We start from the raw sequence: 57,671 nt of genomic DNA, 5'->3' as shown, positions 1-57,671 counted from the left end.
CGGAGCCGGGCCCTGGGTCCGTCAATTGACGACACTAATTACAGCTTCTTAACATCAGATGTATGAGTCGATCGCAGGCCGACGTGGTCGGGCCCGGGCGCGCGCCGACGCCGGCTCAACTGGTCGTGCAGGTGAGGTTGGTCGGTGGGTTGTTGCTGCCGGTGACGGTGGCGATGAAGCCGAAGGTGGTGGAGCCGCCGGCCGGAAGCGCGCCGTTGTAGGCGGCGTTCGTCACCCGCACGGCCGACCCGCTCTGGGTGTGGGAGCCGCTCCACATCTGGTTGATCACCTGTCCGTTCGGGAACGTCCAGGAGACGGTCCAGCCCCGGATCGGTGCCGAACCGGCCGTCACCGTCACCTCGCCCTGGAAGCCGCCCTGCCAGGAACCCGTCACCGCATACGTGGCTCGGGCCCCGGCCGCCGGTGGCGAGCTGGTCGGGCTGGCCGTCGGGGAGATCGGAGCGGTCGGGGAGATCGAGGCGGTCGGCGTCACGGTCAGGGTCGGCGAAGGCTCCACCCCGGGCCGCGCCGCCCGGTAGGTCCGGCCCGCCTGGACGGTCAACTGGACGACATCGCTCTCCGGCCGGTTGGTGGCCGGCGTACTGCCGTCGGCGACGTCGACGAGCGTGAAGCTCCCGGTGAACAGCCGGGCGCGCAACCGGAGCGTGCCGGCCCGGTCGGCCCGGACCAGGATCTCGTCGGCCTGGCCGCCGGTCCACCGCACACCCACGGTATAGCCGCCCCGGCCGCGCAGGCCGGCCACCCGCCCGGTCGGCCAGGCGGTCGGCAGCGCCGGCAGCAGGTGGAGTTCGCCGTTGTGGCTGTGCAGCAGCATCTCGGCGATCCCGGCGGTGGCGCCGAAGTTGCCGTCGATCTGGAACGGCGGGTGCAGGTCGAACATGTTCGGCGCCAGCCGGTCGGTGCGGACCAGGTCGCGGACGAGTTTGTGCGCACGTGCACCGTCCTCCAGCCGGGCCCAGAAGTTGATTTTCCAGGCGAGCGACCAGCCCGTCCCGTCGTCACCGCGCAGCTCCAGGGTGCGGCGGGCGGCCTCGTACAGCTGCGGGGTGCCGCGCCGGGTGATCTGGTTGCTCGGGTGCAGGCCGTACAGGTGCGAGACGTGCCGGTGGGTCCGCTCGGTCTCCACCCAGTCGGCGAGCCACTCCTGGATGTTGCCGCGCGAGCCGACCCGCATCGGTGGGAGCCGGTCCCGGGCCGTCCGGACCTGGCTCCGGAAGGTGGCGTCCAGGCCGAGTACCTCGCTGGCCCGGGCGACGCCGTCGAAGAGGTCGCGCAGGATCTGGTTGTCCATCGTCGGGCCGGCGCAGACGCTGACCCCGGAGTGGTGGGCCAGCTCCGGCGAGTTCGACGGGTTGGTGACGAGATAGCCGAGCGACGGATGGCTGACCAGGGTCTCCAGGAAGAATTGGGCCGCGCCCCTCATCGCCGGATAGTTGGCGCGGAGGAACTCGACGTCGCCGGTGAACAGGTAGTGGTCCCAGATCAGGGTGGCCAGCCAGGCGCCGCCGGTCTGCCACATGCCCCACAGCGCGCCGTCGACGACCGAGGCGCCCCGCCAGCCGTCGGTGTTGTGGTGCGTGACCCAGCCACCGGCGCCGTACTGGGCCTGGGCGATCCGGGCACCGGTGACGGCCAGATCCTTGACCATGTCGAAGACCGGCAGGAAGCACTCGGCGAGGTTCGTCGTGTCGGCCGGCCAGTAGTTCATCGGCAGGTTCGCGTTGATCGTGTACTTCGAGTCCCAGGGTGGCGCCATCTGGTCGTTCCAGATGCCCTGCAGGTTGGCCGGCTGGCTGCCCGGACGCGACGAGGAGATCAGCAGGTACCGACCATATTGGAAGAGCAGTGCGGAGAACTGCGGATCGCTGACACTGCCGTGCTGGGCGATCCGCACGTCGGTCGGCTGGTCGGCCGCTGACGTGCGCCCCAGGTCGATCGACACCCGGTTGAACAGCGCCTGGTAGTCGGTCACGTGCCGGCTGCGCAGTTGGTCGAAGCCGACGTTGCGGACGGCGTTCAGCCGGGTCCGCGCGATGCCCTGGTAGTCGCCGTTGACCGTCCGATAGTCGACGTAGCTGGAGCCGATCGAGACCAGCAGGGTGACACTCATCGCGCCGGAGACCCGCAGCGTGCCGCCGGAACTGCCGACCGTGCCGCCGGTGGCGACCGCGCTGGCCAGGGCGAGGAACCTGACCGACCCGTTGAGGCCCTCCATGTTGCCGGAGATGCCGTCCAGGGCGATCGTGCTGGCGTCCGGGCTGGAGACCGTCGTCCGCTGTGGACTGTCGAAGGCGGCGGTGAACGTGATCGAGTTCGCCCGGTCGGCGGTCAGCCGGACCACGATCACCTGGTCCGGCGCGCTGGCGAAGACCTCGCGCTGGTACCGCACGCCGCCCTGAAGGTACGAGACGGAGACGGTGGCGGTGGTGAGGTCGAGCGTCCGCTGGTACTCCGACGCGGTGCCGGAGCCGAAGGCGAGCCGGAGGTTGCCGACCGGCTGGTACGCCAACTGCCCGGCCGGCCTGCCGAGCATCGTCTGGTCGACGAGGGTCTGCGCCTGGCTCCACTGGTCGGCGAAGACGAGCCGCCGGATCTCGGCCAGTGAACCGGCGCCACGGGTGTTGGCGGAGTCGTACGGGCCGCCGGCCCAGATGGTGTCCTCGTTGAGTTGCAGCCGCTCCGTGTCGACGTTGCCGAACACCATGGCACCGAGCCGGCCGTTGCCGATCGGCAGTGCCCGCAACCAGTCGGTGCCAGCAGACTCGTCGTACCAGAGGGCCAGGTCGCCGGCTGCCGTCACCTCCGGCGGTGCCGCCGAACGTTTCCGGGCGACCGCGGTCCAGCCCGTCGGCAGCAGCGCGGCTCCGGCACCGGCCGCCCCGGCGGTGAGCAGTTTCCTTCGGGTCACTTCAGGCATCGTGGGCGCTCCAGGGGGACGGGTGGGTTCACGGGCTGGTGCAGGTGAGCGACGGTGTCGAGGGAGCGCCGCCGGCCAGGAAACCGAACGTCGTCGAGCCGCCCGCGCCGAGCGAGCCGTTGTACGAGACGTTCCGTACCGTCGTCGTGGATCCGCTGGTGGTCGCCGTACCGTTCCAGACCTGGCTGATGGTCTGCCCGGCCGCGAGGGTCCAGCCGACCGTCCAGCCACTGATCGGTGCGGATCCGGCGGTGACCGTCACCTCGCCCTGGAAGCCGCCCGACCACGAGTTGGTGGTGCGGTACGCCGCGGTGCACGCGCCACTCACCGGCGGGGTGGTCGGCACCGGTGGGGTGGTCGGCACCGGCGGCGTCGCGGTCGGGGTGCTCGGCGGCGGCGTGCTGCCCCCGGCGCCGAACTGCCACCAGTTGAGGTTGAACAGGTTGCCGCTGCCACCGGTGAAGCGGAGGAAGAGGTCGTGCGTGCCGGTCGCGTTGCCGACCGGGCAGTTGGTGGTGGTCCAGCTCTGCCAGCCGCCGGTGCCGGACACCGTGCAGGTGCCGACGACCGGGCCGGTCGTGCTGTCCAACCGCAGTTCGATCCGGCCGCCGCTGGTCGCCGAGGCCACCCGTGCGCTGAAGGTGGTGGCTCCGGCGCCGAAGGCGACCCCCTTGACCTTGATGTAGTCGCCGTTGCTGACGTGCGCGACGTTGATGCCGCCCTCGCTGGCGGGCTCGGTCTCCACCCCGCTGCTCCAGGCGATCGTCTCGGCCTCCTGCCGCTGGTACGGGTCGAGGGTGCCGATCTGCGGCGCTCCGGCGCTCGTCATGTTGAACGTCGGGATGGTCCCGTCGGCGCGGTAGCTGAACTTCTCCACCGCCACCGAGCGGGTGAAGCCGCCGCCGCCGGGCAGCGCACCGTTGTGGTAGAAGAAGTACGATCCGCCGTTGAAGTCGATGATCCCGGGGTGGTTGGTGAAGCTGGCTCCCTGCCGGGGCATGATGGTCCCCCGGTAGGTCCACGGCCCGGTCGCCGTCGGCCCGGTGGAGTAGGCGATGAACTCGCTACAGCACTCCGCCGCGAAGATCAGGTAGTACTGGCCGTTGCGCTTGTACACCCACGGCGCCTCCTCGTAGAGGGTGGGCCGGCTCGTGTTGCCGGACCGGGCGCCGAAGCCCGCCGTGGTCAACGGGATCTGCGTCGGGCCGCCGGAGAACGAGATCATGTCGGCGTTCAGCCGCACGTACCACAGGTTCGGGTTGCCCCAGTACAGGTAGGCCTGCCCGTTGTCGTCGATGAAGGCGGCCGGGTCGATCTCACCGTTCTCCACGAGCGGCCGGCCGAGGGCGTCCCGGAACGGGCCGGTGGGGCTCTCCGACACCCCGACCCCGATGGCCATCCGGCCGGTCGCCCGGTTCTTCACCGGTACGTACCAGTAGAACCTGCCGTTTCGTTCGATGACGTGCCCGGCCCAGGCGTCCGCGCTGGCCCAACTGAACGTCGCCAGGCTCATCGGCGAGCCGTGGTCGGTCCAGTTCACCATGTCGGCGGACGAGAAGACCCGCCAGTCGCGCATGGTGAAGTACGTCGAGCCGTCCTCGTCGTGGCCGGTGTACAGGTAGATCCGCCCCTGGTGGACCAGGGGTGCCGGATCGGCGGTGTAGATCGTCTGCACGATCGGGTTGTCCGCACGGGCCGGTTGCGCGACAACGCAGAGCGCCGTGACGCAGACCAGACTGGCGAGCCAGGCGACGGCCCGGCTGAACCTGGTGACCGTGCGGGATGCGGGTACCTGTTCCACAACGACCCCCTCGGGTGGGTGGCCGGGGACGCGGCGGCGTGCCTGGCCGGACGGATGGTTCGCCGCTACGCCCGCGCGCAGGTCGGGGCCGGCGCGGTGTTGGTGCCGTTCCAGGTGCCGAGGAAGCCGAACGTGGTCGAGGCACCCGCGCCCAGGTTGCCGTTGTAGGTCTCGTTGGTGACGTTCTGGGTGCTGCCGCTGGGCGCGCTGCGGCCGCCCCAGATCTGGGTGATGGCCTGCCCGTTGGCGAACGTCCAGCCGACCCGCCACCCGGTCAGGCCGGCGGAGCCGGCGGTCACCGTGACGTCGGCCTGGAAGCCGCCCTGCCACTGGTTGACGATCCGGTAGGCGGCGGTGCAGCCTCCCGGTTGGCTGGTCGGCGGGTCCGTCGGCGGGTTCGTTGGCGGGTCCGTCGGCGTGCTCCCCTCGAACTGGGTGAAGAACCGCCACACCTCCGCCGGCACCCAGGTCCGGGAACCACTGTCACCGCCGGCACCGTCCTGCGGAGCGGCGATGTGCCCGCCGTCGAACGCCGCCCAGACCACCGGATACCCGGCTCGACACCCCGGGTAGCTGAAGACGGTGTGCGTCAGGCTGCCGGCCCTCGGCTCGGGCGGACTCGCGGCCGTACAGCCGTTGTTCCTGACGAACCGGTCGCGCAACGACCGACCGCTGGTGATGCTGTCGCCGATGCCGTGCACGCCGAGGTACGCGACCGGCTGGGTGCCGCCGCTGCATCCGCTCAGCGTTCCGGGGGACGACTGGACCGCGACCGCGCGGAACACGTCCGGCCGGGCGCAGGCGAGCGCGTAGCTCATCGCGCCGCCGTAGCTGAAGCCGACCGAGAACCGCTGCGCGGTGTCGACGCAGAGGTCGGACTCGATCCGCCGGAGCATGTCGTCCACAAAGGTGACGTCCTCGCCACCGGAGTTGGCCCAGCCGTTGCTGATGCCCTGCGGCGCCACGAAGATGGTGCTGTTGTCGGCCAGGCGCAGCAGCCCGTAGTAGGACCAGACATCCCGTTGCACGGTCTGGCCGGTGGCGACGTCGACGGCGGTGCCGCCCCACCAGTGAAAGCCGAACACCAACCGGTAGGGGCGGTTGTTGGTGTAGCCGTCGGGAATCCGCAGGATGAAGCTGCGGCTCTTGCCGCTGCTCTGGATGGCGTGCGTTCCGCTGGTCAGCGTCGGGTTGCGGCCGCAGCCGGCGCTGGCGGCGAGCGTACCGACGTCGGTGGCTGCCGAGACAGTGCCCTGGCTGCCGGCCAGGCTCGCGCCCGCGGTGGTGAGTACGAGAGCCGCTGCGGCCACCACTGATCCGAGGGCCAGTCCCCGTCTTGACATGACACCACTCCTCTACCGCTCGACACGGCGCCCGGTGGTACGACGTCGACGCGGTCACCTTGACCATCCATCGATATACATCGCTATAAAGGTAGGATTATCATCTGATGAATGCCAATGGATAGGCGGGATGAATCTCCACATAGCTCGTAATTGCCCTCGGATCAAGCGACGGTTCTGGGTGATTTATCCGATGAGTAGGCTCGACCGAGCACCCTTGGACGACGCGACCGGCTGGCCGGCCTGCCCGCCGGCACCACGCACAGGACGACGAGGTCGCTGATGTGAGCGCTAACATGAACGCCCGGTCTGCGCCCTGGGCTTCCGACTGTCGAGCCGGCCGGCCGGGCATCCCGGTTGCCCGCCGCCTCGCTCACATGGACTCTGGCCGATGCCACCGACGTCCGTCAAGATGTGTCGACAATGTTTCGCGAAACCGACCACCCGTCTCCGAACTCTCGTCCACCTTCGACCTCCGGCACCGAACCCGCACCGGACTCCTCGTAGCTCCCCTGACCTGCCTCTTGCTGGTCCGCCAGCAGCGCACCCCGGTGGCCCGACCCGGGCAGGGAGAGACACACGGGGTGATGGGTACGAAATGTGGCCGCTAACATTCGTACCGTCGTCGCCTGTCCCCGTCGGCCACCCGGCCCCTCGGCGCCGCCGGGACTGCTCGCGGTCGCCGTAGACTCCGGGCGTGCTGGAGGAAGGCCGACCGCGACGTCGTCCGGCTCGACGTCGTGGAGATCTGCCCATAGCGACGATCGCCGAACTTGCCGGCGTGTCGCCGCCCACCGTCTCCAAGGTGCTCAACGGCCGGGCCGGGGTGGGCGAGCAGACCCGGCAACGCGTGGAGGCACTGCTGCGTGACCACGGATACCGCCAGCCGTCCCCGGCCAGGACAGCACACGGCCTGGAGGTGGTGTTCCAGCAGATGCTCGGCTCCATCGCGATCGAGATCATGCGTGGCGTGGCCGGAGTGGCGGCGCTGCGCGACTGCACCGTCGGGTTCACCGACGTGCGCCCACGCGTCTCCGCCGGTGAGCTGTGGGTCGAACCGCTCCTGCTACGGCAGCCCGCCGGGGTGATCACCGTCTTCTCCGGGGTCACCGCCAGACACCGCGAGATGCTCGCGGCCAGTGGCGTTCCGCTGGTGGCGATCGACCCGATCGGCGACCTCTTCCCGGCACCGGCCGTCGGGACGAACAACTGGAGCGGCGCGGTCGCCGCCGCCCGACACCTGCTCGACCTCGGACACCACCGGATCGGCGTACTCGCCGGGCCAACCAGGGACCTGTCCGCACGGGCCAGGTTGGACGGGATCCGGGCCGCCCTGGACCACGTCGGCATCCCGTTCGACGACAGCCTGCTCCGGCACGGTGCGTTCACCTTCGAGGAGGGCCGGGACCTCGGCCGGGACCTGCTGACCCTGCCGGCGGCCCCGACCGCCGTGCTCTGCGGCGACGACCTCCAGGCGATGGGCGTCTACGAGGCGGCGCGGCAGCTCGGCCTGCGCATCCCCGACGACCTCAGTGTGGTCGGCTTCGACGATGTCGAGCAGGCCGGCTGGCTCGCCCCGGGCCTGACCACCGTGCGCCAGCCGTTCGCGGAGATGGGCGCCACCGCCGCCCGGCTCGTACTGGCGCTCGCCGACGGCCGGACGCCGACGCAGCACCGGTACGAGCTGGACACGACGCTTGTGGTGCGGGGCAGTACCGCGCCACCGCCAGCCGCACCACCGCCGGCCGCGCCACCGCCGCTCGCGCCCCGACGTCCGCGATAGCGCGGAAGCCGGCGGTCACGGTTACCGGCAGCGCCGGCGGTCGCGGTTACCCGAAGCACCGGTGGTCACTATTACCAGCAGCGCCGACGGTCGGCGGTTACCGGAGAGCGAGCGGTCACGGTTTACCAGCAGCGCCGGCGGTCGCGGTCGCCGGGAGCGCGGGTGGCCGGGCATTGCGGTGGTCACGGCCGGGGACCGGCCCCGGCGTGCGGACGGGGGGCCGACGAGCGCCGCGCTGGTACCCGCCGCTGCCGGGGCAGCAGCAGGCTGACCGCCGCGATGGCCAGGCCGATCCCGGCGGCCAGCAGGAAGACCAGGTCGTAACCGGCGGCGAGGGCGGCGGGCGAGCCGGCGTCGACGGCCTCCACCCCTTCCGCGGCGCCGGCAACCGCGCCGGCTCTGGCCGCGGCAGCCGTGGCGAGGACGGCCAGGGCCACCGCACCGCCCACCTGGCTGGCGGTGTTGGCCACCCCGCCGATCACGCCCGCGTCGGCTTCGGGCACGTCGGCGGTTACCGTGGCCATCAGGGTGGGGAAGGTCAGCCCGATGCCGACAGCGACGAGCAGGGTGGGCCCAAGCACGTCACCCGGGTACCCGCTGCCGGTGCCGGCCTGGGCGAGCCAGCCGAACCCGGCCAGGAAGCAGGCGCAGCCGGCCAGTACCAGCGGGCGGACACCGGCCCTGGGCAGCAGGCCGGCGGCGATCCGGGCGACCACCACGAACGTCACCGCCGCGGGTGTCTGGCCGAGACCGGCCTCCAGTGCGCTGTAGCCGAGGGCGTTCTGCATGAACAGCGACGTGAAGTACCACATCGCGATGGTGATGCCGCCGAAGAGCAGCAGCATGCCGTTGCCGACGGCCACGGTCCGGATCCTGAACAACCGTAGCGGCATCATCGGCTGCTCGGCGTACCGCGCCTGCACCACAATGAAGACGACGAGCAGCAGCAGACCCGCCAGCACCGGCCCGAGGACCCGCATCGACAGCCAGCCGTGTTCGGCGCTCCGCATGACCCCGTAGACCAGTACGGCCAGCCCGCCGGTTCCGGTGACCGCGCCGGCGAGGTCGAGCCGGCCCCGCCGGACGGCCCGCGCACCGGCCAGCGACACCATGGCCAGTACGACAAGCGCGGCGCCGATCGGCACGTTGACCAGGAAGACCCACCGCCAGGACAGCCCGGCGGTGAGGGCGCCGCCGGCCAGCGCGCCGGCCATCCCGCCGACACCGCCGGCGGCGGACCAGGCACCGAACGCCCGGGCCCGGGACGCTGGCTCGGTGAAGTGGGTGTTGACCACCGCCAGCGTCGCCGGGGCCAGCATCGCCGCGCCGACGCCCTGCACGGCGCGGGCGCCCACCAGGATCTCCGGAGTGGTTGCCAGCCCGCCGACCAGGCTCGCGGCGGCGAACAGGAACAGCCCGGCGACTAGGATCCGGCGGTTGCCGAACAGGTCGACGGCGCGGCCGCCAAGCAGCATGAAGCCGGCGAAGGTGAGCAGGTAGCCGTTCACCACCCAGGCCAGGCCGGTCGTGGTGAAGCCGAGTTCCCGCTGGACCGAGGGGAGCGCGACGTTGACGATGGAGACGTCCAGGATCACCAGGAACTGACAGGCACACGCCAGCGCCAGGACCGTCCGGGCGGATCCGCTCCGGGGCCGGGTGCGGCGGGTCGGGGTACCGCTGCTCGTCATGACCTCTCCCCCCACCGGTCCGCCGCTCACGCGGTCCGGGTGGCAGTGGCGGCCAGGTCCCCGGAGCTGCTCCGCTCGTCCCCGGAGCTGCCCCGCTCGTCCCCGGTGTTCGGGTCGTTCCCAGCGTTTCCGGCGTCGGAGATGTCTCCGGCGTTCCGGTCGTCCCCGGCGGCGTCGCGGTTGTCGCGCAGTCGGGACGCGAACCGGACCAGCCGGCGTCCCTGGTATCTCGCGGCCTCCAGCGTCGCCGCGCCGGGACCCTCGCCGTCGGGACTGCTCACGTGCGACGCGCCGTACGGGTTGCCGCCGGCTGCGTGTACGGCCGGATCGGTGAACCCGGGCGGGACGATGATCGCGCCCCAGTGGTAGAAGACGTTGGCCAACGACAGGATCGTGGCCTCGTTCCCGCCGTGCCGGTGGTACGCCGAGGTGAAGGCCGTCACCGCCTTGTCGGCGAGCTTCCCCTGGTGCCACAGCCCGTCGGCCCGGTCGATGAACTGCTTCAGTTGCGCGGCCGGCGCACCGAACCGGGTCGGCGTGCCGAACGCCCACGCGTCGGCCCAGGCCAGGTCCTCGGGCGCGGCCTCGGCGGTCGACACGGTCGCGTCGGCGTGCCGCCGCCACCGCGGGTTCTGGTCGATGGCGTCCTGCGGTGCCAGCTCGGCGACCCGCCGCAGCCGCACCTCGGCTCCGGCCGAGGTGGCCCCCTCGGCGACGGCCTGCGCGAGCGCGTGCACGCTGCCCGTCGCGCTGTAGTAGATGACTGCGACCCTGACGGTCATGTCGGCTCCCCCGTGCGAGTAGGATTGGTTACGCACATAATGTTATGCGCATAACCAATCCGTCTGTCAAGGAGGATCGATGGACTTCGCGCAGGCCGACGGCATCAACCAGGCCATCCGGCTGCTGAGCCTGCGCCACCGGGCCAGGGCCGCGGCGCTACTGGCCCCGCTCGGGCTGCACCCCGGCCAGGAGATGCTGCTGCTCGAACTCGCCCGGACCGGCCCGATGATCAAGGCCCAGCTCAGCGACGCGCTCGGCTGCGAGCCACCCAGCGTCACGCTGATGACCCGCAAGCTGGAGGCCAGCGGCCACATCCGGCGCAGCTCCACCCCGACGGACAAGCGGGCCAGCCTGGTCGAACTCACCGACAGCGGCAGAGCGCTGGCCGAACAGATCAGGCAACTGTGGTGCACCCTGGCCGAGGAGACCGTGGCCGGCCTGCCCGCCGAGACGGTGGCGGAACTGCCCGGCATCCTGCGGATCCTGACCGACAACGTCGACACCAGGCGCTCCGCACCCGACCGGTCGGGCCACCGGACCGGCGGTGTGGCGGATGCATCGAGCGGGTGACCGTCCGGGCTCCCGGGCGGCGCGCCGACGTCGCGGGCGCCGCCGCCGACGGCACTGCGGCGCCCGGAACACCGACGGTGGACACCGTGCAGAGCAGAATCCCGGAGTACGTCAGGAGAGGAAGCTGCCGTACGGCCCGTTCAGGATGCTGTTCTTCTGTGCCTGGCTGAAGTGCGTGTTCGGATAGTTGTAGAACGACGCCGACATCGGTGTGCCGTCCGTACTGGCCGAGTCCGGCAGCCCGAACGCGTGGCCGAGTTCGTGCACCATGCCGCCGTACCAGCGGTTCATCGGGCCGTTGATCCCGGCCGCGCCGTCGGCGTCGTGTCCACTGAGGACCACCCAGCCGACGCTGGCGCCACCACCGGAGTGGCCGGGGTCCTCGGCGCTGATCTCACCGACGTTGAGCCACCGGTTGTCCGGGTTGCGGATACCGAACCTGCGCATCAGTTCCTGGTGCATGTTCCCGACCACGCACCAGTACCTGTCGCCGCCCGGCTGGCAGTTGGTGTCGATGTACCACCTGGCGTCGTGCTCGCCCTCGACCACCTCGACAACGGGGTTGTTCAGGGTGAAGGTCCGACCCAGCTCCTGCCTGTAGTAACGCTGGGCCTCCCGCATCACCGCCGCGATACCGTCCGGGTAGCGCTGGTCGTAGGCGACGTCGGTCGGCCTGAGCCAGAAGACCCGGACCGTGCCGGCCGGCGGGGTGGCCGACGGGCCCGTGGGAGTGGGCGTGGGCGTACGGGTAGGGGCGACGGTCGGGGTGGGCGGCCTCGGTGTCGCCGTCGCGGTCGGGCCCACCGCCCCGGTGCAGGCGACATTGTTGAGCGTGAAGCTGGTTGGCACCGGATTCGAGCCGTTCCAGGTTCCGTTGAACCCGAACGAGGTGCTGGCACCGGTTGCCAACGGGCGTTGTAGCTCTGGCTGGTCGCCGTCACCGCCGCCCCGCTCTGGGTCACCGAGGCGTTCCACGCCTGGCTGACCGTCTGGCCCGAGGCGAACGTCCAATGCAGCGCCCAGCCGTTGATCGGATCGCCGAGGTTGGTTATCGACACGTTCGCGCCGAAGCCGCCCTGCCACTGCGAACTGACCGTGTAGGACACTCGGCAGCCGACGGCGGCTGCGGCGGGACCGGCCGCCGCGCCGGTGGCCGCCAGGGCCACCCCGAGACCGAGCACCATGCCGACCGCCAGTTGGCTGCGGGTCCGTCGATGTCGCATCGTTGCTCCCTTCAGAGGCTGGGCGTCCTCTTCTCTGGACATAGACACTGACCGATATGAAAACGTCTGGTGAGCCCAGTTCGAGGACGATGGCTTTCGGCACATCATGGCGTACGAAAAGGTTTTCGGCAACGAGTCAGGCTGTCGAGCCAGGAACCGTGCTGGCCCGAGCCACACCTGAGGCACGGGAACGCTTCGAGGCGCTACGGACGACCGGCACCAACGGGTGCACCAGTGGATGCCACACGACCGGATGCCGGCACGGATGCGGATACTGGCATTGACGGAGAGGGTGGGTCAGGCTCGGGTGGTGACGTGCGGCGGAGCGACCTCCTACCCGGAGCGGCTGTCGGCATCGCCGCTGTGCCCAGCATCGGACCGCCGCTCGACGCGCTCCTCTCGCCAGCGCGACCCGACGGTACGGCGCTGGCCTTCCCACAGTTCTCCTGGGCTGTCGCCGCCGCCAAGATCGACTACCAGGCCTGCCGGTACGAGCGCCTACGACCCGGACACCGCACACGCGATGCTCGATCAGGCAACCCGCGCCGCAACCCGCCTCGGCTACGACGGCAACGACCGGTGGACCGGCTTCGGCGCCACCAACGTCCTGCTGCACCGGGTCAACATCGCGCTGACCCTCGGCGACGCCGGGACGGCCATCGCGATCGCCCGCACGGTGCCGCTGGAGAAGGTGACACTGGCTGAACGCAAGGCGTCCCTGTTCGTCGACGTGGCACGCGCCTACACCCAGTGGGGTCGCTACGAGCACGGCCTGAGCGCACTGCGCGCCGCGTACGAGGTGGCACCCGAGGAGATCCGCTGCCGACCGGCGGTCCAGCGCATCGCCGGCCACCTCGCCATGCTCGCCAACAGCTCGGTCCGCTCCGCCGCTGTCCGTTTCGCCCAGAGCGCTGGGATCCGTACGTGAGCGGCAGCCACCTCCAGATCGTCGTCTGCGGCGCCGGCCCTGCCTCCGATGTGACCCACCTCGTCCGGATCGCGCAGGAGCGACGTTGGACGGTGGCGATCACAGCCACGCCGAGCGCGGTGGACTTCATCGGACCGCAACCGCTCGAGATGCTCACCGGTCATCCGGTCCGGTCGACCTACCAGTCGTCGCCCGGCACCCGCCGGTCGCTTCCCGCAGCTGACGCCCTGGTTATCGCCCCCGCAACCTACAACTCGATCAACAAGATCGCCCTCGGCCTGGCCGACAACTACGCCATGACCTCGGTTGCCGAACTGATCGGCAGGCAGGTGCCGACCGTCATCGTCCCGTTCGTCAACGCCGCCCTCGCCGCGCGGACGCCGTTCCGGCACGCCGTGGCCAGCCTCCGCGCCGAAGGGGTACGCGTCCTGCTCGGCCCTGACGACCGATGGGAACCGCACCCGCCCGGCAGCGGCAACGAACGGCAGAGAGCCTTCCCCTGGGCGGTGGCCTTCGAGACCGCGGCACAGCTCGCCTTCGAGACCGCGGCACAACTCGCGCACGAATCTCGACCGGACGCCTCCGGCCACGCCTGACCGGAAGCGAGCCCAGCCACCGTGTCGCGCCAGGCCCGATGCGTGTCGCCGTTAGCGTGGAAGCTGTGGACCGGATCGCCGTCATCGGTTGCGGCGGCAGCGGCAAATCCACTATCGCCCGGCAACTCGCGCGGATCCTCGACGTGCCGTTGGTACACCTCGACTCGCTCTACTACGACGAGAACTGGACGCCGCTCCCGCAGGACGAGTTCGCGGGCCAGCAGGAAAAACTCGTCACCGGCGGGCGATGGATCATCGAGGGCAACTACGCCAGCACCCTGCCCATCCGACTCGCCGCCGCCGACACCGTAATCTTCCTGGATCTACCCGCCACCACCTGTCTCTGGGGCATCACCCAACGCCGCTGGCGCTACCGGGGCGGCCAGCACCGGATTGACGGCGTCTACGACCGGATCACCTGGAACTTCATCCGGTACATCCTCGGCTACCGGCACACCATGCGGCCCCGGGTCCGCAACCTGCTCCAAGAGCACGGACCACACGTTCAGCTCGTCACCCTCGCCAGCCGACGCCACGCCAACCGGTACATCGACCGCCTACGACAGGAACGCAGCCGGTGACCCGACCCGGAAGTCCACGAAGATTCGCGCCGCGTGCCAACCGAGGCCAGCTGGTCCAACGGATTCAGTACGCCTACCGGGCGACCACCCGCCACCGGCGTACGCGAAAAAAGCCCCACCCGCACAGTAGTGCCAGGGCAGGGCCTTGATCGTTGGTGCGCCGCCAGGGACTCGAACCCCGAACCCGCGGATTAAGAGTCCGCTGCTCTGCCAGTTGAGCTAGCGGCGCTCGCTGACAACGGGAGAAACCTTAACACGGTCGCAGGAGGAGGCTCCAACCAGTTCCCCCACTCCACGACGAGGGGATCATTCGAGCCGACAAAACGGTCATTCCTCTCATAGGTTTGGTGTCCGGGCTCAAAACTGTGGTGCGGATAGTGCACGATGTCTCCCGGGATTCGAGTGGACCGAGGTGGGGATGGGCAGGAGCACGCGCAACTGGGCGATGATCATCGCTTTGGCGATCGCCGCGCCGCTGGGTACGGCGGCGTGTGGCGGCGACGAAGACGAGAAGCCACAGTTCGTCAGCGGTAACGGCGGGGCGGCGGGAGTTACTGCGACCCCGACTCCACCTGCCGAGCCACTCGAGTTCACGATCACCCCGGCCAGCGGCGCCAAGAAGCAGCCGGTGAGCGTCGAGATCGGCACGAGCATCAAGGGCGGGAAGATCAGCAACGTCAGTCTGACCCTCGACGGAGGCGGCGAGGTCAAGGGGCAGATGCGGCCGGACGGCTCGTCCTGGGTACCGGCAGCACCGCTGAAGTACGCCAAGACCTACACCGCCCAGGTCACCGCGACCTCGCCGTCCGGCCAGACGGAGACCAAGACCACCTCGTTCACCACCATGGCCAAGCCGAAGTCGGTGATCGGCTCCGGCCTCTACCTCTTCGACGACAAGACCTACGGCGTCGCCATGCCGGTGGTGGTGGAGTTCTCCCCCGGGATCGCCAAGAAGGACCGGGCCAAGGTGCAGCAGCGGATGTTCGTCGACTCCGACCCGCCGCAGCCCGGCGCCTGGCACTGGGTCTCCAACGGTACCCAGGCCTACTACCGTGCCCCGGAGTACTGGCAGCCCGGTACGACGCTGAGCGTGCGGATCGGACTGGAGGGCATCCCGCTGAGCAACGGCCGGTACGGCAACGTCGACCGCAAGGCGACCGCCAAGATCGGCAGCAGGTTCGAGATGAAGGTCGACAACAAGACCAAGAAGATGACCGTCCTCGAGGACGGCAAGGTGGTCCGCACCATCCCGGTGAGCCTGGGCAAGAAGAGCACCCCGTCGTCGAGCGGCACCATGGTGGTGATGGAGAAGAAGGAGTCGACGGTCTTCGACACGCGCGACGACCCGGACCCGGCCAACCGCTACGTGACGGACATCGACTTCGCCCAGCGCCTGACCTGGGGCGGGGAGTACATCCACGCCGCTCCGTGGTCGGTCGGTGACCAGGGACGACGCAACGTCTCGCACGGCTGCGTGAACATGTCCACGGCGAACGCCCGCTGGCTCTTCGAGAAGACCAAGACCGGCGACCCGGTGACGATCGCCGGCACCGAGCGCAAGCTGGCCTCCGGCAACGGCTGGACCGCCTGGAACCTGCCCTGGAATGAGTACGTCAAGGGCAGCGCCCTGCCGGTTCCCGCCGACCTGGGCGCCTGACAGGCCAGGAACCGAGACCGGACCGAGGCTGACCGAGGCCGGATCGTGACCGGACCGTTGGCGGCACGGAGACGAATCGCGGACGGATCGAGGACGACTTCGGTCGACATTGCGGTACCAACCGGTTGAATCGACCCTGTCCGATGGTGTTCTACGGCACGGGAGGAAACGAAAACTTGCTCACGGGCGTCTTTGGGAGAGGATGACCGTGGGGATCGAGTGGGTACAGCTGTGGAAAACAGCAGTGTGAGGGGACCATGCGACCAGGCCGAGACAAGTTCACCCGTCGTACCTCCGAGCGGGGTCTGGCGACGCGGGTACGCCGACCCGCGCCGTTGCGGGCCCTCGCCTCGGTCCTGATCGCCGGCGCCCTGGCGGTCACCGCGACCGCCTGCACCGGCAACGGCGGCGAGGGTTCCGGGCCCTCGTTCCAGGGCGGCAGTGAGGCGGAACAGCAGGCGAAGGCCTCGGCGACGATCACCGCACCGGCCGCCGACGCCAAGGACGTACCCGCCTCGGCGGAGATCGCGTTCAGCAGCAAGGACGCCGTCGAGACGACCGTCGAGGTCAAGAACGCGGCCGGTGAGGCCGTCAAGGGCGCACTCACCGCCGCCGGGACGTGGCTGCCGGAGAAGGCGCTCGAGTACGGTACGACGTACACCGCGACCGTGACCGCGACCGGCGACGACGGCAAGCCGGCGACGACGACCAGCACCTTCACCACCATGGCCAAGCCCAGCAAGCAGATCCGGGTGACCAGCTTCCTCGGCGACGGCCAGACGGTCGGGGTCGGTATGCCGTTGATCGTCAAGTTCAGCCGGGCCGTGCCGCAGGACTACCGGGACGACGTGCAGCGCCGGATGACCGTTCAGGCCACTCCGGCCCAGGAGGGGATCTGGCACTGGGTCAGCCCGACCGAGGTGCGCTACCGCCCGAAGACGTACTGGAAGGCCAACACCGAGATCTTCTACAAGATCCAGGCCGGCGGGCTGCCGATGGGCGACGGCTGGTACGGCCGGGCCGACCTCACCGTCGACATCAAGACCGGACCGGCGGTGGTGATGACCGTCGACAACAAGACCAAGAAGATGACGGTCACGAGGGACGGCAAGGTCATCAAGACCATCCCGATCAGCCTCGGCAAGAAGAGCACCCCCTCCTCCAGCGGCACGATGGTGGTCATCGAGAAGCTGAAGAAGACCGTCTTCAACACCATGGACGATCCGAATCCGGCCAACCGCTACATCACCGACATCGAGTACGCCCAGCGGCTCACCTGGGGCGGCGAGTTCATCCACGCCGCGCCCTGGTCCGTCGCCTCACAGGGGCGTACGAACGTGTCGCACGGCTGCGTCAACATGTCCACCGCCAACGCGAGCTGGCTGTTCAACCAGACCCGGGTCGGCGACCCGATCGTGGTCAAGGGCACCGAGCGCAAGCTGCAGAACGGCAACGGCTGGACCGATTGGAACATGAGCTGGGACGAGTACGTCAAGGGCAGCGCGATCCCGGTCAGCGAGACGGCGGCCGAACCGACCACGGAGCCGACCACCGAACCGACCGCGGACACCGTCACGGGCTGAACCGGCGGCGAGCCCGATACGACGGCATCGCCCGCGCCCTCACCGGCCCCGCCCGGAGAGGGCGCGGGGCGTTTCCGATTCCCCTACACGGCCCCTAAAACGATCAAGACCCCCTCGGGGACGAGGGGGTCTTGATCTGTGGATCATGAGATCCGACTTGGGGTGACTGATGGGATTTGAACCCACGACACCCGGGACCACAACCCGGTGCTCTGCCAACTGAGCTACAGCCACCATGTTCAGTTTGATCAGGAACATCCGCCACAACCGGACCAGTGGACCCGGCATGGCGACGACCAATGATAGCCACACCCCTCCCCCCGCCGTCGACCGGGTTGCACCCTGATCCGGACGCCGCCGGGAACGGCCGGGACGACGCCGGGACAGCCGGGACGACGCCGGGACAGCCGGGACGACGCCGGGAACGACCGGGGCGGGGAAGAACCGGCCGGGGCCGTCAGAGTTCGGCGGCTATGGCCTTGGCGGCGTCCACGTCCGGCCCGGGCAGCGGTACGAAGATCGTCCGCCGGTAGTACTCCAACTCCCGGACGCTCTCCCGGACGTCGGCCAGGGCCCGGTGGGCCAGCCCCTTGGCCGGCTGCCCGAAGTAGACCCGGGGGTACCAGCGGCGGCACAGTTCCTTGATCGACGAGACGTCGATCATGCGGTAGTGCAGGTGGGCGTCGAGTCGCGGCATGTCACGGGCCAGGAAGCCACGGTCGGTGGCGATCGAGTTGCCGCAGAGCGGCGCGGTGCGCGGGTCCTTGACCAACGAGGTGACGTAGTCCAGCACCATGTCCTCGGCCTCGCGCAGGCTCACCGTCGAGCGGCGAACCTCCTCGGTCAGTCCCGAGCGTTCGTGCATCGTTCGCACGATCTCCGGCATGCCGTCCAGCGCCTGCTCGTCGGCGTGGATCACCACATCCACACCCTCCCCGAGCACGTTGAGGTCACGGTCCGTGACCAGCGCGGCGACCTCGATCAGGGCATCCTTGCCAAGATCGAGCCCGGTCATCTCACAGTCGACCCAGACGAGAAGATCAGCCACGACGATCAGACTACGCTCAGCCTCGGCAACCGCGCCTCAACGCTGTGGACAGAACGGACCGCTAGGGTTTTCCCGTGCCAGCCGATCCCCCCGTGCCATCCGCCACCGACGAGGACGATCCCGGCGGCCGCACCGCACGCCAGATCATCGTCGTGGTGCTGGTCGCCGCGGCGGTGCCGCTGCTCTATCTGCTCAGCACCCCGCACAACTTCTACGATCTCAAGATCTATATGAGCGCGATGCGCTGGTGGGCGGACGGGAACCCGCTCTACGACTACGTGCAGGCAGACGATCTGCAGGGCCAGTTGTACTTCACCTACCCGCCCTTCACCGCCCTGCTGCTGCGTCCCTTCGCCGGGCTGCGGATCGGGGCCACCGCCGCCATCTTCACCACGCTGACCGTACTGGCCCTGCTGGTGACGACCTGGTGGCTTGTCTCCTCGATCGCCGATCGGCGCGGGGTGTCCCGGTGGTTCGCGGCCGGGCTCGTCGTACCACTCGCCTTCGCCGTGGAGAGCACCCGGGAAACCATCATCTTCGGGCAGATCAACATGCTGCTCGTGGTGCTGGTCCTGGCCGACCTGCTCTTCGCCGTACCCCGGAACTCGCGCTGGGCCGGCGTCGGGATCGGGCTGGCGACGGCGCTCAAGCTCTATCCGGGGATCTTCATCGTGTACCTGCTCGTCACCCGGCGGTGGCGGGCGGCGCTGGTCTCGTCCGCGACGGCGGCCGTCGCGACGCTGCTGGCGGCGGCCATCGCCCCGAGCGACTCCTGGCGGTTCTGGACCCACGAGCTCTGGCTGACCGACCGGGTGGGCCGGCCCGACTACACCGGCAACCAGTCGCTCTTCGGGCTGCTCAGTCGCTTCACCACGCCCGGAGAACCCAACCAGGCGCTCTGGCTGGTGCTGGTCGTCGCCATCGCGGCATTCGGGCTGTGGCGGGCGGCGCGGGCCGCCCGGGCCGGTGACGAACTCGCCGGACTGACCCTGACCGGCCTGGTCGCGGTGCTGGTGAGCCCGATCACCTGGACCCACCACGCGTACTGGTTCGTTCCGGCCGTGGTGGTGCTGGTCGACGCCGGACTACGTCCGCCCGGTCCGGGCGGCGGTCCGCCCGGCGTCCGAGCCGGGCGCCGCCGCCAGGTCGCGCTGCTGGCGCTCGCCGCGCTGCTCACCGCCGCGATCGTGTACGGCGTGGTCTCGTACTACGACTGGGGGCGGGACTTCGTCCGGACGGATGCGCCCGGTGAGTTCCTGTTGCGAAACCTCTACGTGCTCTTCGCGCTGTTGCTGCTCTTCGTGCTGCCCATCCGCCGGGCGTCACCGGACACGGGTACCGAGGCCGAGGCCCCAAAACATGAACCAAGTATCCGGCAGTAGCAGAAGTTGCACCAAATGGACAGATCTATCTAGTACGCCTAGATACGGTTAATCTAGGAACGCACATCTGAAGCGTCCCTTCGGTACACCGATCCCCCGGTGAAGGTGGCCCCCCGTGTCGGCAGCGCGGGGGGCCACCCGCCATTCACCGGCGTGCGGTCGAGGCGGTCGGCTCACCCACCGACGCCCCCGCCCCTGCCCCCTCCCACCCCCGACCGCAGTTCGCGGCCGACGGAGGCGAGCGGAGGCACGCAAGGGCACGCACAGTCACGGTCCTACCCGATGTCGATCACGTCGGCCGGCGCACGCAACTGTCGCCTCGACGCTGCCTCGAGCGGCCGGTACGCCACCTTCGGCTGGACAGCCCGTTGCCCGGAGGCCGATGTCGGGAAGTCGGGTCAGTGGTGCGCCCGGTTCGGGCTGGACCGCCTGAGGTCGAACCCTCGCTCGGCCGGCTCGTCCTCCCGGATTTGATCAAGCGGATAGCCGGAAGCGGCGTTGCCGCCGTACCGCCCCGTCGGGGCGTCCATCGTGGCCGACCTGGTCGCCGGCTCGTAGCCCCTCGGCCGGTTCAGCCCGCTGCGCCCCGTACGCGGCTGGCCGACGTCGTACGCCGCCGCTGCGGGGGTCGCCGGACGCAGCGCGATCCGGCGAACCGACGCGTCCTCTCCCGAGTTGTCCTTCCCCGAGTCGTCCTCTTCCGAGTCGGGCGCGGACATGTTCCCGGGCTCCGGTACGGGCCGCACGGGAACCCACCACTCGTCCCGCGATCCCGTACGTCCCTGAGCCGGGTGGACCTCCGCGGAAGGCTCGTACCGGTCGGGCCGTCGCCGAGCCGGCACCACCGCACCGCCACCGGCAGCACCGCCACCGGCAGGACCGGCAGATGCGCCGGCATCGCATTCGGTCGTTGCCGGTACCGACGCGGGGACTGGTTCTGGCGCGCCCTCCGGGTGATGGGCCGCCTCGGCCACCGGTGTGGAGGTCCGGCCCTCGCTCGGCGTGCCGGTCTCCGGCACAGCACCGTTGGCGGCCGGAACGGGAGCCGGCCTGGGCGGCGCCGGCATCGGTGGTGCCGGGGCCGGCAACGGCGGGGTCGGCGACGGCGCCGGCATCGGTGCGGGCGGTGGGGCCGGCACCGGCGTAGGCGCCGGAGCGGGTGCGGGGGCACGGCCAGATTGCGCCGCCGCAGCCGGGTTCATCGGCGGCCAGACCAGACGTGAGGAGTTCCCCGGGCCAGGCCAGGCAACCGGGACGCCGCCTGCCGGGACGAGTACGTCCGCCAGCGTCGCTGGCCGCCTCGACGGCACCCGACGGCTCGGTGACTCTTCCGCCGGGCTCCCGGACTGCACCGGCAGGTCCGATTGTCGTTCCGCTCTCCTGCGTGGTTCGGCAGGTGCCATCTCCGGCGGGGCGGGACGGAACGGCGGATGCCCAGCTCCGATCTCGTTCAGGGCGGCGATGCCGAGCCGGGCGGTGAGCGCCGGCATCTGGCTCGGTTCGACGACGAACACCACCTCGCGGGGACGGATCGGCCGGGCCAGCAGGGCGACACCGAAGAGCACCAGCAGGCCACCCAAGGTCAGCGAAGTCCAGGCGACCGGATCGAGCCAGCCGGGGCGTACCTCGGCACGCAGGTCGACGGCGACGCCTGCCGCCGCGTCCGGGCGCATGACGACCAGGCTGAGCCGGGGCGCGCGTAGGTCGTCGGCGGTCAGGTCCAACGTGCCCAGACCGCTGCGCACCCAGAGTCCCTGCTCACCGGGGAGTGCGGGCGGGACAGCGGGCGCGGCAGCGGCCGAAGCAGAGGCAGAGGCAGAGGCAGGGGCTGCCGGGTGGTCGATGCGTACCGGCAGGCTGCCCCGGGTCACGCTGACCCGGTCGACCCGGGCGTACGGCGAGTTGGCGAGGTAGGTGGAGACCTCGGCGGTCGGCGCGAGGCCGAGGAATGCCGGCTCCGCCCCGGTACCCGCCACGAGCCGCAGTCCGGTCCGCCCGGCGGGTACGAAGGGCGCGTCCCGACGCAGCATCGCGGCCAGGTCGGGTACGACGACGGCGTGCCCGCCGGTCTCGATCCGGTCCACGGTGCCGGTGAACGCCCCGTCACCGCCCCGCTGCTCGGAGAGCGTCCACAGTGCACCACCAACGAGGAGCACCGGCAGCCCGATCGTTAGCAGGAGTATCCCGGCGATCAGCCGCACGAAGCGCATACCGTCTCGTTCCCTCCGGTCGCGGTACCGCCGTCAACCTGCACGACCGGCGGCGGGGTCGCAGTACCCGACGACCATACCGAGCGAAATCGCTTCAACACGGATTATTAGCTTAAAACGCCGCTGGCCCGTCGGCAGAACTGCCGACGGGCCAGCAAGGACACTGGTTGGCTACGGAAGCGCCCTGCGATCAGGCGGTGGGCGGTGTGCCCTCCCGTCGGGTACGCGCGAACGCCAGCCCGCCCAGCGCCAGGCCGGCGAGGCCGGCGACCAGCCCGGCGATCGCCAGGCCCAGCGCCGCCGAGTCTCCGTCGTCCTCGGCCGACGCTGCCGGCTGCTGCTGCACCACTGCCGGGCCGGCGCTCGGCGTGGCACCGCCCGCCGGGGCACCGCTGCCGGACGCCGGCAGCAGTTTCAGCACCGGGGCCGGGTCGTTCTCCGCCTCCGTGCCGTCGGCGGCCGGCGGCTCGATCCAGCGTGCCGTGTTGCCGTCCGAGTAGTGCTGGAGTACCCGGAACACCAGCTGCTTGACCTCGGGCAGCGGCCCCATCGAGACCGGGAACTCGTTGAATTCTCCCGGCTTGATCCCGGCGTTCGCCGACGCCGTCCAGGTGATCTTCGAGACCACCTCGCCGACCTGGCTGCCGTGCACCTCCACCGGCGGGTCCACCTTGCGCTTCTCGACCGCGACCGTCCAGCCGGGCACCGGCATGGTGGAGACCGAGGCGAGCGGGGCGTCCTCCGGGAACGTCACCTCCAGCTTGACGGTCGACGCGGTGTCGCTCTCGGTCGGTACCCGAAACGCCACGCGACCGTAACCGCCCTGGGTCGCCTCCCTCGGGTTCACCGTGACGTGCGCGGCGGCCGACGAGGCCACTCCGAACACGCCGATCACGGCGGCTCCGAGGAGGAGGGCGGCGGCGCGCGCGGCCCGACGGTTACGGATCATGATGTACCTCTCTAGGTGATGGGCACGGTGCTGTTCACCGTGGCCTGATCGATGTCCGAAATCCGGACCGTGAAGCTGAGCTGCCAGTTGCCCGCTGTCGGCAGGCTGATCTCGCCGGTGGCGTGGTTGTCGGTGAGCGGCAGCAGTGGGATCTCGATGGGTTCGACGCCCTGGTCGGGCAGCGCGGCCGTGGCCTTCCACTCCACCACCGGCAGGGGCTTGTTGTCCGGGGTGTACGCGTAGAGGTGGACCGAGTTGCTGCCGGTCTTGGCCGGGTCCACCTCGACCTGCAGTGAGTAGAGCGCGCTGGTCAGCGTGGTGGTGTAGTAACCGGGACCACCTGCGTCGTACTCGCCGGCTGTCCTGGCCGGCGGGGTCTGCACCACTACGGCGGAGAGGGCCAGCACCACCGCGGTGATCGCGAGTTCGACCCAGACCGGCTGTCGGAGCCGCCGAACCGACGCGGTCGGCCGGGGCGGCTCGGCCACATCAGCCGGCTCACTCGGCTCGACCGGCTCGACCGGCTCGACCGGCTCGGTCGGATCAGCCGGATCGTCAGGCAGGTCGTCAGCGCGGTCGTCAGGGAGGTCGTCGTCAGGGACGTAGTCGGCGAGGAGCCGGCGCCGGACGAGCTGTCGCGAGTACGCGGCCACCGCGATCACCAGGGCGAAGAGTACGACCTTGGCGATGATCAGCCGGCCGTACGTGGTGGAGACCAGCGCGGACGGCGTACCGACCTCGATCAGGGCCTGGACGACTCCGGCGAGCAGCAGTGCGGAGACGGCGACGGTCGCCCAGCGGGACCAGACCGGCAAAATCGCGTCGAGTTCCCGTTCGTTCGCGCGGCGGAGCAGGAACCCGCCGAGCATGACGAGTCCACCGAGCCACACCGCCATACCGGCCAGGTGGACCGTGTCGACCACGACCGAGACCGCCGGTACCGGCGAGGCCGCCGCGTGCCCGGCGATCGGCCAGGTACCCAGGCCGGCCACGCCGAGCACGGTGAGCAGGATCTGGTCGCCCCGGCCGGCCCGGCCGCTCACCAACGGACGGATCAGGATCGCCGCGGCGGCCAGGATGCCGAGTCGGACCAGGTGCGCCGCACCGAAGGTGCTGCCGAGTACGTCGCCGAGCGTGCTGCCGCTGACCGCGAACAACCCGCCACCGTTCGTGTACGGCACCTGGAGCCAGAGCCCGGCGAGGGTGGAGAACACGATCAGCCCGATGCCGGTCCAGATCAGCCGGGCCGGGCCGCGCCGGTCGAGCCGTCGGGGCCAGAGCAGGCTGAGCACCATCACCGGACCGATCAGCAGCAGCAGGCCGACGTAGCCGACGTACTTGAAGACCCGTACCGCCGCGTTCACCGCCGGATCGATCTCGTCGGCACCGCTGTCGGACGGCGGGGTCGACGGGGCGCCGACGGAATAGGTGTACGCGCCGGCCACCGGGTGGTTGTCCGCCGAGATCACCCGGTAACTGACCAGGTAGGTGCCCTGGGCTCCGGACGAGTCGACCGGGATCGTGATCACCGCGCCGTTGAAGGTCGGATCACCCCGGTCCACCCTGCTGCCGTCCGGGCCGAGCACCCGGATCTTGTCCGGTACCTCGCGGACGCCCTCGCTGAAGGTCAGCACCACCTGGGCCGGCGAGTTGGACAGCACCGCTTCGGCGGCCGGACTGCTGCTCACGAGTACCGCGTGTGCGCTGGCCGGAAGGGCCGGACCGAGCAGCAGGGCGAGGGCGGCCAGCAGCAGGCCGAGACTGGCACCGGCGCGGGCCAGCCATCGACGATTCGCAGCAATCATGCCCGCCATCGTGACCGACCACCCCGGCTGCGCGCGACCTCGGGTCACGCCCGGCCCGCCTCGGTCACACCTGCCGGGCACGCAGCGGCGCGGAGGTGGTCGGCTGCCCAGCGCGCGAGCCCGGTCCGGTCAGATGCCACGGATCGATAGTCGGCAGCGGTAGCGAAAAAGTTCCCGACTCCGCGGACACCGACCCGGCCGGGACAGCGCTCCGGCCCGGGACAGTGCACCGGCCGGCCGGAGCGGACAGGCGCCGCGGATCGGGCCGGATCAGGCGGGAGGCGCCACGGACAGGCCCGACCACCAAGAGTCAGGAGCGACCCAAGCGTTGACGTTCTGCCCGGTAATGCCCACCTGTCACCGTAATGACCCCTACCGTTGGTGAGCGTGATCTCACCCGGTACCGCGACTCGGATGACCGATGCCACACCGGAACCGGAAACCCGCACACCGACCAAGACGACTAATGACTGTGACTGAGCGGACCACAGCAACCGCCGAGGCGCCGGGCCACCGCCCTTGGCGGACCGCCCGCCCGTGGCTCGGCACGGCCGTCCGGCTGGGCCTCGCCGCAGTGTGGCTGGCCGCCGGCGGTACCAAGGTCGGTGACCTCGCCGGCTCAGGCCGGGCGGTCAGCGCCTACAAGATCTTCCCGTACGACCTGGCGGTGGTGATCGGAGCGGCGCTGCCCTTCGTGGAACTGGCCCTCGGGCTGATCCTGCTGCTCGGGCTCGCCACCCGGTTCGCCGCCGGCATCTCCGCCGCACTCCTGGTGATCTTCATCGCCGGGATCGTCTCGGCCTGGAGCCGTGGCCTCTCCATCGACTGCGGCTGTTTCGGCAGCGGCGGCGACCTGGCGGCCGGCCAGGACCCGACATACGGGACGGAGATCCTCCGGGACGTCGGGTTCCTGGTGCTCGCCGGCTTCCTGCTGGTCTGGCCGCGTACCCGGCTCTCGGTGGACGCGGCGTTGGGTCGGGACACCCGCGAGGAGGAGAGCGACGATGAGTGACCGGAATCGCAAGGGGAGTAACCGGAATCCCAAGGGGCAGCGCCGGCCCGCCCGGGTCGTACGCGAGCAGATGGCCCGGGAGCGACGCCGCAAGCGCACCCTGTGGACCTCGGTCGGCGTGGTCGTCGTGCTGGTCATCGCCGGCTTGATCGGCTGGGGCGTCTCGGCCAGCCAGGACTCCGGCGACTTCACCCCGCCCGGTGGAGCCAACCCGGAGGGCACCGGCATCGTGCTCGGCTCCGGACCGGTGAACGTCGACGTCTACGAGGACTTCCTCTGCCCCATCTGCCGTACCTTCGAGCAGCAGGCCGGCCCCACCCTCGACCAGCTCGTCAGCGAGGGCAAGGTACGGGTCACCTACCACCCGGTGGCGTTCCTCAACCGCTTCTCCAGCACCGAGTACTCGACCCGGTCGTCCGCCGCCTCCGGATGCGCGGCGCAGAGCGGCAAGTTCCGGGAGTACGCGAGGGCGCTCTTCGACCGGCAGCCACCCGAGGGCAGTGCCGGACTCAGTGACGACCAGCTCGTCGAGGTCGCCACAAGTGTCGGACTGGCCGGGGACAGTTTCCGCAACTGCGTCCGGGAGAATACCTTCGAGAAGTGGACCGAGCACGTGACGGACGAGGCGGCCCGGGCGGGGGTGACCGGCACCCCGAGCGTGCTCGTCAACGGCAAGCAGGTGCAGGCCAACGCCGAGGCGATAAGCGCGGCGGTGGCGGCGGCCGGCAGGTGACCGCCCCCAACCCCGGCCGCCGTCGCGGCGGCGTACCGGCCCGCGTCGGGATCGCCCTGGCGGCGGGTCTGGTCGGCGTACTCGGATCCGCGTCGCCGGCCGCCGCGCACGCCGCCGACACCCCGGACGGCAGTGACTACCGCACCGAGGTGACCTCGGTCACTCCGGCCCTGCCGGGGCTGCGGGTCCGGGTGGTGGAGGGCGGTGCCCGCCTCGAACTGACCAACCGGACCGGTCGCACGGTCGAGGTGCTCGGCTACGCCGGGGAGCCGTATCTGGAGATCCGTCCCGACGGCGTCTACGAGAACACCGCCTCGCCTGCGACGTACCTGAACCGGACCCTCGCCGGGGAGACGGCGCTGCCGGCCGGAACCGACCCGACCCGGCCGCCGTCCTGGCGGCGGGTCAGCACCGAACCAGTGGTCCGCTGGCACGACCAGCGCAGTCGCTGGCTGGAGGAGGCGCCGCCGCCACAGGTCGCCGCCGCCCCGGACCGGCCGCACCGGGTCCGCGACTGGGTGGTGCCGCTGCGCGACGGGCTGCGCCCCATGGAGGTACGCGGCACGCTCGACTGGCTGCCGCCGCCCGACCCGCTCCCCTGGTGGAGCGTGAGCCTGCTCGGTGCGCTGGCGATCGGGGCACTCGGGGTGCTGCCCCGCAACTCCCGGCCGGGCCGCCGGGTCACCGTCGCGCTCGCCGTACTCGCGGTCGTCGGTGGGGTGGCGGCGCTCGGCTTCGCGCTGGCCCGGGGCGCCGACGCCGGCTTCGGCGGGATGCTGCTCGGACTCGTCACGGGGCAGCTCTGGCCGACCCTGACCGGTGCGGGCGCGCTGGCCGCCGGGGCGTACGCGCTGACCCGCCGGCCGCCCGGCGACTTCGCGCTGGCGCTGGCCGGTACCTGTCTGGCGCTCTTCACCGGGGTGACGAACGCGGCGGTCTTCGCCCGCTCGGTGCTGCCGGTGCCGGGGCCGGCGGTGTGGGTGCGGGTCCTGGTCGCGACGGTGATCGCCGTCGGCGGCGGGTTGGCGGTGGCCGGGATACTGCGGCTGCGCGCCACCGGCCGCTCCGCAGGCGGTCGCTCGTCCGGCAGCGGGTCGGCCGGCGGTCGCCCGTCCGGTGGGTCGGCCGGCGAGGGGCGCCGGAGCCGGCCGGCGCGTCGCTGGTCGGTGACCCTGCCGGCGGACGAACCCGACCCCGCCCCGGACCGGCCCGGCTCGGCCGTTCCCGAGGAGCGGACCGCCGCTGCGGCCCAGCCCGGCCCGGCCGTTCCCGGGCGGTGCGCCGACGAGCCGGCCGCCAACCGTCCAGCCGCCAACCGTCCAGCCGCCAACCGTCCAGCCGCCAACCGTTAGCGGTCAGCCGTTGCCGGCGAGTTGCCGGGCGGCCACCGCCGGGTCGAAGCCGTACGGCAGCTCCAGCCGGTGCCGGGCGAGCAGTTCGGCGTCGGAGAGGATCTCGTCGGTCGCCCCGTCCGCGACGATCTGACCGCTGTCCAGGATCACCGACCGGTCGCAGAGTTCCAGCGCGTACGGCAGGTCGTGGGTGACCATCAGCAGGGTCACCGGCAGCCGGCGCAGGATGCCGGCCAGCTCGCGGCGGGCGGCCGGGTCGAGGTTGGAGGAGGGCTCGTCCAGGACGAGGATCTCGGGGCGCATCGCGAGTACGGTCGCGACCGCCACCCGGCGGCGCTGCCCGAAGGAGAGGTGCTGGGGCGCCCGGTCCCGGTGCTCGGCCATCCCGACCGCGTCCAGCGCCTCGGTCACCCGCTCGGCCAGCTCGGCGCCGCGCAGGCCGAGGTTCGCCGGGCCGAACGCCACGTCCTCGGCGACGGTGGGCAGGAAGAGCTGGTCGTCGGGGTCCTGGAAGACGATGCCGACCCGGCGGCGGATCTCGGCCAGGGTGGTCCGGTCCCGGTCCACGGTCAGCCCGCCGACGGAGACCGTGCCGGCTCCACCGGCGAGGATCCCGTTCAGGTGCAGCACCAGTGTGGTCTTGCCGGCGCCGTTCGGGCCGAGCAGGGCGATCCGCTCGCCGCGCGGGACGGTCAGGTCGACGCCGCGCAGCGCGACCTGCCCGTCGGGATAGCTGAACCGCAGGCCACGGACGTCCAGGGACGGCGGGTCGGCGGCGGGAGCGCTGTGCACGTACCCGATCATCCCAGCACCACGGCGGTGGCGGCGATGCCGGTGGCGGCGAGCGGCACCGTCGCGGCGAGCAGCCAGTGCCGGGTGGTGGCCGCACCCGTGCCGAGCCAGGCCGCCGGCATCCGCCCCTGGTAGCCCCGGGCGACCATCGCCAGATAGACCCGCTCGCCCCGCTCGAAGGCGCGCAGGAAGAGCGCGCCGACCCCGGCGCCGAAGCCGCGCAACTGCCAGAGGAAGCGGGGATCGTCACCCCGGGAGATCCGGGCGACCCGCATCCGCCGCGCCTCGCCGACCAGTACGTCGAGGTAGCGCAGCATGAAGGTGGCGATCTGGGTGAGGATCTGCGGGCAGTGCAGCCGATCCAGCCCGAGGATCAGGTCCCGCATGGTGGTGGTACCCGCGAGCAGCAGCGAGGCGAGCACCCCGAGGGTGCCCTTGGCCAGGATGTTCCAGCCGCCGTAGAGCCCGTCGACGGAGAGGTCCAGCCCCAGCCAGCTCACCCGCTCCCCGGTGCCGAGGAACGGCAGCGCGAACGCGAACACCACGAACGGCAGCTCGATCAGCGAGCGGCTGGCCAGCCAGCGCAGGCCGACCCGGGAGAGCGCGGCCACCAGCAGTATCAGCGCCAGATAGCCGCCGAACGCCCAGAACGCCTCCCGGGGTGTGGCGACGACGGCGAGGGTGAAGACCACCATCGCCACGATCTTGACCTCGGGAGGTAGCCGGTGCACCGCCGACGTCCGATCCCGGTAGAGCACGTGTGCGTGCCCGGCTCCCATCCGCGATGCTCCTACTCGGTGCCGTCGGTAGCGGTCCGGCGCTGGCCCGGACTCCGGGCGAGCTCCCCCGGAGGCTCGGCCCGCTGCGCCGGACCTCCGGCGCGCTGGCCGGCGCCCACCGGCTGGCGGCGCCGGGTCAGCCAGAACAGGCCACCGCCGACGGCGAAGGTGATCAACACGCCGAGTACCCCGGAGAGCCCGGTGGAGAGGTACGCGTTGTCGAGGCCCCGGATCCCGTAGTCGGCCAGCGGCGAGTCGGCCAACTCGTGTTCCTCGGCCTGCTGGGCCGGGCAACTGCCACCGGTGATGTTGTCGTCGGCGTCGAAGGTGCAGCCCTGGCGCAGCGACGAGTCCAGCCCGTCGGGGTGAGCCGAGGCGAAGTTGCTCACCACTCCGGCGAGCAGGAGCGCGACGAGCAGGCCGCCGAGGATGAAGGCGCCGGAGCGCTTCGAGATCCGGGTACCTCCGGTCGTCATCGGGCACCTCCGGCCACCGGCAGTTGGTCGGCGGTCGGGAGCGGCCGCAGCGAGCGCAGCGCGTAGACCAGGTCGGGCCGGACCTTCGCCACCGTCACCACCGTGGTCGCGGTGATCAGACCCTCGCCGACGCCGATCAGCAGGTGCACCCCGGCCATCGTGCCGGCCAGCCCGCCGAGGCTGCTGCCGACGTCGGTGGTGCCGCCGAGCCAGTACTGCGCGACGAAGCCCTGCGCGGCGACAAGCACGCTGAGCACCGAGGCGACGAACGCGGTCACCGCCAGTCCGGTCACGGTACGGGGGAGGATCCGCAGCAGGAGCGCGATCGACAGGTACGCGACCGCGACGCCGATCAGCGCCATGTTGGTGATGTTGAGGCCGAGCATCGCCACCCCGCCGTCGCCGAAGATCAGCGACTGGACGATCAGCACCACCGCGACACAGAGCGCACCGACCCAGGGCCCAACCAGGATCGCAGCGAGCGCCCCGCCGAGCAGGTGACCGCTGACCGCGCCTGTGAAGATCGGAAAGTTGAGCATCTGGACGGCGAAGATGAACGCGGCGACCAGTCCCGCCATCGGGGCGAGCCGGTCGTCCAGGTCCTGTCTTCCGCGCAGGACGCAGAACGCGAGCGCCGCCAGGGCCAGTGCCCCGAACGCCGCCGCCACGGGACCGTTGATGATCCCGTTCGAGATGTGCATTGCCAGGCTGTCCACGCCACCTCCCAGATGCCGGCGCGGGATCCGCCCCGCCGGCCGGCTCAGCGTAGGACTCGGTCTTCGCTATTGCCAGGCTTTTGCAAGAGCTGTACGCCACCCGCAATCTCCGGTCCACCTGGCGATAGGGTCTTGGCCATGACCTCGCCGATCCGCCTCGCTCCCGGGGACGCCGCGCCCGACTTCGCGCTGCCCACCGACACCGGGGAGACGCTCTCGCTGAAGGAACTGCGTGGCCGCAAGGTGGTGCTCTACGCCTACCCGAAGGCGATGACGCCGGGCTGCACCAAGCAGGCCTGCGACTTCCGGGACTCGCTCGCATCCCTCCAGGCCGCCGGCTACGAGGTGGTGGGCATCTCACCCGACTCCCCCGCCGCGCTGGCGAAGTTCCGCGAGCGGGACGCGATCACCTTCCCGCTGGTCTCCGACCCGGACAGGGAGGTGCTCGTGGCGTACGGGGCGTACGGCGAGAAGCAGTCGTACGGGCGGACGATCACCGGGGTGATCCGGTCGACCTTCGTCATCGACGCCGACGGCCGGATCGAGCGGGCGCTCTACAACGTCAAGGCCACCGGGCACGTCGCCAAACTCCGCCGGGACCTCGGCCTGGACTGAGCGCGCCAGCGGTCTAAACTTTGAGCGCGAGCGGGAGTGGTGTAACGGCAGCCACGCAGGATTTAGGTTCCTGTGCCTTCGGGCGTAGGGGTTCGACTCCCCTCTCCCGCACCTGATTCACAGCTGTCAGCACCGGTCACGAGCGGCTGTTAGCACCGTCACGACCGGCGCGCGGGCCGGCGGGTCTGTTCGGCGGGCCGGCGAGGATGGCCGGCGTGGGCATCCGCTTCGTACTCGATCCGCCGTCGACCCCCGACCTGCGCGACGAGATCGTCCGGCTCTGGACGGCGGTGACCAACGCCGGTGGCGCGGTCGGCTTCGTCGGCCCGGTCTGCGAGGACGACGTACGGCCGTTCGCGCTCGACACCCTCCGGGCGGCGACCGAGGGGCCGGACCAACTGCTCGTCGGCTACCGGGGCGACGAACTGGTCGCGCTGCTCTTCCTCACCGACAACCGGTTCCATCTCAAGGCGCACTGGTGCGTACTGAAGCGGGTGATGGTGCACCCCGACCACCAGGGGTACGGCTACGGCCAGGCCCTGCTGCGCGAGGCCGAGCGGGTGGCCCGGAACGCGGGCTGGGAAGCCCTGCACCTCACCGTCCGGGACGGCCGGGGCGTGGAGGAGTTCTACCGGCGGCTCGGCTACCGGGAGGTCGGCCGGCTGCCCGGGGCACTCCGGGTCGGGCCGGGCGACGACCGCGACGAGATCCAGATGTGGCTGCCGCTGGCCTGACGCGTGCGCTTCCTCGCGGGGTGTCGGTCAGCCGCAGCCGACCGGCGCCGGACCGCCGGCCGCGCCGGCCACCGGCTGCTCGGACGGGTCCGCTGCGCCCGGGCTGCCGGGGGCGGGCGTCGGCGACCCGGTCGGGGCGGGGGTGGCGGCGGGGGTCGGCGAGGCCGACGGGGTCGACGAGCCGGTGGCCGCCGGGGTGGCGGGGTACATCCCTACCGTGCTGCGTTGCACCTGTCGGGGCGCCAGCCGGATTCCGGTGGCGACCGCCTCGTGGCCGTAGACGTCGACCACCCGAATCGAGTACGGCCCCGGCCCCATCCCGCCGTCGATCACCCAGTAGTTGTCGGATCCGCGCTTCGCCGCCCGCCAACTCGAACCGGCACGCTTCACCGCGACCGACTTCACCGGATTACCGTGGTTGCCCACCTGCACCGCGAACCAGTACTGCGACACGCCGCTCTTGAGCCGGAAGGTGAGCGGGCCGGGCAGCCGCGGGTCGACCGCCGCCCGGTAGCGCACCGGGACGATGCCCTGGGACAGATCGGCGATCTTCGCGAACGCCTGCCGGGACAGGTCGATCTTGTTGTTCGTACAGCCGGCGCAGCGGTCCAGCACCATCACCCGGACGGTGCCCTTCGGGCCGGTGACGTCGAGGAAGCTGCCGCAGGCGGCCGAGCCGGCGTACTGGGCGGAGCCGAGCGCGACATAGAGCCGGTTGGCGGGTGGGCCGGGCAGCGAACAGTTGCCGCCCGAGTTCCCACCGTCGTAGTGCGACGCCTTTCCCTTGTAGACAGTCGAACCGATCGGCGGCGCAGCAAGTGCTGGCGCAGCGAGTGCCGGTGCGGCGAGTGCCGGTGCGGCGAGTGCCGGTGCGGCGCAGGCGGCCGGCTCGGAGAACTGCCAGAGCAGCACCAGCCCGAGCAGCGCGGCGAGCACCGTCGCGAATCCGCCGGCCAACCAGCGCCGCGACGCACGACGGCGCGGCGGCCGAACACCGGTGCCAGGAGCGCCGCCGGACTCTGGGACGGCCGCCGCAGCACCGCCGCCGCCCGTAGCAGCACCGCCGCCGCCCGTACCGTCGGGAAGTTCCGCCTCGGTCATCCGGGGCATGTTGCCGTAGCCGCCACCGCTTTCGCAAGATCTCCAACCGGTCGGCGTGCCCCGCACCATCCGCTCGTTCGAGGTGAGGTCGGCGTCGCTGAGCAGCCGGGGATCGAGCGGCGAGAGGGCTTGGGCGCGGATCCGGTTCAGCCGAGCGGTTCCACCGGATCGCCGACGGTCAGCGTGCCGACCGGACCGTCCGACCCCGACGCCGACCTCGGCACCAACTCCGGTACGAGGTTCTGGCCGAAGACCAGTTGCCGGTTGATCCGGCGGTACTTCGCCAGGGTGCGCAACGGCTCGCGGCCGCGTACCCCGGTCTCCTGGTCGGTGGTGGTGACCAGGCAGCGGCCGCAGGGCTTGGCCACCCGGAACGTCACCGGGCCGATCCGGAGCCGGCGGCCGAGCCAGGCGTCCTCGGTCCACGCAGCGGCGCCGCCGACCACGACGTTGGGGCGGAACCGGGTCATCGGCAGCGGCGCCTCGACGTTGCCGGATTCGACGAGCGACTCGTTCAGCGCGTCCAACGACGCGCGGTTGGCCAGCAGCAGCGGAAAGCCGTCGGCGAAGCTGACCCGGTCGGCCGGGTCGACCAGGTCGGTGTCCGGGATCGGGCGCACCGTCGGATCGCCGAGCCAGACCAGCCGGACCTTGCGGTCGAGCAGCCGGGAGAGCCAGTCGTCGGCCGCCGGCTCCGCCCGCCGGGCCGGCACGGCCGGCATGTTCGTGAAGACGCGTACGGCGATCGGCTCGCCGTCGGTCGGCTCGGTGACCTCCAGCGCGGGTCGGCCCCCGGCGCGCAGCACCAGGCCGCCGGGCCGGAGGTCCGGGCGGATCGCCACCAGGCCGGTCACCTGTCGCTGGGTGACCGCGACGCCGTCGTCGCCCACGATCATCCAGCGCCGGTCGCCGGCCAGGCCCCACGGCTCGACCCGGGCCGCGTCGAGGTCGAGCCGGTAACAGCTCTTGACCGGGTACGTGTGCAGGGAGACCAGCCGCATGGCGTTCACCCTGCCACAGCGCTTCCGGCGGCCGCTGTTTCGGGCGTCCCGCCCCGGAGTCCGGAACCGCGCTGCCGCAGACCAGATCCGGGTGCGCTCCGGCCGGCTACCAGGCGATGCCGATCCCGTCACCGGGGTACCAGTGCTGGGCCGGGGTTTCCCGGTAGGCGAGGAACCGCCGGCCGGTCTTCTCGGCGTGTTCGGCGAGCACGTTCGTCACCGTGACGTTGTCGGTGAGCAGTCGGGCGGCGGGAGCCAGCTTCGACTCGACGGCCTGGAACTCCCGGCGTTCGTGTCCGGTGCTGTGGTTGCTGTCGTGCAGGAAGAGGTCGACCGGGCGGTCCATCGCCCTGATCGAGGCGAGCGAGTCCCCGATCACCAGGTCGACGACGCTGGCCCACGGCTCGGACCTGGCCAGGTAACCGGCCTCGGGGTTGATGTCCAGCGAGGTGACCCGGCCGGGCTCGCCGTCGGCGGCGTTGCGCAGCAGGGCCGAGGCGAGCACACAGGTGCCGAGTCCCTTGTCGACCCCGGTCTCCACGATGTGCTTCGGGCGGATGGCCCGGACGATCGCGTACCAGCCGATCCGGCGGGCGTACCGGACGCGCCGGTCGGCCAGCCCGCGCCGGTCCGCGGTGGCGGTGGCCCGTTCGATGTGCTGCCGCAGCGACTCGTCCTGTTCGATCTCGGTGAGGTACGTCCGCACCTGCTTGACCGGTACGTCACAGGTCACGCTGACGAACCAGGCGAGGTGCTCCCGGCTGAGCTTGGTCAGGTCGTAGGTGTAGTTGTGGTGCTCGCGGGAGGTGAGCAGCCACTTGGCCGAGACGCTGATCACCCGGGCGTCGTGCCGGGCCACCCGCATGAACCGCTTGGGAAACGCCGCAACGGGGGCGAGGCGGGTGCGGGCGATCGCACGCCGGAAATTCGTACCGTCCACCCGGAAGGTTTTACCACGTTCGAGGTGCCCCATTGCCCTCTGAATTATTTCATGCATAGAGTCTTCCCGTGAATGACAGTGCCGTCATCGCGGCGCCGCCAACGGACCGCGTACTCGACCTGTTCCAGGGCATCCGGCTCACGCCGACCCAGCGCCGGATCGCGCACAGCCTGGTCCAGCACGCCGCCTCCGCCGCGTACCTCTCTGCGGCCGAGGTCGCCGAGCTGGCCAAGGTCAGCCAGCCCTCGGTGACCCGGTTCGCCATCGCGCTCGGCTACGACGGCTATCCGGCACTGCGCCGCCGGCTCCGGGAGATCGCCGCCACCGGCCGGCCCGATCCCGGGGTACCGGCCGGCAACGAGGCGCAGCGGGCGATCCGCGCCGAGGCGGACAACCTGCACCGGCTCGCGGAGCAGCTCGCCGACCGGGACGCGGTGACCGCCGCCGGTACGCTGCTGGCCGGCAGCCGCCCGCTCGTCGTACTCGGGCTGCGCGCCGCCGCCCCGCTCGCCGGGTACTTCGCGTACTTCGCGGCGAAGGTGCACCCGGACGTACGGGTACTCGACTCCGGCGGGACGCTGCTGGCCGACCGGCTGGAACAGGCCCGGGCGGCCGGCGCGGGCGCACTGCTCGGCATCGTGCTGCCCCGCTACCCCCGCGAGTCGCTGGACGCGCTCCGGGAGGCTCGCGAGGCCGGGATGTCGGTGGTGGTGATCACCGACTCGGCGGTCAGCCCCGCCGCCGAGTACGCCGACATCGTGCTGCCGGCCGCGGTCGGCGCCCAGCTCGTCTTCGACCTGCACACCGCCCCGATGGCGCTGTCGATGGTGCTGCTCCAGGCGATCTGCGACGCCGCACCGGCCGACGCACAGCGCCGGCTGGAGGAGTTCGAACAGTCCGCCGCCCGCCGCCAGCTCTTCGTCGGATAGCCACCCTCTCCGGAAAACCAACACTCACCAGACAGCCGCCCCTTCGCCCCACAGCCACCCGCCGTTCACCGATCCGGCCCCACCGGCCCGCACCGCAACGCAGCATCGAACCGTTTCCACCGCAGGAGGAGTTGCCATGCCCGAGCCGATCCGCGCCGCCCGCGGCACCACCCGGACCGCCGTCGGGTGGCCACAGGAGGCGGCGCTGCGGATGCTGATGAACAACCTCGACCCGGAGGTCGCCGAACGCCCCGACGACCTGGTTGTCTACGGCGGGACCGGGCGGGCGGCCCGGGACTGGCCGTCGTACCACGCGCTGGTCCGTACCCTCGGCACGCTCGCCGACGACGAGACCATGCTGGTGCAGTCGGGCCGGCCGGTCGGGGTGTTGCGGACCCACGAGTGGGCACCCCGGGTGCTGATCGCCAACTCGAACCTGGTCGGCGACTGGGCCAACTGGCCCGAGTTCCGCCGCCTCGAACAGCTCGGCCTGACCATGTACGGCCAGATGACCGCCGGCTCGTGGATCTACATCGGCACCCAGGGCATCCTCCAGGGCACCTACGAGACCTTCGCCGCCGTCGCCGCGAAGATCGCCGCCAGCCGCGCCGACGGGCAGCAGCCGAGCGACGGCTCGCTGGCCGGCACCCTGACCCTGACCGCCGGCTGCGGCGGGATGGGCGGGGCGCAGCCGCTCGCGGTGACCATGAACGGCGGCGCCTGCCTGATCGTCGACGTCGACCCGGAACGGCTGGCCCGCCGGGTCGCCACCCGCTATCTCGACACGGTTGCCGACTCGCTGGACGACGCCCTCGACCAGGTCCTCGCCGCCAGGCGGGAACGTCGGGCGCTCTCGGTCGGGGTGGTCGGCAACGCCGCCACCGTCTTCCCCGAACTGCTCCGCCGGGGCGTCGAGATCGACATCGTCACCGACCAGACCAGCGCGCACGACCCGCTCTCGTACGTCCCGGACGGGGTGGAGCTGGCCGACGCCGCCGAACTGGCCCGGACGAAGCCGGCCGAGTACACCGAGCGGGCCCGGGCCGCCATGGTCAAGCACGTCGCCGCGATGGTCGGCTTCCTCGACAACGGTGCCGAGGTCTTCGACTACGGCAACTCGATCCGGGGCGAGGCGCAGCTCGGCGGGTACGACCGGGCGTTCGCGTTTCCCGGCTTCGTGCCGGCGTACATCCGGCCACTCTTCAGCGAGGGGAAGGGACCGTTCCGCTGGGCGGCGCTCAGCGGCGACCCGGCCGACATCGCCGCCACCGACCGGGCAGTGCTCGACCTCTTCCCCGAGAACGAGTCACTGGCCCGGTGGATCCGGCTGGCCGGCGAGCGGGTCGCCTTCCAGGGCCTGCCGGCCCGGATCTGCTGGCTTGGACACGGCGAGCGGGACAAGGCAGGGGTCCGGTTCAACGAGATGGTGGCCAGCGGCGAACTGACCGCACCGGTCGTCATCGGCCGGGACCACCTGGACGCCGGCTCGGTCGCCTCCCCCTATCGGGAGACCGAGGCGATGGCCGACGGCTCCGACGCGATCGCCGACTGGCCGCTGCTCAACGCGCTCGTCAACACCGCCAGCGGCGCCTCCTGGGTGAGCATCCACCACGGCGGCGGGGTCGGCATCGGCCGCTCCATCCACGCCGGTCAGGTCTGCGTCGCCGACGGCAGCCCGCTGGCCGGGCAGAAGATCGAACGGGTACTCAGCAACGATCCGGCGACGGGCGTACTCCGGCACGTCGACGCCGGCTATCCGGAGGCGGTCGAGGCCGCCGCCCGTGGCAACCTCCGCATCCCCATGGTGTAAGGAAGGGCCCCTTGTTATCGGATTCTGTTGTAGAAGGGCCCCCTCCTTTCACGCGGCTCTGGGCGGAGATCGCGCCGATCGGGCGTGATCCGGAGACCGGTGGCTACCTCCGGTACGGCTTCACCGAGCCGGTACGCGAGCTGGAGCGCTGGTTCCGGGCCGTCGCGGAGGCCGACGGGGCGCACACGGTCGAGCCGGACGGCAACGGCAACCTGATCGCCTGGTACGGGCCGCCGTCCGAGCGGGGTGACGCCGTCCTGCTCGGCAGCCACTTCGACTCCGTCCCGTACGGCGGCGGCTACGACGGCCCGCTCGGCATCGTCAGCGCCCTGCTGGCGGTACGGGCACTCCGGCAGGAGGGGCGGGAGTTCCGCCGCCCGGTCGGGGTGGTGGCGTTCGCCGAGGAGGAGGGCTCGCGGTTCGGCGTGCCCTGTCTCGGCTCCCGGCTGCTCACCGGCGCGATCGATCCGGAGCGGGCGGCGGCGCTTGCCGATCGGAGCGGCGTCACCCTGGCCGAGGCGATGGGCGGACGGCCGGCCGGAGCCCGGCCGGAGCTGCTGGGCCGGATCGGCGCCTTCGTCGAGCTGCACGTCGAGCAGGGCCGGGGGCTTGTCGACCTGGGTGCGCCGGTCGGGGTGGCCAGCGGGATCTGGCCGCACGGCCGCTGGCGGCTCGACTTCGACGGCGAGGCCAACCACGCCGGCACGACCCGGATGGCGGACCGGCGCGACCCGATGCTCACCTACGCCTTCACCGTGCTGGCCGCCAACAAGGAGGCCCGGCTGCGCGGCGCGCACGCCACGATCGGCCGGGTCGAGGTGGAGCCGAACGCCACGAACGCGGTACCGGCCCGGGTCCGCGGTTGGCTGGACGCCCGGGCCGCCGACGCCGGCACGCTGGAGGCGCTGGTCGAGGGGGTACGCGCCAAGGCCGCCGACCGGGCCACCCGGGACGGTACGAGCCTGACGGTGACCCGGGAGTCGCTCAGTCCACCCGTCGAGTTCGACGGTGGACTGGTCAAGGCGTTCCGGACGGTCCTCGCCGAGGGCGTACCCGTGCTGCCGACCGCCGCCGGGCACGACGCCGGGATCCTGGCCGAGCACGTGCCGACCGCGATGCTCTTCGTGCGGAACCCGACCGGGGTGTCGCACTCCCCCGCCGAGACGGCCAGCGACGACGACTGTGCCGAGGGTGTACGCCGGCTGGCCGAGCTGCTCGCCCACCTGGCCACCGGATGACCGGCACCGATCCGGCGCGCTACCACGCCGAGTACGCCTGGCTGCCCGGCCGCCCCGAGCCCGACGCCGACGTGCTGATCGAGGTGGTCGACGGCCGGTTCGGCGCTGTCACCGCCCGGGTGACGGTGCCGCCGCCGGACGCGCGGCGGCTGCCCGGGTTGACCCTGCCGGGGCTGGCCAACGCGCACTCGCACGCCTTCCACCGGGCGTTGCGCGGGCGCGGCCAGGGCGGCCGGGGCGACTTCTGGACCTGGCGCCACACGATGTACGCGGTCGCCGGCCGGCTCGACCCGGAGCGCTACCTCGCGCTGGCCCGGGCGACGTACGCCGAGATGGCGCTCGCCGGCATCACCTGCGTCGGCGAGTTCCACTACCTGCACCACGCCCCGGGCGGCGTCCGGTACGCCGATCCGAACGTGCTGGGCGCGGCACTGGTCGAGGCCGCCGCCGAGGCCGGGATTCGGCTCACCCTGCTGGACACCTGCTATCTGACGGCCACTGTGGACGGTGCGCCGCTGGCCGGGCCGCAGCTGCGGTTCGGCGACGGTGACGCGGCACGCTGGGCGGAGCGGGCCGCCGCGTTCACCCCGGCCGGTACGCACGCGCGGATCGGTGCGGCGATCCACTCCGTCCGGGCGGTACCGGCCGACCAGCTCGCCGAGGTGTCCGACTGGGCCCGGGAACGGGCCGCACCGCTGCACGTACACCTCTCCGAGCAGCCGGCCGAGAACGAGGCGTGCCTGGCGTACCACGGGAAGACCCCTACCGCGTTGCTGGCCGAGGCGGGCGTGCTCGGCCCGGCCAGCACGGCGGTGCATGCCAACCACCTGACCGGGCCGGACGTGCTGGCGTTGGGGAGCAGCGGCACCGGGATCTGTGCCTGCCCGACGACCGAGCGGGAGCTGGCCGACGGCGTCGGACCGCTCCGCGAGCTGGCCGACGCGGGCAGCGCGCTCAGCCTGGGCAGCGACAGCCACGCGGTGGTGGATCTCTTCGAGGAGGCCCGGGCGGTCGAGCTGAACCTGCGGCTGACGACCCTTGCCCGGGGCCACTTCACCCCGGTCGAGCTGCTGCGCGCCGCGACCGAGGTCGGGCACGCCGCGCTGGGTTGGCCGGACGCCGGCCGGCTGGAGCCCGGCGACCGGGCCGACCTGGTCACCGTGCGGCTGGACAGCGCCCGGACCGCCGGGGTGCCGCCGGTCGGAGTCTTCTTCGCGGCCGGGGCGGCCGACGTGACCGACGTGCTGACCGACGGCCGGCAGGTGGTGCGGGAGGGCCGGCACGTCCGGCTCGACGTGCCGGCCGAACTGTCGGCGGCGATCGCGGCGGTGACGCCGTGAACCAGTCGACCGGGGCCGTGCATCTGCTGACCGGGGTCGTGCATCCGCTGACCGGGGTCGTGAATCCGCTGACCCGGGCCGTGAGTTTGCTTATCGGGACGGTGACGGCGTGAACCTGCTGATCGACAACATCGGAGAGCTGGTCACCAACACCGGGATCGGCGAGGGCGGGCCGCTCGGCATCCGCCGCAAGGCGGCGCTGCTGGTCGAGGAGGGCGAGGTCGCCTGGATCGGGCCGGCCCGCTACGCCCCGGCCGCCGACCGGCGGATCGACGCCGACGGGCGGGCCGTGCTGCCGGGCTTTGTGGACAGCCACGCCCACCTGGTCTTCGCCGGTGACCGGGCCGCCGAGTTCGCCGCCCGGATGGCCGGCGAGCCGTACACCGGCGGTGGCATCCGGACCACCGTCGCCGCCACCCGGGCCGCCGACGACGACCGGCTCCGCGACACCGTCGCGCGACTGCGCGCCGAGGCGGTGCGGCAGGGCACCACCACGATCGAGATCAAGAGTGGGTACGGGCTCAGCGTCGCCGACGAGGCCCGGTCCCTGCGGATCGCCGCGGAGTTCACCACCGAGACGACGTTCCTCGGTGCCCACGTGGTGCCGCCGGAGTACGCCGACCGCCCGGACGACTACGTCGGACTGGTCTGCGGGCCGATGCTCCGGGCCGCACTGCCGTACGCGAAGTGGATCGACGTCTTCTGCGAGCGGGGTGCCTTCGACGCCGACCACGCCCGGGCGATCCTCACCGTCGGGCAGGCCGCCGGACTCGGAGTGCGGGTGCACGCCAACCAGCTCGGCCCCGGGCCGGGGGTGCAGCTCGGGGTGGAACTCGGCGCGGCCAGCGTCGACCACTGCACGCATTTGTCCGATGTGGACGTCGAGATGCTTGCGATGTCGGAGACGGTGGCGACACTGCTGCCCGGAGCGGAGTTCTCCACCCGGTCGCCGTACCCGGACGCCAGGCGGCTGCTCGACGCGGGAGTGACGGTGGCGCTGGCGACGGACTGCAACCCGGGGTCGTCGTACACCTCGTCGATGCCGTTCTGTGTCGCGCTCGCGGTCCGGGAGATGGGCATGACCCCGGCGGAGGCGGTCTGGGCGGCCACCGCCGGTGGCGCGCGGGCGCTGCGCCGGGCGGACGCCGGAGTACTCCGGCCGGGCGTACCGGCCGACCTGAGCATCCTCGACGCGCCCTCGTATCTGCACCTGGCCTACCGGCCCGGTGTTCCACTGATCAGCCAGGTCCTGCACAACGGAGTACCGCAATGTCAACAGTGACCCGACCCGTCGTCACCGTCCAGCCCACCGGGATAACTTCGGCCGACGTGCTGGCGGTGGCCCGAGGGACCGCCACAGTCGTCCTCGATCCCTCCACACTGGACGCGATGGCGGCCAGCCGGGCGATCGTGGACCGGATCGAGCAGACCGGCCGCCCGGTCTACGGCGTCTCGACCGGGTTCGGGGCGCTCGCCAACACCTTCGTCGCGCCGGACCGCCGGGCCGAGTTGCAGCACGCGCTGATCCGCTCGCACGCCGCCGGAGTGGGCGCTCCGATGCCCCGCGAGGTGGTCCGGGCGATGATGCTGCTCCGGATCCGCTCGCTGGCGCTCGGCCACTCCGGGGTGCGCCCCGAGCTGGCCCGGGCGCTTGCCGACCTGCTCAACGCCGACATCACCCCGTGGGTGCCGGAACACGGCTCGCTCGGCGCCTCCGGCGACCTGGCCCCGCTGGCGCACTGCGCACTGGTGCTGCTCGGCGAGGGCTGGGTGGTCGGCCCGGACGGCAGCCGACAGGACGCGGCGGCGGCACTGCGGGGCGCCGGGCTGCGACCGGTGACGCTGGCCGCCAAGGAGGGACTGGCGCTTGTCAACGGCACCGACGGAATGCTCGGGATGCTGCTGCTGGCCATCGCCGACGCGCGCCACCTCTTCGCGATCGCGGACGTGACGGCGGCGCTGGCGATCGAGGCGATGCTCGGCTCGGAACGCCCGTTCCTGCCGGAACTGCACGCGATCCGGCCACATCCGGGGCAGGCGCTCTCGGCGGCCAACATCCACCGCATGCTCCAGGGTTCGTCCATCATGGACTCTCACCGGGACGACCTGTCGCACGCCGTGCAGGACGCGTACTCGATGCGCTGCGCCCCGCAGGTCGCCGGGGCGGCCCGGGACACCCTCGCCTTCGTCGAGCAGGTCTGTGGCCGGGAACTGCTCTCGGTGGTGGACAACCCGGTGGTGCTGCCGGACGGCCGGGTCGAGTCGACCGGCAACTTCCACGGCGCCCCGCTCGGTTTCGCCGCCGACTTCCTGGCCATCGCCGCCGCCGAGGTCGGGGCGATCGCCGAACGCCGGGTCGACCGGCTGCTCGACGTGACCCGGTCCCGGGAACTGCCGGCCTTCCTCTCCCCCGACGCGGGGGTCAACTCCGGGCTGATGATCGCCCAGTACACCGCCGCCGGAATCGTCGCGGAGAACCGGCGGCTCGCCGCACCCGCCTCCGTCGACTCACTGCCGACAAGTGGCATGCAGGAGGACCACGTCTCGATGGGCTGGGCGGCGGCCAAGAAGCTGCGTACGGTGCTGGAGAACCTGACCAGCCTGCTGGCGGTGGAACTGATCGCCGGGGTACGCGGGTTGCAGTTGCGGGCCCCGCTCACCCCGTCCCCGGCCGGCCGGGCGGCGGTGGCGGCGCTGCGCGAGGCCGTCGGCGAGCCGGGACCGGACATCTTTCTCGCCCCGGCGATGGAGGCGGCCCGGGCGGTGGTCGCCGGCCCCGAACTGCGGGCCGCGATCGAGTCGGAGGTCGGACCCCTGGGGTAGAACCTCCGGCATGGGTTACGAGACGAGGTTCACCGGCCAGGTTCACATCGCACCACCACTCAACGCGGCCGAGGTCCGCTACCTGACCCGGTTCGCCGAGGACCGGCACATGCATCGGACCACCGGGCCGTACGTCGTCGACGGCGGTGGTCATGACGCACCGGACGTACTCGGCGGCGGCAGCGAGCCGCCACCGGAGCAGCCGGGCCTCTGGTGCCAGTGGGTGCCGTCCGAGGACGGCTCCGCCCTCGGTTGGGACGAGGAGGAGAAGTTCTACGAGGCCGAGCGCTGGATGGCGTACCTGATCGACACCTTCCTCCGGCCGGGCGCCGCGCTCGCCGGTGAACTCGCCGCCCCGGTCCCCGGCCGGGTCTATCCGGACGAGTTCGCCGAGTTCACCTTCGACCACGTGGTCGACGGGGTGATCGACGCCGAGGGCGAGGAGCCGGACGACCTGTGGCGGCTGGAGGTGCGGGAGAACGTCGTCTACGTCGTCAGGCACGCGGTGCAGCCGGAGTTCGACGAGGTCGACCCGGCGGACCCCGGCGAGTGGGGCGACGCCCAGTGGGCGGAGTTCCGGGCCAGGGTCCGGCACAACGTCGCGTACGTGCTGCGGAACGGCGAGCCGGTCGAGGTCGACCCGGCGGAGGGGCTCAGCTTCGACCCGGTCGCCGGGCCCGACGAGGGCTGACCCCCGAGGTGTCCGGCCCGGAGCGCCCGCCCGCCGGAAAGCTGGCGATCTGGGCTGGGTGCCCCGGCCCCGCCCACGGTCGTGCCGGGGCGGAGAGCAGCCGCCACGTCCCGCAGTGGCACCACTGGTAACTCAGCACCCCGGCACTGGTCCGGTGGCGGGACCGGGTCTGCCAGTGGTGCCCGTTCTCGTCGGTCATGGTCCGAGCCTGCTGTAATGGCATTGTGCATCTCAACCCTTACGGACAGGACGCCGTACGACTCGTCGCCGACCTGGCCAACGACCGGCCCCGCTCTCTGCCCGACCTGGTACGCCGGTGCGCCGACGCCGGATTGGTGCTCGACATGCCGGTCGACGAGCAGGACCTGACCGTGGCACTGGACCTCGTCGACAGGTGGACCGAGATAGTCGACGCCACCGATCCGGCGCAGCGGGCAGCCCTTGTCAACCGGCTGCTCGCGGCGGCGTCCGCGTACCCCCGACTCACCGACCACGGCGGCACCGGCTGGCACCTGCACTACCGGGACGAGGGCGTACCGCTCGGCACGGTGTTGCGGGCACTGGTCAGCGTCGGTACCGCCCTGCACCTCGCCGGGCGCGGCATGAACCGGCTCGGCCGCTGTGCCGCCGACGGCTGCCGGACCATCTACGTCGACACCTCGCGGGGCGGCCGACAGCGCTACTGCTCCCCCCGCTGCGCCAACCGGGACGCCGTCCGCCGGCACCGCAGCCGGTAGGTCGTGCTGATCGGGGGAACCGTCTGTCTCGACCCTGTCTGTCAGAGGAACGACGAGAGCAGCCAGCACAGTCCGACATTGAGTGCGACCACCGCGAGCAGAAACCGCCAGTCGGACCTCGGGAACAAGCCCTCCGCCGCGTCGGTGCCGGCGGCGTCCGCTGCCTCGACCCGTAGCGCGCCGGAGGCGGTGGCGTCGGCTGGAGCCTCGTACTCGACGACAGTCTCGATGCCGTCGAGTACGGTCACGGTCGCGGTGACCCCGCCGATCACGGCACCGTCCGGTAGCACAGCCGACACCGCCAACCGGTGCTCTCCCGGCGCCACCGGAAAGCGGTGGGTGGACCAGTAGAGGACGTCGAGGTCGGTGCCGTCGACCGACAGCTTCGGCCGGCTCTGTTCGTAGACCGAAGCCGGCGCATCCGGGTACCGGAACCGGATCAGCAGCGAACCGGTCCCCGGGGCCATCGTGGCCAACGGCTCGTACGGCGAGTCGGCGGGTGACGGTTCAGGCGGCGGCGACTGCGGGGACCGCTCGCCCCTGGGTGACCGTCTGCCGAAGCAACGCTCGGCAAGGGTCGGGCCGAACAGACCGATCAACAGGGCGGTGCCGCCGACAAACGCGGTGATCGCCAGCACCGCCAGCGACAGCAGTACGGCGATCCACGAGAGAAGGCCGAGGAGCAGGTTGCGGCCTTCCCGGGTGAACGAGCAGTCGTCCGGCTCCGTCCGGGAGCAGTAGCCAACCAGGGCGGGGGGCCGGTCCCGGTCGTCGGGTGTGACGACCGACGGGCCGACGACCGACGACACGGTACGCCCGTCCGGCAGGGTGACCGTGATCTCGCAGTTCCACCAGTAGCCGAAGCCAGCAGCGCTGACCGGACCGACCCGGTCGCACGCGCCCACCTGGACGGTGCCGGTCACCCGCTCGCCGGAAACACGGGGAGGCTCCCCGGCGTACAGGTTTCGTACGCCGAGGAGCATCCCGCAGACGATCAGACCGACGACGTAGACGGCGATCGCGATGAGAAGCGCCTGCCCGCGGTTACGCACTGGACCGACGTTACGCCAGGAGTCCTCCGAGGCCCCCGTTGAGCGAGTTCCACGGGTTGAACTGACCGAGCTTCCCGAAGTCGTCGTAGTTCCCGGGAATGAAGCCGCCGAGCGTACCGCCCACGACCATCGTGTGCGGATCCGACGTGAGCACTCGCCTGGTGAGCCGGCCACCCTTATTGGTTGGAGCGAGCTTGTTCGTAATGTTGTACAGCTCTTTACGAATCTTGAAGGAACTCTTCAGTTTGGACGGAGTGAACCCGTCCTTGACTTCCATGGCCATGTTCTTGATGGACGGCAGGACCTTTCCTCGGCCGGCCTTCTGCCAACCTCCGCTGACGAGGCGCGACGCCCCGAGTTTGCCTGCCGTCTTGCCGACGGCCGCCTTCACGATTCCGCCTACCACGTTGGTGGCCCCGGCACCGAAGGCGCCCATGACGGCTCCGACGCCCGTGTTCAGCAAGACCTTTCCGAGGCTGTCGCCCTTGAGATAGGAGGACAGGCCCGAGCCGACCGCACCCGCGGCGGCGCCGCAGGCCAGCGCCGCTGTTCCGAGCGTCGCTGCCGTGCAGGTCAGGCCGACGGCGACGCCGGCGATGACCCCGACGAGGTCCGGGTTCTTCTTCGCCCAGCGGACGCTGGCGTCCCAGCCGCCCTTGGCCTTGCAGAGAAGGTTGCACTTCTTCTTCTTCGGCGGCGAGCCCTTGTCGTCGCCACCGCCGCCACCGCTCCTCACCGGCGGGCGGGGCGGAGCCTTCCATCCGTTGGCGGCGTTGTTGGTGGCGTTCTTGGTGGCGGTCGGCGACTTGTCGATGTTCTTCGGGCCGCAGTTGTACTTCGCACACGGCGTCTGGCTGTCGTACGCGTTCGTGCCGCCAGGATCGGACCGGTTCACCGGATCGTCGCCCGCGTACGTGTATCCGCCGATCTGGTTCGGGTCGTCCGTGTTCAACAGCGGGTCGACGCTGACGAACCGCCCCGCCGCCGGGTCGTAATGCCGGGCACCGAGCACGGTCAGCCCGGTCACGGAGTCGGTCGGCTTGCCGAGGAAGCCCCGGCTGTTCGGCCAACTGGTCGGTGCCGTCCCGCGCGGCGCGCCGTACGGGGTGAGCGCCCGCCACTTCGGGTTGGTGCCGTTGTTGTCCAGGGTCAGCGTGGCGGTACCCAGCCGGTCGTGGATCAGGTAGCTGTACGCCCCGGCGGTCGTGCCGCTGCGGACGCAGGTGGTGCCGTCCGGGCCGCTGTAGTAGCGCCGGCCGCTGACAGCGCCGCTGACCGTGTCCAGGGTCAGCTCCTGGCCGGGCAGGTGGAGGACGCTGTTCTTCTCCTTCAGGTTGCGTTGCAGCAGCAGCTGACCGTCGGCGTCGTAGACGTAGCTGGCCTCGGTGTTCGAACCGTTGCGGACCCGGATCAGCCGGTTGTCGGTGTTCCAGTCGAAGGTCTGGGCACCGCGCTCCGGAGTGGTCCGGCTGGTGGTGTTGCCCAGGGCGTCGTACTGGAAGCTCCGGGTGGCGGTGCCGGCCGGTCCGGTGATCTGCTCGGAGCGGACGGTGTGCGGCTGGGTGCCGCCGGCCGCCGGATAGTTGTAGGTCGTGGTGGTGTCACCACTGCCGCCCGGCAGCCCGTGCTGGACCTCCTTGGTCCGGTCACCGACGTCGTTGTACGTCCAGGTCGTCCAGTACGGGTTGATCCCGCCGACGGTGGCGTTGCTGCCGCCGCCGGCAAGGTTGACCGCACAGGCGTCGGTCGCGGTCCACGCGGTGGTGAGCCGGCCGAGCAGGTCGTAGCGGAAGCACTGGGTCTCCCGCTGTGCCCCGGAGTTGCGGGCGTCGGTGACCTTGGTGATCTTGCCGGAGGCGTTGTGCGTGTAGACCACGTCGTTCATCCGCGAGTTGCCGGTGCCGTTGCGGTCGACGTACGTGTTGGCCAGGCGCTTGCTGTGCTCGTCGTAGATGTAGGTCGTCCAGGCGGTGTTGGTGGTGCCGAAGCCGAACTTGCTCTGCGACACCTGCCCGAACGCGTTGTACCTGGTCGAGTCGACGTAGTTGCCGAGCGAACTGCCGACTCCCGAGGGCAGGTCCATCGCGGTGTAGGTGTGGTTCACCGTCTCCGCCGGCAGGCCACCGCCGGCCGGGAAGAGCGACTTCTTCAGCAGCCCGTTGGTCAGGGTGTACTCCCGACCGAAGCTGTAGGTGCCGGCGAGGGCGCCGTTGGTCGGGTCGGCCGGGATGGTGACGTTGACCCCGACCTCGTCACCCCAGACGTTGTAGCCGGCCGGCGCGGTGACGTACGCCTTTCCGTTGTCGTAGCTGGTCGAGCTGGCCAGCTCGCCGATGCCGTTGGTGATGGTCGTCGAGTCGTAGGTCCAGGTCGCCCTGGGCGGGGCCGCCGCGCTGGTGCCGTCGTACTGGCCGGTCCGCCGGTCCAGTACGTCGTAGGTGGTGGTGACGGTCCGGCCGAGCGGGTCCTTCGCCGAGGTGACGTTGCCGTTCCCGTCGTAGCCCAGCTCGGTGGTGCCGGCATCCGGGTCCGTCTTGCGGATCGCCCGGCCCCGCACGTCGAAGACGGTGGTCCAGGTGTTGCCGTCGTCGTCGGTGATCCGGTCCTGGTTGCCCCGGCGGTCGTGCCGGTAGCTGATCTTCACCGGGTTGCCGCCGCTGACCACCGAGCCGCTGACCGAGGGCACTGCCCGGTAGCTCAACCGCTCGACGATCCGGCCGCGGCCGTCCGTCACCTCGGTCGTCGGGGTGCCGCCGTCCGGCGGGATCGTGGTGATCCGGTCACCGCCGTAGACCGACCGGGTCTGCCACTTCGTCTGGCCCTTGGACTTCGCCACGATGAGCGTCTTGCGGCCCACCCCGTCGTAGCTGATCAGATCCTGGTTGGGGATCTGCTGGTCCTTGCCGACCATGTTCAGCATGGTGGTGTTCGGCGTGCTGGAGCTGTCGTGGTACTCGTTGTTCGCCATCCGCAGCCAGCCACGCGAGTCGTAGAACGAGTCGGTGACCAGCCGACCGCCGACCGGGCTCGAACTCTGCGTCTGCCGCGGCCGGGCCATCGCGTCGAAGAACTCCACCTCGACCTGGTAGGACCCGTCGTCGTTGAGCAGCGAGGTGGTGACCGTCGACGGAACCGAGTTCGAGACGGAGTACGCGTACTTCTCGTGCGCGCCCTCGCTGAGGCTGCGACCGGGCAGCCACACCCCGATCAGCCGGCCCAACGCGTCGTACCGCTGGGTCGTCTTCCGCTGGTTCTCGTCGATCTCCTCGATTTCCAGGCCACGGGTCGGTTCGAGGACGGTCCGGGTGATGTGGCCCTTGGGGTTGGTGGCCATGATTCCCGTGGTCAGACCGTTGGTCATCGTGTACTCGGTCTTGGTCTGGTTGCCGTTGGCGTCGAACGACTCCACCGGCCGGCCGTAGGCGTCGTTCCTCGTCCGGGCGCCGACGACGTAGCCGCCCTCGGTGTAGTACTGGACGACGTTGACGGTTCCGGTGGTCGGTGCCGGCTGCGGCCAACTGGTGCTGTAGGTCGGGGTGTCGAAGAACGCCCGGGTGCTGGAGACGACGTCCGCGGGGCGGCTCACCGTGGCCGGCGCGGTCTGCCCGTTGATTCCGGATCCGCCGCAGGGCAGTGCGAGCGTCTCGGTCTGGGCGACCTTGTCGACGATGTGCGCGGTCGCGTTCGTCGGGGCGTAGGTGGTCAACGCGCAGGTGGCCTGGCTCGGCTGGCTGACGTCCCCGTAGTCGTACGTCACCGTCGGCAGGCCCGTCGAGGTGTTGTACGTGGTGTCGATCCGGGTGGTCCGCCAGGTGGTGGGGCTGGTCGAGGTGATCGCCGTGGTGGTCTTCGTCGACGCGACCCGCACCATCTGCGCCGTCAGGTCACCAACCGACCGCTTCCGGGTCGCGGTGGCCGGACTCACCCAGTGGTCGGTGACCGTGCTGTCGTGCACGGCGCCACCGTCACCGTCGTACCGGATCACCTGCCGGACCGAACCGGCCAGGTGCCTGTTGTCCGGCACCTCCACCGTCGCGCCCGGCACGGTGACAGCTGTGGAGAGCTTCACCTTCGCACTGCGGCGGGCGTTGTTCGGCAGCCGGTCGCCGTCCATGCCCCGGTAGTAGATCTCCTCGGTGAGTGTCTTCTGGTCGACGCCGGCACCGACCCGGGTCTGCACCCGGCCGAAGCCCCGCCACTGCCCGTAGGTGCGGTGCTTGTCCTTGACCACCTCGCTGTCGTCGTACGCCCAGGCGCCGCCGTCGAGGTAGTCGTACTTGGTGTAGACCGGTGTACCACCGCCGGTGGTGTCCTGGTCGGTGACCTCGGCGACCACGTACTTGTGGAACCAGTCGAGCTTCGGGTTGTCCTCGCCCTCCTTGGTCCAGTAGACCGGGTAGCAGAGGTTGGTGTTGCTCTCCGGCGCCAGCTTGACCGGCGCGGCGCACTCGGTGCGGTAGCCGATCCCGACCACCTCGCCGGTCTCGGTGGTGATCGTCGAGATCCGGTTGTGGTTCATCGGCGGGGCACCGTCGAGCCCGTCGGCCCGGTTCGGCAGCTTGGTCGGCTCGAAGGTGACCGGGGGCAGCGCGATCGCGTTGGCGCCGGTGCCGCCGGTGTGCTGGATCGACGAGAGCCAGAGGGCGGGGGTGGTGGCGTCGCCCGGCGCCGGGAAGGCGTGGGTGAGCGTGTGGTTGTCCACAGTGGTGTGGCTGGTGCCGTTGTTGACCTGGGTGGCGATGCCGGTGAGGCGCAGCCGGCTCCAGAAGGTGACCGAGTGCATGTAGCAGTCACCTGTGGACTTGCAGTTCAGGTCGTACGGGGTGTCCGGCCACTTGCTCTTGTTCTTGTCGATGTTGGCCGGGTCGCAGACCGTCGCCGACTCCACGCACCGCTCGGAGTAGCTGAAGTCGACCCGGGCCGGAGCCCGCCCGGCGTACGGGTTCGGGTCGCGCAGGCCGTACTCGATGTAGTCGAGGTAGCCGCCCCGGGTGTACTTGACCGGGGTGAAGCTCTTGTTCGGCCCGTAGTAGCCCGTCTCGGTGCCGTAGTAGTACGCGATGGCGTTCTTGTCCGGGTCGACGACGTAGTCGAGGTTCCACTTCCAGGCCATCTCGCAGTGCGAGTTGGCGAAGCCGGTCGACTTGTAGCAGGGGTCGCCGGAGCGGGGGTGGTAGACCCGCTGCGTCCACGCCGAGTTCGTGACGGGCTTCGTACCGCTGTGCCCGGGCAGCTTGTTCTTCCCGAAGAAGTACTGCGTGCCGTCCTGGGTGGTGATCTTCCAGTGCTCGCCGTTGTGGCTGCCGTTGTCGGCACCGGGCAGCAGCTCGACCCGGGCGCCGTTGTCGCTGGAGAGCCGCCACTTGGTAGGTACCGCCGGGTCGTAGACCAGGTCACCGGAGCCGGCGCCGAAGGAGACGCTGACGATCGGACCGGCCCAGCACGAGTCGTTGACCTTCGGCGCCGCCGAGTCGTCGGAGCATGTCCGGTAGGTCCGTTCCACCGCTCCCGGTGAATAGTCCCATCCGTCGCCGATCGCCGAGGACTGGTTGTTGGTGGAGACCTGCTGCCCGTCGACCGACTGGGACGAGTAGCCCAACTCCACCGACGGCTCCAAGCCACCCGGCACCGGCGGCACGTCGACCGGATAGCTGTAACCGAAGTCACCCGAGCTGCCGCCGGCCGTCCAGGAGCCGGACGGCTTGAGCGGGGTAGCGCTGTAGTCGCCGGTGTCCCCGGACGCTCCGGCGGTCACCGCGAAGACGGCGGTCGAGGCGGTCGGCGAGGTCCGGTCGGCACGCTCACCGGCGGGCAGCTCCAGCGTCGCGCTGAGCTGGCCGTCCTCCCAGCGGGTGGCGAGCGGGGTCCGGGTCCGGCAGGCCGCTTCGGCCGGGGTGGTCGCCGCGCAGGCCGGCAACGAGACCAACCGGAGCCGGCGGGCAAAGTCTCCGCCGTACGCCCCGGTGATGCTCGACGGGTCGACCCAGACCCGCACCTGGCCGGCCTTGCCGGTGCTTCCGTCCGGGGTCGCCTGGAGCAGCAGGCCGTCGACGCCGGCACGCTGGGCGGTCGCCCGGTCGGCCAGGGTCATCCGGAGCGCCGCCGGGCCGTCCGGGGTCGCCTTCGCGACGCGTACCGGCAACTTGCCGGCGGCCACCGCGGCGGCCGGGCCGGAGGATCGGCCGGCGATCGCGGGAGGCGCGTCCAGCTGCACCGTCGCGGTGCCGCCGGCCGGCCAATCGACCTTCGGCGCCGTCCAGCGCTCGCCGAAGTTCGGCGTGCGCTTCGGCGCCGGAGGCATCGGGGTGCCCCGGACGCTGGACCAGCGCTGCTCGGCCGGCGGGGCGGCCTCGGCGGGGTCCGGCGGCAGTGCAGCCAGGCCCAGCGTGCCCAGCATCACCAGGCCGACGCCGGAGCCGAGGTAACGCCGGAGGAACTGGCTCGGGCGTCTGGCGGCCGGAAAGGCACCCTCTCCGGCCCTGGTCCGTCGATAGTGGATGGTTGACAAGAGTCGATCGATTGGGCGCTGGGCTGCTTTCGTCATCCTGACGACCCCCGTGGTCTGCGATGCGGTGGCCGGACTCTACCGCCCGGGAATCCAAATGCATAACTCTCGACTTTTCGCCGGCGGAGCCATATTGTGCGCCCCGCAGGGTCCACATCGTCCTGTCACATGTTCTGCCCTATTCGGACAGACGGCCGTAATCGCTTTATGTCGGCACGCAACGGGGGATCGAATGGCTCATCATGCCTTCAGACGACGACTTCTTCGACCGGGGACCGTAGCGGCGCTTGGCCTGCTGCTGGCGGCCTCAGGAACAGTGGCGCTCCCACCAGCCGCCGCGCAGGCGGAGCCGGCACCGGCCCGTCCGAACCGGATCGACCGACTCAGCGAGACGGACCGCGCCGTCGCCGAGGCGAGGCTGACTGGTCAGTCAGTCGAGGTGAGTTCGGCGACCACGACCACATCCCGCACCGTCGCCAATGCGGACGGTACGTTCACAATGGACGTCAGCCCGCGACCCACCCGGGTCAAGCGGGACGGCGGGTGGGTGGCACTCGACCCGACCCTGCGCCGAAACCCGGACGGCAGCTACAGCCCGACCGCCGCCCCCTACAATCTGGTGCTCTCGGGCGGCGGTACCGACCCGTTCGCGCTGATTACCAACGGCGACAGCAAACTGGGCCTACGGTTCCCGTCCCGACTTCCCTCGCCGACGGTGTCCGGCGCGACCGCGACCTACCCGGCGGTGCTGCCCGGGGTCGACCTGGTGGTCACCGCCAACGAACAGGGCGGCTTCGCGCACGCCCTGGTAATCAAGGACGCGACCGCCGCCGCCAACCCGGCGGTGAAGAACCTCACTCTTCCGCTGGTCACCAGCAACGCGACGGTACGCACCATGCCGGACGGCGGCCTGGCCGCCGAGGACCGGCACGGCCGTACCGTGTTCAGCGCTCCGGCGCCGGAGATCTGGGACTCCAGCGTCCCGACCGGGGAGCAGGCGACCGCGACCGGCAACCCGCAGCGCTCCTCCCCCACCGAGGCCAGCCCGGCGGCGAAGCGTGCCCTGGTCACCGCCCGGGTCAGCAGTGACACCCTCACCCTGACGCCGGACCCGGCCCTGCTCGCCGACCCGAACGTGCGCTACCCGCTCTACCTGGACCCGGCGTGGAACGCCAACTCGACCGCACCGACCCGCAACGCCTGGACGTACGTCGACAGCGCCCGCAAGGACAACTCGTACTGGAACAACTCGGGACGGGCCCGGTCCGGCTACAACGGCTGGGAGTCGCCGTACTACATCGGCCGGTCGTACTTCCAGTTCCCGATGTCGAGCGCGCTCTGGGACGCCAACATCATCAGCGCCACGCTGCAGACCAAGTCGGTCTGGTCGGCCAACAACAGCAACGACTACACCTTCAAGATCTTCCGGGTGGGTGTGATCAACAGCTCGACCAGCTGGAACAAGCAGCCCACCCGCTACGAGCAGATCGACGCCCAGAAGCTCGCCGGCAACTGGCGTAGCGACGGCAGCGAGAACGCGAAGCAGCACGACTTCAACGTGCTCGCGCTGATCCGCAGCGCCGCCGCCGGCAAGTGGTCCACCGCCACCCTCGGCCTGATCAACAACCACGAGGGCGACAAGTACGCCTGGCGTAAGTTCCAGAACAACCCGAGCATCTCCATCACCTTCAACTCGATCCCGCGTACCCCGGACCGCTACGCCACCAGCCCCTCGGTGGCGTGCAACAGCAACCCGGTCGGGCAGATCGGCAACACCTCGGTGACCTTCTCGGCGAACCTCTCCGACCCGGACGGCACCCAGACGCAGCTCGAAGGCCAGTTCAACGTGGTCAACGAGACCACCGGCGCCACGATCGCCTCGCCCAAGGTGACGGTGAGCAACAACAAGGTCGCCTCGGTCACCCTGCCCGCCAGCCAGTTCACAAACGGGCACCGGTACGCCTGGAACGTCAAGGCGTACGACGGCAGGGACACCAGCCCGGCGACGCCGACCTGCCGGTTCGTCTTCAACAGCGCGCAGCCGGCGCCACCGGCGGTGACCTCCACGACGTACCCGGACGGGACCACCGGGGCACCGGTCGGCACCCCCGGCAACTTCGTCTTCACCCCGCCCGCCGGCAGTGACGCACCGATCAGCTACGTCTACAGCCTGAACACCGCACCGCCGGCGACCGTGCCGCAGTCCTACGGCGCGTTCCGGGGCGGCACCCTGCTGCCCGCCCAACCGGCCAACGCGCCCACCAGCGTCTCCATCACCCCGCGCCGGTTCGGCCCGAACATCCTCTACGTCTACGCCATCAACAGCGCCGGCAACCCCGGCCCGGTCAGCAGCTACCGGTTCAGCACGGACGCACCGACCACCCCCGCCCCGGCCGGTGACTTCACCGGGGACGGCCGCCCCGACCACATCGCGATCGGCACCGTCTACCGGCCCGGCGCTTGGCTGTACGCCGCCATGGACGGCACCGGGAAGCTCGCGGCCGCGGCTCAGGTCGGTCTGGGCGGTCCGGGCGGCGCCGGCAGCACCGGCGCACTCACCGACTGGACCGGCGCGAAGTCCAGCCCGCTGGACCTCAACGGCGACGGCGCACAGGACCTGCTGGTGCGACTGCCGCGCAGTGACGCCGACGGCAACGTGCACGTGCTGCCCGGTGCCGGCGACGGCAGCGCCTTCGACCCGGTCGACCGGATCCGGATCCAGCTGCCCCGAGTCGACGGCGAGGCCGGCAACCAGACGGTCGACCAGATCGTCGCCTCGCCCTGGCCCAGCATCACCGGCTCGCCGCTGCCGGACCTGTACGTGATCGTCGGGGACGTGCTCTACCTCTACCCGCCGGGCTTCCCGCCCGGGGCGTACGACGCGCCGATCCTGCTCAGCACGGGCTGGACCGGCCGGACCATCACCGCCGCCGCCGTCGGGGCCGACCCGGCGCTCTTCGCCCGGACCAACAGCACCGGCCGGCTGGAGCTGCTCACCGGAAGCACCGCCAACGGCACCCCGGCCGGGGTTACCGGCGGCCCGGTCACCGTCTACGCCACCAGCGGCTTCGACTCCACGTCGACCCCGGCGATCGACGGTACCGACGTCAACCGCGACGGCCGGCCGGACCTCTGGGCCAACCGGGGTAACAGCTCCATCGACGGTCGGCTGAACACCGGCAGCAACACCCTGGCAGCGGCGGTGGCCAACCCGACCGGCGGCACGGGGCTGATCCGCTCGGCGGCGGCCGGCAACTACTGCCTGGACAACAAGAGCGGCGGCACGGCCGACCGCAACATCATCTGGGCGTACGCCTGCAACGCCGGACCACCCGCGCAGGTCTGGCAGATCGTCGACGACGGCAGCATCCGGATCGCCGGCAAGTGCCTGGACGTGACCGGCAACGGCACCGCCAACAAGACCCTGGTGCAGCTCTACACCTGCGCCGGCACCACTGGACAGCGTTGGCAGCCCGGCCCGAACGGATCGCTGGTGAACCCGTCCTCCGGCCGCTGCCTGGACGCGCCGACGCCGCTCGGCAACGGTGCCCAGATGTACATCCACGACTGCAACGGCGGACTGAACCAGAACTGGCGGCTGGACGAGAGCGGGATCGGCCTGATCCGGTCGGCGTTCGCCGGCAAGTGCATGGACAACAACCGGGGCGTCCTGGCGAATGCCAACAAGATTCAGATCTGGGACTGCAACAGCGGCTCGTCGCAGATCTGGGCGGTACTCGGTGACGGCCGGGTCCGGGTCGGCGGGACCTTCTGCCTCGACGTCGCCAGCTACGCCACCGCCAACAACTCGCCGGTGCACCTGTACGCCTGCCAGGCGGGAGCGGCCACCAACCAGGAATGGCGGGTCGGCCCCAACTTCAGCCTGATCAACCCGGTCTCGGGACGCTGCCTCGACGTGCCGCTGTCCAACACCACCAACGGGACGGGATTGCAGATCTACGACTGCAACGGCAGCAACGCCCAGCGCTGGATGCTTTCCTGACCACCTGACCACCTGACCACCTGACGGCATCGGCCGGGCAGGTCCGGGGCGTGCACCCGGGCCAGCCCGGCCGATCGTCGTCCGCGCGTGGGCTCGTGCCGACCAGTGTCCTGTCTTTGAATGTTGATCGTGTAATCCGGTACTTCCAGGTATCTCTGAGCCGGCCATCCGATGTCGGTTGGGATGTCGCCGGGGAGACTGTCGAGCTGCTTCGCTTGTGCGCCCACCCTTCCGGGTTGCTCTCCCCCGGATCTCGCCCACCCTTCCGGGCTGCCCGAACCCTGGTCTCGCTCGGCCGGTCGACCCGACCTCGCGTTGGGCCGTCGGCGACCCCGGCTTCCGTGCCCCGCCTGTGCACCCAGCTCGACAGTCTCCGCACCGACCACCCCCGGCTCCACCGCCGATCACTAGTACCGCTGCGCGTACCGGGTCGGCGACTCGCCGAACATCTTCCGGAAGTCGCGCACGAAGTGCGGCTGGTCGGCGTACCCGAGGTCGGCGGCGAGCGCGGCCCAGTCGACCGGCTCACCCCGGCCGAGCCGCTCGGTCACCTCGTGCAGCCGGTAGCGCCGGATCACCCACTTCGGCCCGACGCCGACGTACTCGGCGAAGAGCCGTTGCAGCCCGCGCACGCCAAGCCCGAGGTCGGCGGCGAGCCTGTCCACCCGGTTGATTCCGGGGCTGCCGGCGATCCGCTCGACGATCTCCGCCACCTCCTCCGCCCGGGGATCGGGCTCGGGCAGCCGGCGGCGCAGGTAGTCCTCCACCGCCGGCACGTCGGGCGGATCGGGCAGCTCACCCGGAAAGACGTCTCGGGCGTCGAACGACCGGTCGGTGACGGTGCAGACCGGTGCGCCCAGGAAGGGCCGGAAACAACCCGGCCGGAACGCCACCCCGAAGACCCGGTCGGTGCCGGCCAGCACCCTGACCTGGTGGCCGCTGCTGACGCCGGTCACGATCCCCCGGCCGCCGCGCAACGTCAGCTGCACCTTCGGGTACGGCACGATCAACTGCCGGTACGGCTCGGTGTACTCCCAGGAGACGATCCAGTAGCGCTCGACGTACCGGGCGAGGTCGGCCGAGGGGGTCGCGAAGTCGTGCCGCTGGTATCTCGTCCACGCCCCGCCGAGTTCGCGTACGTCCCTCGCCACGTCCGCCAGGCTACGTCGCGTTCGTTCAAGACGGCTGTCCCACCTCGTGGTTTGCTTGCCGGCATGCCTGACACACCGTTCGTGGCCCGGGCGGCCGCACCACTGATCGAGATCATCCGTCAGATCAAGCCCGACCAGCTCGACAACCCCACCCCGTGCGCCGAGTACGACGTCCGGAAGCTGGCCAACCACCTGTTCTGCTGGGCCCCGTCGCTGGCGGGGGCCGGGCGCAAGGAGAACGTGCCGCCACCGGCCGGCGGCGAGGCTGAACTG

General features: G+C 71.0%; 41 protein-coding genes, 3 tRNA genes and 3 pseudogenes (1 of these 47 only partly in view). 24 read left to right on the top strand and 23 right to left on the bottom strand.

Annotation, left to right across the window (positions count from 1 at the left end; genetic code table 11):
• Positions 1-115 precede the first annotated feature (115 nt).
• From CLT71_RS30130 to CLT71_RS30120, 3 genes are all read right to left on the bottom strand, one after another.
• Entirely contained in the window at positions 116-2,938 is a 2,823-nt protein-coding gene (locus tag CLT71_RS30130; protein ID WP_101370068.1) for a glycosyl hydrolase family 95 catalytic domain-containing protein, read from the bottom strand.
• Between the two features lie 28 nt (positions 2,939-2,966).
• Entirely contained in the window at positions 2,967-4,739 is a 1,773-nt protein-coding gene (locus CLT71_RS30125) for a family 43 glycosylhydrolase (RefSeq protein WP_101370067.1), read from the bottom strand.
• Between the two features lie 65 nt (positions 4,740-4,804).
• Complete coding sequence (locus CLT71_RS30120) at positions 4,805-6,082, bottom strand: cellulose binding domain-containing protein (RefSeq protein WP_101370066.1); 1,278 nt, start codon at positions 6,080-6,082, stop codon at positions 4,805-4,807.
• A 697-nt stretch (positions 6,083-6,779) separates the two neighbouring features.
• Between CLT71_RS30120 and CLT71_RS30115 the strand changes: the two genes are divergently transcribed.
• Positions 6,780-7,865, top strand: a complete 1,086-nt coding sequence (locus tag CLT71_RS30115; RefSeq protein WP_101370065.1) for a LacI family DNA-binding transcriptional regulator — start codon at positions 6,780-6,782, stop codon at positions 7,863-7,865.
• A 182-nt stretch (positions 7,866-8,047) separates the two neighbouring features.
• On the opposite strand, the gene CLT71_RS30110 is transcribed toward CLT71_RS30115, so the two are convergent.
• The gene (locus CLT71_RS30110; RefSeq protein WP_101370064.1) at positions 8,048-9,553 is read right to left on the bottom strand and encodes an MFS transporter; all 1,506 of its coding nucleotides are present in this window, start codon (positions 9,551-9,553) and stop codon (positions 8,048-8,050) included.
• Between the two features lie 185 nt (positions 9,554-9,738).
• A pseudogene (wrbA, locus tag CLT71_RS30105) lies at positions 9,739-10,335 on the bottom strand (NAD(P)H:quinone oxidoreductase); the annotation flags it as partial.
• Between the two features lie 79 nt (positions 10,336-10,414).
• On the opposite strand from wrbA, the gene CLT71_RS30100 reads away from it, so the two are divergent.
• Positions 10,415-10,906 (top strand): MarR family transcriptional regulator, encoded by a 492-nt coding sequence (locus CLT71_RS30100; RefSeq protein ID WP_101370062.1) that lies wholly within the window; start codon positions 10,415-10,417, stop codon positions 10,904-10,906.
• A 111-nt stretch (positions 10,907-11,017) separates the two neighbouring features.
• On the opposite strand, the gene CLT71_RS30095 is transcribed toward CLT71_RS30100, so the two are convergent.
• Both CLT71_RS30095 and CLT71_RS38310 read right to left on the bottom strand, forming a co-directional pair.
• On the bottom strand, positions 11,018-11,881 hold the full coding sequence (locus tag CLT71_RS30095; protein WP_486483537.1) for a metallopeptidase domain-containing protein: 864 nt from the start codon (positions 11,879-11,881) through the stop codon (positions 11,018-11,020).
• Positions 11,866-12,090: pseudogene (locus CLT71_RS38310) on the bottom strand (cellulose binding domain-containing protein); the annotation flags it as partial. The gene CLT71_RS30095 and the pseudogene CLT71_RS38310, both read right to left, overlap by 16 nt.
• Positions 12,091-12,185: 95 nt before the next feature.
• On the opposite strand from CLT71_RS38310, the pseudogene CLT71_RS30090 reads away from it, so the two are divergent.
• The 3 genes and pseudogenes from CLT71_RS30090 to CLT71_RS30080 all read left to right on the top strand — a co-directional run bounded on the left by CLT71_RS30090 (position 12,186) and on the right by CLT71_RS30080 (position 14,234).
• Positions 12,186-13,057, top strand: a pseudogene (locus CLT71_RS30090) (hypothetical protein).
• A complete protein-coding gene (locus CLT71_RS30085) occupies positions 13,054-13,653 on the top strand; it encodes a flavoprotein (protein ID WP_101370061.1) in 600 nt (199 codons plus the stop codon). Before CLT71_RS30090 ends, CLT71_RS30085 begins: the two are co-directional and overlap by 4 nt.
• 65 nt (positions 13,654-13,718) lie before the next feature.
• Positions 13,719-14,234 carry a GTPase domain-containing protein gene (locus CLT71_RS30080; RefSeq protein WP_101370060.1) on the top strand — a complete coding sequence of 172 codons (516 nt, stop codon included), beginning with the start codon at positions 13,719-13,721 and terminating at the stop codon, positions 14,232-14,234.
• Between the two features lie 153 nt (positions 14,235-14,387).
• Here CLT71_RS30080 and CLT71_RS30075 read toward each other — a convergent pair.
• Positions 14,388-14,463, bottom strand: a tRNA-Lys gene (locus CLT71_RS30075).
• A 189-nt stretch (positions 14,464-14,652) separates the two neighbouring features.
• Between CLT71_RS30075 and CLT71_RS30070 the strand changes: the two genes are divergently transcribed.
• Both CLT71_RS30070 and CLT71_RS30065 read left to right on the top strand, forming a co-directional pair.
• On the top strand, positions 14,653-15,891 hold the full coding sequence (locus tag CLT71_RS30070; RefSeq protein WP_101370059.1) for an Ig-like domain-containing protein: 1,239 nt from the start codon (positions 14,653-14,655) through the stop codon (positions 15,889-15,891).
• Positions 15,892-16,148: 257 nt separating this feature from the next.
• Positions 16,149-17,474: an Ig-like domain-containing protein gene (locus tag CLT71_RS30065; protein WP_101370058.1), complete on the top strand. Its 1,326-nt coding sequence runs from the start codon at positions 16,149-16,151 to the stop codon at positions 17,472-17,474.
• Between the two features lie 158 nt (positions 17,475-17,632).
• Here the strand turns inward: CLT71_RS30065 and CLT71_RS30060 are convergent.
• Both CLT71_RS30060 and orn read right to left on the bottom strand, forming a co-directional pair.
• Positions 17,633-17,708 (bottom strand) — tRNA-His (locus tag CLT71_RS30060).
• A gap of 223 nt (positions 17,709-17,931) precedes the next feature.
• Positions 17,932-18,528 carry an oligoribonuclease gene (orn, locus tag CLT71_RS30055; RefSeq protein WP_101370057.1) on the bottom strand — a complete coding sequence of 199 codons (597 nt, stop codon included), beginning with the start codon at positions 18,526-18,528 and terminating at the stop codon, positions 17,932-17,934.
• 68 nt (positions 18,529-18,596) lie between these two features.
• Here orn and CLT71_RS30050 point away from each other — a divergent pair, with 68 nt between their 5' ends.
• Positions 18,597-19,904 carry a glycosyltransferase family 87 protein gene (locus tag CLT71_RS30050; RefSeq protein ID WP_101370056.1) on the top strand — a complete coding sequence of 436 codons (1,308 nt, stop codon included), beginning with the start codon at positions 18,597-18,599 and terminating at the stop codon, positions 19,902-19,904.
• Positions 19,905-20,302: 398 nt separating this feature from the next.
• Here the strand turns inward: CLT71_RS30050 and CLT71_RS30045 are convergent, their stop codons facing one another.
• From CLT71_RS30045 to CLT71_RS30035, 3 genes are all read right to left on the bottom strand, one after another.
• On the bottom strand, positions 20,303-22,114 hold the full coding sequence (locus CLT71_RS30045) for a hypothetical protein (RefSeq protein ID WP_101370055.1): 1,812 nt from the start codon (positions 22,112-22,114) through the stop codon (positions 20,303-20,305).
• Positions 22,115-22,304: 190 nt separating this feature from the next.
• The gene (locus CLT71_RS30040) at positions 22,305-23,063 is read right to left on the bottom strand and encodes a YcnI family protein (RefSeq protein WP_101370054.1); all 759 of its coding nucleotides are present in this window, start codon (positions 23,061-23,063) and stop codon (positions 22,305-22,307) included.
• An 11-nt stretch (positions 23,064-23,074) separates the two neighbouring features.
• Positions 23,075-24,877 carry a copper resistance protein CopC gene (locus CLT71_RS30035; protein ID WP_101370053.1) on the bottom strand — a complete coding sequence of 601 codons (1,803 nt, stop codon included), beginning with the start codon at positions 24,875-24,877 and terminating at the stop codon, positions 23,075-23,077.
• A 463-nt stretch (positions 24,878-25,340) separates the two neighbouring features.
• Here CLT71_RS30035 and CLT71_RS30030 point away from each other — a divergent pair, with 463 nt between their 5' ends.
• Genes CLT71_RS30030 through CLT71_RS30020 form a run of 3 tightly spaced genes read left to right on the top strand, consistent with a single transcriptional unit; the run spans position 25,341 to position 27,965 of the window.
• Complete coding sequence (locus CLT71_RS30030) at positions 25,341-25,880, top strand: MauE/DoxX family redox-associated membrane protein (protein WP_486483536.1); 540 nt, start codon at positions 25,341-25,343, stop codon at positions 25,878-25,880.
• Complete coding sequence (locus CLT71_RS30025; protein ID WP_101370051.1) at positions 25,873-26,613, top strand: thioredoxin domain-containing protein; 741 nt, start codon at positions 25,873-25,875, stop codon at positions 26,611-26,613. The genes CLT71_RS30030 and CLT71_RS30025 overlap by 8 nt, the downstream gene beginning before the upstream one ends.
• On the top strand, positions 26,610-27,965 hold the full coding sequence (locus CLT71_RS30020; protein ID WP_486483535.1) for a hypothetical protein: 1,356 nt from the start codon (positions 26,610-26,612) through the stop codon (positions 27,963-27,965). Before CLT71_RS30025 ends, CLT71_RS30020 begins: the two co-directional genes overlap by 4 nt.
• 3 nt (positions 27,966-27,968) lie before the next feature.
• Here CLT71_RS30020 and CLT71_RS30015 read toward each other — a convergent pair whose 3' ends face one another.
• The 4 genes from CLT71_RS30015 to CLT71_RS30000 are packed head-to-tail and all read right to left on the bottom strand — an operon-like array spanning position 27,969 to position 30,728.
• Positions 27,969-28,769, bottom strand: a complete 801-nt coding sequence (locus CLT71_RS30015) for an ABC transporter ATP-binding protein (protein WP_101370050.1) — start codon at positions 28,767-28,769, stop codon at positions 27,969-27,971.
• Positions 28,766-29,536, bottom strand: coding sequence for a cobalt ECF transporter T component CbiQ (gene cbiQ / locus CLT71_RS30010; RefSeq protein ID WP_101370049.1), 771 nt, complete (start codon positions 29,534-29,536; stop codon positions 28,766-28,768). Before cbiQ ends, CLT71_RS30015 begins: the two co-directional genes overlap by 4 nt.
• A gap of 11 nt (positions 29,537-29,547) precedes the next feature.
• Positions 29,548-29,991, bottom strand: coding sequence for a PDGLE domain-containing protein (locus CLT71_RS30005; RefSeq protein WP_101371921.1), 444 nt, complete (start codon positions 29,989-29,991; stop codon positions 29,548-29,550).
• Positions 29,992-30,008: 17 nt separating this feature from the next.
• On the bottom strand, positions 30,009-30,728 hold the full coding sequence (locus CLT71_RS30000) for an energy-coupling factor ABC transporter permease (protein WP_199187771.1): 720 nt from the start codon (positions 30,726-30,728) through the stop codon (positions 30,009-30,011).
• Between the two features lie 138 nt (positions 30,729-30,866).
• Here CLT71_RS30000 and bcp point away from each other — a divergent pair, with 138 nt between their 5' ends.
• The 3 genes from bcp to CLT71_RS29985 all read left to right on the top strand — a co-directional run bounded on the left by bcp (position 30,867) and on the right by CLT71_RS29985 (position 32,077).
• Positions 30,867-31,343: a thioredoxin-dependent thiol peroxidase gene (bcp, locus tag CLT71_RS29995; RefSeq protein ID WP_101370047.1), complete on the top strand. Its 477-nt coding sequence runs from the start codon at positions 30,867-30,869 to the stop codon at positions 31,341-31,343.
• 30 nt (positions 31,344-31,373) lie between these two features.
• A tRNA-Leu gene (locus tag CLT71_RS29990) sits at positions 31,374-31,454 on the top strand.
• A 104-nt stretch (positions 31,455-31,558) separates the two neighbouring features.
• The gene (locus CLT71_RS29985) at positions 31,559-32,077 is read left to right on the top strand and encodes a GNAT family N-acetyltransferase (RefSeq protein ID WP_101371920.1); all 519 of its coding nucleotides are present in this window, start codon (positions 31,559-31,561) and stop codon (positions 32,075-32,077) included.
• A gap of 27 nt (positions 32,078-32,104) precedes the next feature.
• On the opposite strand, the gene CLT71_RS29980 is transcribed toward CLT71_RS29985, so the two are convergent.
• The 3 genes from CLT71_RS29980 to CLT71_RS29970 all read right to left on the bottom strand — a co-directional run bounded on the left by CLT71_RS29980 (position 32,105) and on the right by CLT71_RS29970 (position 35,119).
• The gene (locus CLT71_RS29980; RefSeq protein WP_486483534.1) at positions 32,105-33,034 is read right to left on the bottom strand and encodes an expansin EXLX1 family cellulose-binding protein; all 930 of its coding nucleotides are present in this window, start codon (positions 33,032-33,034) and stop codon (positions 32,105-32,107) included.
• A 290-nt stretch (positions 33,035-33,324) separates the two neighbouring features.
• Positions 33,325-34,179 (bottom strand): MOSC domain-containing protein, encoded by an 855-nt coding sequence (locus CLT71_RS29975; RefSeq protein ID WP_101370045.1) that lies wholly within the window; start codon positions 34,177-34,179, stop codon positions 33,325-33,327.
• Positions 34,180-34,285: 106 nt separating this feature from the next.
• Positions 34,286-35,119 (bottom strand): class I SAM-dependent methyltransferase, encoded by an 834-nt coding sequence (locus CLT71_RS29970; protein WP_101370044.1) that lies wholly within the window; start codon positions 35,117-35,119, stop codon positions 34,286-34,288.
• Positions 35,120-35,187: 68 nt separating this feature from the next.
• Here CLT71_RS29970 and CLT71_RS29965 point away from each other — a divergent pair, with 68 nt between their 5' ends.
• From CLT71_RS29965 to CLT71_RS29925, 8 genes are all read left to right on the top strand, one after another.
• The gene (locus tag CLT71_RS29965) at positions 35,188-36,048 is read left to right on the top strand and encodes a MurR/RpiR family transcriptional regulator (RefSeq protein ID WP_101370043.1); all 861 of its coding nucleotides are present in this window, start codon (positions 35,188-35,190) and stop codon (positions 36,046-36,048) included.
• A gap of 136 nt (positions 36,049-36,184) precedes the next feature.
• On the top strand, positions 36,185-37,858 hold the full coding sequence (gene hutU, locus CLT71_RS29960; RefSeq protein WP_101370042.1) for a urocanate hydratase: 1,674 nt from the start codon (positions 36,185-36,187) through the stop codon (positions 37,856-37,858).
• An 11-nt stretch (positions 37,859-37,869) separates the two neighbouring features.
• Positions 37,870-39,096, top strand: a complete 1,227-nt coding sequence (locus tag CLT71_RS29955; RefSeq protein WP_101370041.1) for an allantoate amidohydrolase — start codon at positions 37,870-37,872, stop codon at positions 39,094-39,096.
• Positions 39,093-40,436, top strand: a complete 1,344-nt coding sequence (locus tag CLT71_RS29950) for a formimidoylglutamate deiminase (RefSeq protein ID WP_101370040.1) — start codon at positions 39,093-39,095, stop codon at positions 40,434-40,436. Before CLT71_RS29955 ends, CLT71_RS29950 begins: the two co-directional genes overlap by 4 nt.
• A gap of 109 nt (positions 40,437-40,545) precedes the next feature.
• Complete coding sequence (gene hutI / locus CLT71_RS29945; protein WP_101370039.1) at positions 40,546-41,718, top strand: imidazolonepropionase; 1,173 nt, start codon at positions 40,546-40,548, stop codon at positions 41,716-41,718.
• Positions 41,706-43,259, top strand: a complete 1,554-nt coding sequence (hutH, locus tag CLT71_RS29940) for a histidine ammonia-lyase (RefSeq protein WP_101370038.1) — start codon at positions 41,706-41,708, stop codon at positions 43,257-43,259. The genes hutI and hutH overlap by 13 nt, the downstream gene beginning before the upstream one ends.
• A 10-nt stretch (positions 43,260-43,269) precedes the next feature.
• Positions 43,270-43,950: a hypothetical protein gene (locus tag CLT71_RS29935; RefSeq protein WP_199187770.1), complete on the top strand. Its 681-nt coding sequence runs from the start codon at positions 43,270-43,272 to the stop codon at positions 43,948-43,950.
• A 224-nt stretch (positions 43,951-44,174) separates the two neighbouring features.
• Complete coding sequence (locus CLT71_RS29925; protein ID WP_101370036.1) at positions 44,175-44,687, top strand: CGNR zinc finger domain-containing protein; 513 nt, start codon at positions 44,175-44,177, stop codon at positions 44,685-44,687.
• Between the two features lie 41 nt (positions 44,688-44,728).
• Here CLT71_RS29925 and CLT71_RS29920 read toward each other — a convergent pair whose 3' ends face one another.
• Positions 44,729-45,739 carry a DUF6346 domain-containing protein gene (locus CLT71_RS29920; RefSeq protein WP_101370035.1) on the bottom strand — a complete coding sequence of 337 codons (1,011 nt, stop codon included), beginning with the start codon at positions 45,737-45,739 and terminating at the stop codon, positions 44,729-44,731.
• A gap of 10 nt (positions 45,740-45,749) precedes the next feature.
• Complete coding sequence (locus CLT71_RS29915; protein WP_143743669.1) at positions 45,750-52,247, bottom strand: RHS repeat-associated core domain-containing protein; 6,498 nt, start codon at positions 52,245-52,247, stop codon at positions 45,750-45,752.
• A 313-nt stretch (positions 52,248-52,560) separates the two neighbouring features.
• On the opposite strand from CLT71_RS29915, the gene CLT71_RS29910 reads away from it, so the two are divergent.
• Entirely contained in the window at positions 52,561-56,247 is a 3,687-nt protein-coding gene (locus CLT71_RS29910) for a ricin-type beta-trefoil lectin domain protein (RefSeq protein ID WP_486483533.1), read from the top strand.
• Positions 56,248-56,654: 407 nt separating this feature from the next.
• On the opposite strand, the gene CLT71_RS29905 is transcribed toward CLT71_RS29910, so the two are convergent.
• Positions 56,655-57,398, bottom strand: coding sequence for a helix-turn-helix domain-containing protein (locus CLT71_RS29905; protein ID WP_101370032.1), 744 nt, complete (start codon positions 57,396-57,398; stop codon positions 56,655-56,657).
• A gap of 63 nt (positions 57,399-57,461) precedes the next feature.
• On the opposite strand from CLT71_RS29905, the gene CLT71_RS29900 reads away from it, so the two are divergent.
• Positions 57,462-57,671, top strand: the beginning of a protein-coding gene (locus CLT71_RS29900; protein ID WP_101370031.1) for a TIGR03086 family metal-binding protein. Its footprint extends 372 nt past the window's final position; 210 of the gene's 582 nt are visible here — the first part of the coding sequence; it begins with the start codon at positions 57,462-57,464; the stop codon falls past the right edge of the window.

Source organism: Plantactinospora sp. CNZ320 (assembly GCF_002846275.1).
This window is presented reverse-complemented; position numbering and strand designations above follow the sequence as displayed.

Excerpts from the sequence above, each read along its gene's own strand:
- cbiQ (WP_101370049.1), bottom strand. The coding sequence starts at position 29,536 with ATGGGAGCCGGGCACGCACACGTGCTCTACCGGGATCGGACGTCGGCG.
- CLT71_RS30035 (WP_101370053.1), bottom strand. The coding sequence starts at position 24,877 with ATGGCGGGCATGATTGCTGCGAATCGTCGATGGCTGGCCCGCGCCGGT.
- CLT71_RS30065 (WP_101370058.1), top strand. The coding sequence starts at position 16,149 with ATGCGACCAGGCCGAGACAAGTTCACCCGTCGTACCTCCGAGCGGGGT.
- CLT71_RS30070 (WP_101370059.1), top strand. The coding sequence starts at position 14,653 with ATGGGCAGGAGCACGCGCAACTGGGCGATGATCATCGCTTTGGCGATC.
- CLT71_RS30130 (WP_101370068.1), bottom strand. The coding sequence starts at position 2,938 with ATGCCTGAAGTGACCCGAAGGAAACTGCTCACCGCCGGGGCGGCCGGT.
- CLT71_RS30045 (WP_101370055.1), bottom strand. The coding sequence starts at position 22,114 with ATGCGCTTCGTGCGGCTGATCGCCGGGATACTCCTGCTAACGATCGGG.
- CLT71_RS30015 (WP_101370050.1), bottom strand. The coding sequence starts at position 28,769 with ATGATCGGGTACGTGCACAGCGCTCCCGCCGCCGACCCGCCGTCCCTG.
- CLT71_RS30040 (WP_101370054.1), bottom strand. The coding sequence starts at position 23,063 with ATGATCCGTAACCGTCGGGCCGCGCGCGCCGCCGCCCTCCTCCTCGGA.
- CLT71_RS30120 (WP_101370066.1), bottom strand. The coding sequence starts at position 6,082 with ATGTCAAGACGGGGACTGGCCCTCGGATCAGTGGTGGCCGCAGCGGCT.
- CLT71_RS30110 (WP_101370064.1), bottom strand. The coding sequence starts at position 9,553 with ATGACGAGCAGCGGTACCCCGACCCGCCGCACCCGGCCCCGGAGCGGA.
- CLT71_RS30025 (WP_101370051.1), top strand. The coding sequence starts at position 25,873 with ATGAGTGACCGGAATCGCAAGGGGAGTAACCGGAATCCCAAGGGGCAG.
- CLT71_RS30100 (WP_101370062.1), top strand. The coding sequence starts at position 10,415 with ATGGACTTCGCGCAGGCCGACGGCATCAACCAGGCCATCCGGCTGCTG.
- CLT71_RS29935 (WP_199187770.1), top strand. The coding sequence starts at position 43,270 with ATGGGTTACGAGACGAGGTTCACCGGCCAGGTTCACATCGCACCACCA.
- bcp (WP_101370047.1), top strand. The coding sequence starts at position 30,867 with ATGACCTCGCCGATCCGCCTCGCTCCCGGGGACGCCGCGCCCGACTTC.
- CLT71_RS29950 (WP_101370040.1), top strand. The coding sequence starts at position 39,093 with ATGACCGGCACCGATCCGGCGCGCTACCACGCCGAGTACGCCTGGCTG.
- CLT71_RS29975 (WP_101370045.1), bottom strand. The coding sequence starts at position 34,179 with ATGCGGCTGGTCTCCCTGCACACGTACCCGGTCAAGAGCTGTTACCGG.
- hutU (WP_101370042.1), top strand. The coding sequence starts at position 36,185 with ATGCCCGAGCCGATCCGCGCCGCCCGCGGCACCACCCGGACCGCCGTC.
- hutH (WP_101370038.1), top strand. The coding sequence starts at position 41,706 with ATGTCAACAGTGACCCGACCCGTCGTCACCGTCCAGCCCACCGGGATA.